This is a genomic window from Streptomyces sp. NPDC016851, from assembly GCF_055562795.1.
Genome location: NZ_JBVHEP010000008.1, coordinates 254,419 through 311,846 on the forward strand (window position 1 = coordinate 254,419; position 57,428 = coordinate 311,846).

Consider the following 57,428-nt stretch of genomic DNA (forward strand, 5'->3'; position numbering starts at 1 on the left):
CAGGCCGGGGCCTTCGTCGGGCCACTGCTCGGCGCGCTGCTGCTCGCCGTCGACTTCCGCACCGCGTGCCTCGCGGGTGCCGCGGTGTTCGTGCTCGTCCTCGCCGGGCACGTGTGGCTGATGCCGCAGCACATCCCCGGCAGGGTCCGGACCCGGGAAAAGGGCGGGGCTCGGGCGCTGCTGCGCAACCGCCGCTTCCTGGCGCTGTGCTGCGCGTACGGCACGTACCTGCTCGCCTACAACCAGCTCTACCTCGCCCTGCCGGACGAGGTGCAGCGCGCGGCGGGCTCCCAGGCGCCGCTGTCCTGGCTGTTCGCCCTGTCCTCGGTGCTGGTGGTGTTCGCTCAGATGCCCGTGACCCGCTGGGCGGGCGACCGGCTCGACCTGCGCCGCTCCATGACCGCCGGGCTGCTGCTGATCGCGTCGGGTTTCGCGGTGGTGGCAGCGGCGCGCCCCGCGGGCTGGACGGGTACGGCCGGGCTGCTGCCGGCGGCGGGCTTCGTCGTGCTGCTCACCGTGGGGCAGATGCTGGTCGTGCCCGCCGCCCGCGCCTGGGTGCCCGACCTCGCCGAGGAGGGCCGGATCGGCCTCTACATGGGTGCGCTGTCGTCCGTCTCGGGCCTGATCGTCCTCGCGGGCAGCGCGGCCACCGGTTCCCTGCTCGACGCGGGCCTCCCGGCCGCCGTGCCCTGGCTGCTCCTCGCGGCCGTACCCGCCCTGGCGGTGGCACTGCTGCCGCGCCGCGAGAAGCGGCCGCTGGGGGCGGCAGCGGCGGCCTGACGACGGGCGCGGGCGCAGGGAGGAAAGGGAGGAAAGAGAGGGAAGAGGGAAGGGACAGCGGCGGCCCGGCCGGTGTCCGGAGGCACGGGGGACAGCGCCGGCAACCCCACGCGCCGCGCCGTCACCCCCGGCGGGACGCTGCTGCGCTCCCCGGTTTCCGGGGCCGTGCCGTCCCAGGGCACCGCACCGGGGAACGATGGTCACGCGGCGCCAGTATCCTGGGTCGGCTGCGGCACCCCCCAACCAACCCCCGCTCCGACGCGGGGAGTTGCGGCCTGCGGCGAGGACCTTCCCAAGAGCATAGGACGAGGACGAGTGCTGCTAGCGGGCCGCTACCGGCTGGACGTTGAGATCGGGCGCGGCGGAATGGGAGAGGTCTGGCGTGCGTACGACGAGACGCTCGCCAGAGCGGTGGCCGTCAAGCTGCTGCTGCCTCAGGACACCGATGCCACGGCGGCCTCCCGGTTCCGTCTGGAGGCGCAGACGGCCGGGCGTCTCAACCACCCCAACGTGGTCGGGGTCCTGGACTTCGGCGAGTACGACAACCGGCTGTACCTGGTGATGGAGCTGGTCGAGGGCGACAGCCTCGCCCGGGTGCTGTCCGCCTCCGGCGCGCTCCCCGCCGAGCAGGTGGCCCGACTCGCCGCGCAGGCCGCCGCCGGACTCGCCGCCGCGCACCAGCAGGGCATCGTGCACCGGGACGTCAAACCCGCCAACCTCCTGCTGGACGCGGGCGGCACCCTCAAGATCGGCGACTTCGGCATCGCGCGATTCCTCGACGACCCGGGCGCCGCGCTCACCGCCACCGGCCAGATCGTCGGCACCGGCCTCTACCTCGCGCCCGAACGGGCCCTGGGCCGGCCCGCGGGTCCCGCCTCCGACATGTACTCCCTGGGGTGCGTGCTCTACCAGCTCCTCAGCGGCCGCCCGCCCTTCCAGGCCGACACCGCCGTCGCGCTCCTGCACCAGCATCTCGACAACACCCCCGTACCGCCCCGGGAACTCGGTGTCTCCGGTCTGCCGCCGGCCTTCGAGAGCTACCTCCTCGCCCTGCTCGCCAAGCAGCCCGAGGACCGGCCCACGGCCCAGCAGGCCGCCGAGTGGTTCGCCGGCGGCGCCTGGCGGGGGCTGCCCGAGCCGCTGCCGGAGGCGGTGCCGCCGGGGCCGGCCTCCGGGAGCGGGCCGTACGCGTCGTCCCCGGGGCCGGCCGCCGCGACCGGGCCGTACTCGGCGTCCCGGGGGCCGTCCTCCGGGCCGGGACCGTACGCGGCGGCCGGCACCGGCGCCCCGACCGCGCACGCGCTGCCCACGGGGTCCCGGACCGCCCCGGGCGGGCGTTCCCGTCGCGCCGCGCCGCGCAACGGTCTCGGCAACCACCGGAGAACGGCCGCGGTGGTGGCCGCGGCGGCCGTCTTCCTCGCCGCGATGCTCGCCGGCATGCAGTTGTTCTCGCCCGACGACACCGCGACGGAGGGCACGGAACCCGACGCGTCCCCGTCCGCGAGCAGCCCGGCCGCCCCCTCGCCCGGCGACTCCGCCGACTCCGCCGACCCCCTGGCCTCCGCCCCGGCGGCCGCCACGACTCCGGCCGCCGGCACAGTGGCCGATGTCACCCCCTCCCCCACGGCACCCGACACCCCGACCCTCGCCGAACCGACGCCCGGCCCCACCAGCCCCACTCCGGAAGTGAGCAGCGGCCCGCCGGAGAAGGCGGACAAGCCCCGGCAGGAACAGCCTCCGCGGTCCGAGGAGAACGGGGAGGACGAGGGCGACGAGGGTGACGACTGAGCCCTCCCGCGCCGGTGTGCGAGCGGTCGCCCCTTCACGCGCCCCCTCGCGCGCCCCCTCGGCTGGCTTGTCATGGCCCTTATCTCGGCATTACTGTCACCACGCCTTGGTGAACGGGAAATCCGGTGTGATGCCGGTGCGGCCCTCGCCACTGTGATCGGGAAGTCCGGCTCCAGCCCTCGCGGGCAGCCACTGGGTCCTCACGGACCCGGGAAGGCGGAGTACGGGCGGTGGGACCCGTGAGCCAGGAGACCGGCCAAGGCGCGTCAACCATCCACGAGGTGCTGGAGAGGGTCTGCTGAGCCATGCACATTGCCGAGGGTTTCCTTCCTCCGGCGCACGCCGTCGCCTGGGGCGTCGCGTCCGCGCCGTTCGTCGTCCACGGAGTCCGGTCGCTCACCCGTGAGGTGCGCGAGCACCCCGAGAGCACCCTGCTCCTCGGCGCCTCCGGCGCCTTCACGTTCGTCCTGTCCGCCCTGAAACTGCCGTCCGTCACCGGCAGTTGCTCCCATCCCACCGGCACGGGCCTGGGGGCCATCCTGTTCCGGCCGCCCGCCATGGCGGTGCTGGGCACCATCACCCTGCTCTTCCAGGCGCTGCTGCTCGCGCACGGCGGTCTGACCACGCTCGGCGCCAACGTCTTCTCCATGGCGATCGCCGGCCCCTGGGCGGGTTACGCGGTGTACCGGCTGCTGCGCCGCTACGACGTGCCGCTGATGGTCGCCGTGTTCTCCGCCGCGTTCGTCGCCGACCTGTCCACCTACTGCGTCACGAGCGTGCAGCTGGCGCTCGCGTTCCCCGACCCGGGCAGCGGGTTCCTGGGCGCCCTCGGCAAGTTCGGTTCCATCTTCGCCGTCACCCAGATCCCGCTCGCGGTGAGCGAGGGACTGCTGACGGTGCTCGTGATGCGGCTGCTGGTGCAGTCCAGCAAGGGCGAACTGACCAGGCTGGGTGTGCTCCTCGCCGACAAGCAGTCCCGGAACGAGACCCAGGAGGTGGCCCGATGAGCAGGAACACCAAGATCAACCTCCTGCTGCTGCTCGCCGTGGCCGCGCTCGCCGTGCTGCCGCTCGCGCTCGGCCTCGGCGACCACAAGAAGGAGCCGTTCACGGGCGCCGACGGCGAGGCGGAAACGGCGATCACCGAGATCGAGCCGGACTACAAGCCCTGGTTCTCGCCCCTGTACGAACCGCCGTCCGGTGAGATCGAGTCGGCGCTGTTCTCCCTCCAGGCGGCCATCGGCTCCGGTGTCCTCGCCTACTACTTCGGACTGCGCCGGGGCAGGCGGCAGGGTGAGCGGCGGGCGCTGGAGCGGGAGCGGGACTCCGGGAACCCGGCGGACGGTACCGCCGAGGAGTCCACGGCCGAAGGGGCCTGAGCCGCGTGCTGCCGATCGACGCGGCGGCGCACAGCAGTCGCTGGCGCCGCCGCCATCCCGTGGACAAGGCCGTGCTCGGGCTGGGTCTGACCCTCCTGGCGATCTCGCTGCCGCCCTGGCCGGGCGCGGCTCTGGTGCTGCTGACCGCCCTGGTGGTGCTGCTGGGGCCGGCGGGCGTGCCCTGGCTCCGGCTGTGGCGGGCCTACCGGGTGCCGCTGGGCTTCTGCGTGACCGGCGCGCTGACGCTGCTCGTGCAGGTCGGCGGGCCGGGCGGCTTCGTCTCCCTCGCCGGTGACGGGCCGGTCCGGGCCGGGGAGTTGCTGCTGCGCACCTCGGCGGCCTCCCTGGGGGTGCTGCTGTTCGCGTTCACCACGCCCATGTCCGACCTGCTGCCGCGGCTGGTCCGGGCCGGGGTGCCCGCGCCGGTCGTCGACGTGGCGCTCGTGACGTACCGGATGAGTTTCCTGCTGCTGGACTCCGTGCGCCGGGTCCGTGACGCGCAGGCGGCCCGGCTCGGGCACACCACGCGGGCCGCGGCCTGGCGGTCCCTCGGCGGTCTCGGCGCCACCGCGTTCGTGCGGGCCTTCGACCGGGCGGTCCGCCTCCAGGCCGGGCTCGCCGGGCGCGGCTACGACGGCACCCTGCGCGTCCTGGTGCCCGAGGCCCGTGTCTCCGTCCGCTTCACGACGGCCAGTTGTGTGCTCCTCGCGGCGCTGGCCGTCCTCACCTTCGTACTGGAAAGGCCGCTGACATGAGCGAGCCCGCCCTCGTCGCCCTGCGGGGCGCGTCCTTCGCCTACGAGGACGGCCCGGCCGTGCTCAGCGGCCTCGACTTCGAGATCCGCGAGGGGCGCGCGCTCGTGCTGCTCGGCCGCAACGGCAGCGGCAAGACCACGCTGATGCGGCTCCTCAGCGGCGGACTGCGACCCCGCGAGGGCCGGCTGACGGTCGACGGGCAGCCGGTGACGTACGACCGCAAGGGCCTGACCCGGCTGCGGACGACCGTGCAACTGGTGGTGCAGGACCCGGACGACCAGCTCTTCGCGGCGTCCGTCGAGCAGGACGTGTCGTTCGGGCCGCTGAATCTGGGCCTGGACGACGCGGAGGTGCGGGCGCGGGTGGCGGAGGCGCTCGCCGCCCTGGACATCACCGCCTTGGCAGACCGGCCCACCCATCTGCTCTCCTACGGGCAGCGCAAACGCACCGCCATCGCGGGCGCGGTCGCCATGCGGCCCCGTGTCCTCGTCCTCGACGAGCCGACGGCCGGGCTCGACCCCGACGGCCAGGAACGGCTCCTCACGACACTCGACGGGCTCCGTGGGACCGGCACCACGGTGGTGATGGCCACCCACGACGTCGACCTCGCGCTGCGCTGGGCCGACGACGCGGCGCTCCTCACCCCGTCCGGAGTCCGCACAGGGCCCGCTCCCGTGGCACTGGCCCGCCCCGACCTCCTCCGGGAGGCGGGCCTGCGGCTGCCGTGGGGAGCCGCCGCGGCCGAACTCCTCCGCGCGCAGGGATGGCTGACGGACACGGAGCCGGGGCCGCGAACGCCCGCGGAACTCGCCGCGCTCGCGGCCGGACGACTGGGCGCGCCTGGAGTCTGAGGGGCGCCCGGCGGTTGAGGGGCGCCCGGAGGCTGACGGGGCCCGGAGTCCTCGGTCAGTCGAAGTAGGACTCGAGTGAGCCGCGGCGCCGGATGTCGAGCGTCGCGCAGTGGAAAGAGCCGCCGAACGGCGCGTAATGCAGCAGGTCGCACGGGATCGGCTCGAAACCCCACTTCTCCAGGGCGCGCAGCATGCCGGTGTGGTGCCGCTCCGCGATCACCCGCCGCTCGTCGATCATGAGCACGTTCATGCTGAGCCACTTGCCGCACATCGACGTGACCTTGAGCAGCGTCTCGTCGATCGGGTCGGGCTCGGGGGCGACCAGGACGTCCCAGGAGCTCAGGACGTCGGGCAGCCGGTCGACGTCGATGTACTCGGGGTTGACCAGCACCTTTCCGGGCGCGAGCAGGACGAACGTCGTGTCGATGTGCATGGGCGTGCGGCAGCGGCTCTCGATCTCGTGGATGCGGTACCCCGGCCCGAGATGGCGGCGCAGCCAGTCGATGCCCATCCGGTTGGTGACGTTGCTGCGCGTGACGAACAGGTCCCGCCCGGCCCGGACGAAGTCCGCCGCGTCGAAGACCGGCTCGAACTCGGTGAGGATGTACCGCATGGGCTCGCCGTCCTTCGGGACCTGGAAGTCCGGATCGAACAGTTCGTCCGTGAGCTGCGGCCTGGGTGCCGCCGTCCAGCGCGCGCCGCGGCGGAAGTAGTCCTTGAGGAGCGGGCGGTAGGAGTGGCTCTCGAAGTACCGGCACGGCCAGGCCATCGGCGTTTCGATGATCTCGTCGCCGATCACGAGCATGCTGTCCCGCGGGCAGGTGTTGCAGAAGCCCCGGGAGGACCAGTCGGGGGTGGCGAAGCGGCGCCGGTGGTCGACCACGTCCGGCCGCCTGACCGTGACGCCGAGGGACTCCAGCAGGTCGATGAACCCGTCGATCTCCTGCTGCGCCTCCTCGACGAGCACGCGCGGATACCGGAAGCCGGCGGCGAGTCCCTGGAGCCGCCCGGCCCAGGGCGGCACGTTGCAGCTCACCACCGGGTGGTCCGAAGGGATCGTCGCGCCCTCGAGACGCCCGACGATGATCTCCTCCAGGGGATCCCATTCGGTGTGCGAGTTGACCGGCGAGACGAGGCGCTCCACGGCCTCGTCCGTCTCGGCCGGCGATCCGGACCTCCCCATGACGGCCATGCCCACCACCTTCGGATCTCAGGCTTCGGTGATGCACCGCACCTACCACATTACTCACCGTGGCGCGCCGACCGGGTCGGCGTCAACCGCTGTGCTCCACGGCGCCGCCGCACGGGCGGTCCCGCCGTCCCGCAATACGCTTGTCCGCCCGCACGGCACGGCCTACGTTGCCGGTGTGGATCTCTTCTCAAGCTCCTGGACGGCGCTGCGCGCGGCGGTCGCCGGCCTGTCCGACGAGGACTTCGCCCGGTCGTCCGGCTGTGCCGGCTGGCTGGTGCGGGACCTGGTGTGCCATCTGGTCATCGACGCGCAGGACGTCCTGATCACCCTCGCCACCCCCGCCGACGGGGAACCGACCCGTGACGCGCTGACCTACTGGGAGATCTCCGGCACGCCGCCGACCGGAGACGACCCGCTCGACGCGCTGACCGTCCGGCTGGCCGCCGCGTACGGGGAACCGCATCTGCTGAAGTTCCACCTGGACGACGTCGGCTCCGCCGCGGGCCGCGCGGCGGAGCTCGCCGACCCCGGTCTCAGGGTCGGCACCCGCGACGAGGTTCTCACCGTGGGCGACTACCTCTCCACGTACGTCATGGAGTGGACGCTGCACCATCTCGACCTGATCGCCCACCTCCCCCACGCCGCGCCGCCGCCCGCGGAGGGGCTCGCCCGGTCCCGCGAGATGCTGGAGCAGATCGCCGGGAGCGGGTTCCCCCCGTCGTTCTCCGACGCGGACGCGCTGCTGGTGGGCACCGGTCGGCGGGCGCCGACCGAGGCGGAGCGGGACGCACTGGGCGATCTGGCCTCGAAGGTGCCGATCTACTTGGGCTGAGCGGGGAGAGCGGCCCTCCTGGTGGCGCTGCGGTACGTCGTGATGCCCAGCGCGAGCAGCCAGTAGCTGAGGATCGCGCCCAGCGACGCGGTGGTGCCCCAGCCGTTCGCCGCGTAGAAGTCCGCCGGGTCGTTGCCGAAGAACAGGGACGGCACGAAGGCCAGATTGACCCCGGCCAGGACGTAGGCGGAGCGGCCGGTCCAGCGCGGCAGCAGGTTCGTACGGGAGATGCCGAAGCCCACCACGGTCAGGAACAGCGCCATCAGCACCTTGCCGATCGAGCCGTAGAGGACGTAGGTGCCGCTGACCGCGATGGTCGGATCGATCGCACGGTCGGCTGCGATGACCGCGCCGGCCTCGAGCCCGCTGGAGACCAGGGTGACCGCCACGTAGACCAGCCCGACGGCGAACGCCAGCGAACCCACCCACTCATGGGCCGGGTTCACCCGCTTGACCAGTTCGCGGAAGGCCGTCACGAACACGACCAGGAACGCCAGCGAGAAGATCCCGAGCAGCAGCCTGGTGAGGACGTTCGCGTCCGGCGGCGGCCCGGAGTAGACGAAGTAGAGCGGTACTTCGATGATGAGGGCGGCCGCGGCGGCGATGCCGGCGAGGCCCGTCAGGCGCCTGGCGAAGGTCTCGTCCATGGGGGTCCCCCGATGTCCGGTGGCGGATCGGTCCGTCGGCCGGTTGCCGACGACACACATGCTGCCGCCCCCGGCACGGCCCGTCCCTGGGCCTGGACACCCGATGCGGGGGTGGCGGTACCGACACCCCCGCGTTACCGACGCCCCCGCGCACGCACGTCCTGAACCGCCCGGCCGGCCCGGCGCCACCGCCCCGACCGCCCCGAGTCCGCCGACCGTGCCTCTTGGCGCTCCCTGCGCACCACCGCCCGGCCGGAAAACACTTGGACGCCGCGGTCGCCGTCGCGGCAGACTTCCGGACTCGACCCGAATCTCCACACATCCGTTGCGGCGATGGCCCCTGCCCGCACATAGGCGCGTGGCGGGCGGCCACAGAACGACACAGGGGTGGGATGGATACGCCTGGATCGCGCAGGGTTCAGCCGGGCAAACGCTCGGTACTTCTCGCACTTCGTTACTACGGACGGGAGTTGTCCCGGCTCCGCCGGCTGACGGCACCCGCGATGCTGTTCATGGCGCTGGGCAACATCGGAATCAACTACATCGCGCCGCTGATCGTCGCCAAGCTCGTCGGCGGCATCGCCGACGACAGGGACCTCACGGTCGGCTCGGCAGTGCCGTACGTCCTCGGCTTCGTCGGGGTCCTGCTGTTCGCGGAGGCACTGTGGCGCGTCGCCGTGCACTGCCTCAACCGCCTCGACGCCCTCGGCATCGAGCACCTGTACGTGATCGGGATGGACGAGCTGTTCGCCAAGGACGCCGCGTTCTTCCACGACAACTTCGCCGGTTCGCTGACCAAGCGCGTCCTGAGCTTCGCCTCGCGTTTCGAGCAGTTCGTGGACACGCTGACGTTCCAGATCGTGGGCAGCTTCGTGCCGCTGGTGTTCGGGGCGGTGGTGCTGTGGCGCTACGAACCCCTCCTCGTGGTCGGACTGCTGGTGATGATCGCCCTGACCGGGGTGCTGGTCGCGCCTCTGATCCGGCGCCGCCAGGCCCTGGTCGACCTGCGTGAGGAGGCGATCGCCCGGGTGTCGGGCCACGTCGCCGACAGTCTGATGAACATGGACACGGTGCGGGCGTTCGCCGCGGAGGAGCGCGAGGCCGCCGAGCACCGCTCCCGGGTCGCAGCCTCGCGCCGGCTCACGCTGCGGTCGTGGGACTACGGCAACCTCCGCATCGACACGCTGGTCGCGCCGATGTCGGTGCTGACCAACGCGATGGGTCTGCTGCTCGCGGTCACCCTCGCCGGGGGCGGCAACGGCGTGGAGGCGATCGTGGTCGCCTTCACCTACTACAGCAACGCGACCCGGATCATGTTCGAGTTCAACCAGATCTACCGCCGGCTGGAGAACTCGATGACGGAGGCCGCGCAGTTCACCGAGCTGCTCCTGACGCCTCCCACCGTGCTCGATCCGCCGTCGCCGGAGCCGCTGCGGCCCCGGTCCGCCGGCATCCGCTTCGAGAAGGTGACCTTCGCCCACCGGGGTGGCAGGCCGCTGTTCGAGGGTCTCGACCTGGACGTGCCGAGCGGGGCGAGGGTCGGCCTGGTCGGCCGGTCCGGCGGCGGCAAGACCTCCCTCACCCGGCTGTTGCTGCGGATGACGGACATCGACGGCGGCCGCATCCTCGTGGGCGGTCAGGACATCAGCCGGCTGCGCCAGGCCGACCTGCGCAGCCAGATCGCGTACGTGCCGCAGGACCCGGCGATGTTCCACCGCACCCTGCGGGACAACATCGCGTTCGCCCGGCCGGACGCCACCGAGGCCGAGATCCGCCGGGCGGCCGAGGCGGCCCATGTCACGGAGTTCGCCGACGCGTTGCCGGACGGCTTCGACACCCTGGTGGGCGAGCGCGGCATCAAGCTGTCCGGCGGTCAGCGCCAGCGCGTCGCTCTCGCCCGGGCGATCCTGCGCGACGCGCCGATCCTGCTGCTCGACGAGGCGACCAGCGCCCTGGACTCGGAGAGCGAACTCCTCGTGCAGGAGGCGCTGTGGCGGCTCATGGACGGGCGGACCGCGCTCGTGGTGGCGCACCGGCTGAGCACGGTCGCCTCCATGGACCAGCTCGTCGTCCTCGACCGGGGCCGGATCGTCGAGCAGGGCACGCACCAGGAGCTGCTCGCGACCGACGGTGCCTACGCGAAGCTGTGGCAGCACCAGTCGGGCGGGTTCCTCGACGACACCACGGGGCGGGCCGAGGTGCTCTGAAGGCGACGCGGGCCGTCTCCTCGTCCTTGAGGAGACGGCCTTCGCGGGGACCCCTACGGGAGGTCCAGCCGGCTGTGCACCAGGTGCGCGAAGTAGGTCAGCGTGCGGTCGCCGCCCATCAGTTCGGTGGCCGCCAGGCGGACGTCGAAGTGCTCGCCGGCGCGCACCAGGAACTCGGTGCTCAGCAGCGAGTCGAGGCCGAAGTCGGTCACGGGCCGGGCGGGGTCCAGCTCCTCCGGGTCGCTGTGCAGGACGGTGGCGAGCAGCCGGGTCAGGGTCCCGGTGATCGCGGCCCGGGCCTCGCCCGGGGTCATGGCGGCCAGTTCGCGCAGCAGGTCCGCGCGGCCTTCCGGGCCGGGACCGGCGTCGGCCGGCACGAGGCCGGTGAAACGGGCGGTGGCCAGGGCGGGCAGCAGCCGGCGGGCGCGGCTCCACCGGTAGCGGCCGACGCCTGCCACGTCGGTGCCCGGCCGCAGTAGATCACCGGCGGTGGTGAGGGCCTCGGCGACGGTGAGGGGCTGGAAGCCCCGCTCGGCCATGGCGTCGCTGATGGCGTGCCGGGCGACATAGCCGGTGTCGCCGATGGGGCCCCAGGCGAGGGCGGTGGCGGGGTGCCCCTGGGCGCGCCGGGCACGCGCCTGGGCCTCCAGGTAGGCGTTGCCGGCCGCGTAGGGGGCCTGGCCGATGTTGCCGACGGCGGCGGCGATCGAGGAGTAGGTGACGAACAGGTGCATGTCGTGGCCGGCGGTGAGGCGGTCGAGTTGGGCGGCGCCGTGTGCCTTGGGGGCGAGGACGGCGGCGAAGCGGTCGTCGGTGAGTTCGGACAGGGGCGCGTCGTCAAGGTGCATCGCGGCGTGCACGACGCCGCGCAGCCGGTGGCCGGAGGCGTCGACCGCGTCGACGACCCGGCGCAACGCCGACTCGTCGGTGACGTCGGCGGCGTAGGCGGTGGCGTGTACGCCGCGCCGGGCCAGGTCTTCGAGGAGGGCGGGCGCCTCGGGGCCGGCCGAACCGCTGCGAGAGACCAGCGCCAGGTGCCGGGCTCCCTGGTCGGCCAGCCACCGTGCGGTGGCGGCACCGAATCCGCTCAGCCCGCCGGTCACCAGGTAGGTGCCGTCGGCGTCCAGGGTGGCCGGGCGGGGTGCGGGCCGGACGGGAACGGGTTCGTCCAGCGCGTTCCCGTCGGCGGGATCGAAGGAGACGACCACCTTGCCGACGTGCCGGGAGTGCTGGAGGACCTGGAAGGCCTCCTCCACCCGTGCGGCCGGGTAGACGGTGTGCGGCAACGGCCGGTACACGCCGCGGTCGATGAGCGCCACGACGTCGGCGACGAGGCGGGAGCCGCGGTCGCGGTCCAGCAGGACCGGGTCGAGGTTGAAGCCGATGAACGTCAGGCTGCGGTCGAACGGGCGCATCGGCAGCGGGTTGTTGAGGAAGATGTCCCGTTTCCCCAGTTCGATGAAGCGGCCGCCCGGGCGCAGCAGGTCGAGTCCATGGGCGATCGCCTCACCGCTGAGGGAGTTGACGACGACGTCGACGCCCCGGCCGTCGGTGAGTTCGCGGACCCGTGGGACGAAGTCCAGGCTGCGTGAGTCCAGTACGTGCCAGGCCCCGAGGCTGCGCAGCATGGCCCGTTTGGTCTCGGTCCCGGCGGTGGCGATGACGCGGGCGCCCCGGGCCCGGGCGCATTGCAGTGCGGCCAGGCCCACGGCACCGGCGCCGCCGTGCACGAGGACCGTCTCACCGGCGGCCAGACCCGCCTGGTCGGCCAGGGCCTGATGAACGGTCAGGAACGCGACGGGGAAGGTCGCCGCCTCGGCGTAGCTCATTCCGTCGGGGATCTTGATCAAGTTGTAGTCGCGGGTGACGGCGTGCGAGGCGAGGGCTGCGAGAACGGCGCCGCAGACGCGGTCTCCGACCGCCACGTCACGCACTCCGGGTCCGACGGCGCGGACGATGCCGGCGCCGTCGGTGCCCAGTCCGCGGCTGAGCGGGCTGTCCTCCACGGCCTCCGGGGGCAGCAGGCCGTTGGCGCGCAGGGGGTCACGGTAGTTCAGCGCCACCGCGCGCATCTCGACGACGACTTCGCCGTGGCCGGGCCGCGGGACGGGTGCCTCCCGCCAGGCCAGGCGCCGGGCCGGCCCGGGGTCGCGGACCTCCAGGAGGAACGGCGCGCCGGCGGCCACGGCAGGGGGCTCGTCGGCCGGGTGCTCGACGTGGAGAGGAGTGAAGCGGCCGGCCGGTGTGAGGACGACTTCGTCCTCGTCCGGGCTCCCGCTGTCGTCCGGGGAGCGGCCCGTGGTGAGCAGCTCCGCGGCCAGCCGCCGGGCGTCCGCGGCCGGGTCCGCCGTGCGGTCGAAAGAGATGCGCCGCAGTCCGAGGCCGGGCTGCTCGTTGGCCAGGGTGCGGGCGGCGCCCCAGACGGCCGCGTCCTCGGGTTGCGCGGGGCGTTCAGGGGCGGGGAACAGGCCGGTGGGGCGCGTCACCAGCCACACCTGTGGGCCGCGGTCCTCGGGCAGCGTCCGGCAGGCGGCGGCCAGGGCGCGCAGGACGGCCGCGCGGTCGGTGGTCCGGGCGACGAGCCGCCGCGGGTCGGGCTCGGCGAGGAGCAGGACGATGCGGGGCGCCGCCTCGGCGGGCAGTGCCGCCGTCCATGCGCCGGTGTCGGCGGGAGCGGGCAGGACCGTGGCCGGGCCCAGCAGCGCGGCCAGTTCCCGGGCAGTCGGCGTCTCGGCGTCGGTCTCCGTGGCCACGAGCCAGGCCGTGCCCGGCGGTGGCTCGGGGAGGCCGGGCGGATCCGCGGCGTCCCGGGGCGCTGCGGCCACCGTCACGGAGTGGTTCTCGGGCCCTGTCTGCCAGGGGTGGGTGAAGCCGCACCGCTCCAGCAGTGGCGTCCATGCCTCGCGCGGCAGCAGCCGGGTGGTGGGGCGCAGGGTCCGGTCACCGCGTTTCCACAGCGACTCCAGTCCGCCCAGCAGCAGGGCGTCGAGCCGTTCGTCGTGCCGCTCGGTGGCCAGCAGGTGGCCGCCCGGGGCGAGGAGCGAGCGCACATGGCCGAGCGCAGCGGTCAGGTCGGCGGCTGTGTGCAGGGCCTCGCCGGCCAGGACCAGGTCGAAGCCGCCCGGCGGGAAGCCCTGGACGGCCGGGTCGGCGTCCAGGTCGAGGGTGCGGTGGTCGATGAAGTGGCAGGCGGCGAAACGGTGCCGGGCGCGGGCGAAGGAGGTATGGGCGGGGGCCGTGCAGGTGTAGTGGGTGCGGTCGGCCGGCAGCAGCGGCAGCACGGCGGCGGTCAGTGCTGTCGTGGTCGCGCCCACTTCCAGGACGCGCAGCGGGCGGTCGGCGGGCCAGTCGCGGACGATCCGGTCGAGCAGCGCCTGCACCACCCGGTGGGTGAAGCGCTGGGCGGGCGCGGTCTCCTGGTGCTGTTCGAGGAAGCTCTCGCCGACGGGCAGCAGATCGCGCGGTTCGACGGTGCCGCGCAGCACGTCGGGCAGCTGCCGCAGCTGGCTGTTGAGCAGCAGCGCGACCGGGCCGAAGCAGGGGTGGTCCTCCAGCAGGCTCCGCAGCGACTCCTCGGGGCGCGCCGTGACGTCGGTCAGCCGCCAGGCCTCCCCGTCGGCCTCGGCCAGCCCCTGCTCCATCAGCAGGGGCAGCACCAGCCGCACCAGCCTGCGGTGCCGGGGTACGAGACCCCGGCCGACCAGATCGGTCATGGTGAAACGCTGCCCCGTATCGGACAGCAGGCCGCGCAGGGCCGCTGCCCAGCAGTGCGCGCCGGCCCGTTCGGCGGCGGCCGTGAACCGCTCGTGGCCGCTGTCGTCGAGGTCGGCGCGTGCGGCGGCGATGCGCGCCCGGGCGGCGGACGCCACCTCGGCGGGAGCGGGCAGCGGGGACGGCGGGGCGTGTTCCGAGAGGCGCGGGGCAGCGCGCAGGACCGTGCGCTGGACCGTCAGCGGGGCGTGGTCGCCGAGGCGGGCGCGCCGGGTGCGGCACTTGTCGATCTCGGCGGTGACGGTGCCGTCGAGGTCCGCGTACGTGATGTCCCAGCAGACCTCGTTGGCGCTGCGGCTGCGGCGCCGCAGGTGGACGACGCCCTCCGGCGCGGGCGTGCGCCACACCCGCACCGCGCCGAAGGCCGAGGGCAGATATCCGGCGGCTTCCCGGGTCGGCTGCTCGGCCAGTGCGACGGTGGCCTGGAAAGGCTGGTCCAGCAGTACGGGGTGGACCGTGTAGGCGTCGGCCGGGTGCTCCAGCCGGTACCACGCCAGCAGTTCGCCCTCGCCGACCTCGAGGCTCCGCAGCAGCCGGAACGCCGGGCCGAGCTCCAGCCCGACGCGTCGGCAGTGCTCGTAGAAGTCCGGGCCCGTGAGCGTGCGGGAGCAGCGTGCCTTGACCGCGGCGATGTCCAGCGGACCGGGGGCGTTGCCCAGCCGGATGCGTACCTGGCCACGGACGACCGGCTGCACCTCGGCGTCGCGGGAGTCCCGTGTGCTGACGGTCAGCGTGCCGTCGACCGGGGTGACGGCGGTCTGCAGCGCGGCCCCCGCCGGGTCCGGCCATCCGAGCGGGAAGGGGCGGGAGAGTTCCAGGTGCCGCACCTCCACCGGGCGGCCCAGCGCCCGCTCCCCCGCCGTGACGGCCATCTCCACGTACGCGGCGGCGGGCATGAGGACACTGCCGCTGATCCGGTGGTCGCCGAGCCAGGGCACGAGTTGAGGCTCGACGGTGCCGCTCCACAGGGGGTGGGGCGCGGGCTGCCGTTCGCCGAGCAGGGGGTGGTCCAGTACGCCGGTGCCGCTGGTGTGCAGGACGAGGTCCTGCGGGGTGCCGTGCCAGTGCCGGTCGCGCTGCCAGGGGTAGGCGGGCAGGTCGGCGACCCGGCCGGGTCGCGGGAAGTGGACCTGCCAGTCGACTTCCGCCCCGGCGGCGAGCAGGGCGGCGACCGCGGCCGCGGCCTCGCGCGGCCCGTCCCCGTCCCGGTGCAGCGTCGGCACGTACGTCAGTCCCGTGCGGCGCAGGTAGGGGCGCAGCACCGGGTGAGGGCCGAGCTCCACGACGATGCCGATGCCCTCGTCCGCGAGGCGGCCCATGGCTTCGGCGAAACGGACCGGCTCGCGCACGTTGCGCCACCAGTACGCCGCGTCGAGCTCCTGTCCGATGAGCGGGGCCGCGGTGACCGTGGAGACGAACGGCACGCGCGCCGCGGCGGGGGTCAGATCGGCCAGGGCGGCGCGCAGCGGTTCCTCGATGGGGTCCATGGCGCGGCTGTGGAAGGCGTAGTCGAGATCCAGCTCGCGGAAGAAGACGTCACGGGCCGTCAGTTCAGCACCCAGCGCGGCGAGGGAGTCGGGGTCGCCGGCCACCGTCACGTCCCGGTCGCTGTTGATGCCGGCGATCTCCAGTGCCCCGTCGAAGCGGGCCAGTTCCGCGCGGGCGGCGTCTTCGGCGAGGCCGACGGCGGCCATGCGGCCCCGGCCCGCCGTGTGGCCCTGGGTGCGGCTCCGCTGGGCGATCACCACAGCCGCCTGCTCCAGGGTCAGCGCCCCGGCCGTGTACGCGGCGGCCACCTCTCCGACGCTGTGCCCGGCCACCGCACGCGGGCGCAGGCCCTGCGCTGCCAGCAGCGCGGTCAGGCCGACCTGGACGGCGAACAGCACCGGCTGGGCGATCTCCGTACGGGCCCAGCGCGCCGGGGTGGGGCGCTCCAGTTCCTTCGCCACGGACCAGCCCAGATGCGGGGCCAGCGCGGCGTCGGCCTCCTCGACGGCGGCGCGGAAGACGGCCTCCCCCGCCATCAGGTCGGCGGCCATCCCGGGCCACTGGGAGGCGTTGCCGGAGTAGACGAACGCGACGGCACCCCGCTCGGCCCTGCGGGTGACGGCCCCGTGGGACGGCGCGTCGGTGAACAGGCCCTCCAGCCGGTCCGCCGCCTGCCGGGGCTCGGCGGCCAGCACGGCGGCACGGTGCGGGTGGGCGCTGCGCCGCAGGGTGCTGGTGCGGGCCAGGTCGTAGAACTCCTCGGGTGCCGCCGCCCGCAGCCGCTCGGCCATGCGCGCGCTCAACTCCCTGAGTGCTTTGGGGGATCGCGCGGAGATCACCACCGGCACCGGCGTGTCGGCGGGCTCCGTTCCGGGCGGTGCCGGGGGCGGTGGTACGACGACGGCGTGGGCGTTGGTGCCGCCGAACCCGAAGGAGTTCACCCCGACCGCGGCCCGTTCCGTGCGGGGCAGTTCCACGGGTGTCACGGTGGGTGCGAGGCCGAGCGCGTCGAAGTCGATGGCCGGGTTGAGCGGGAGGGCGTGCAGGGACGCGGGTGCCGTCCGGTGGCGGAGCACCAGGATCGCCTTGAGCAGGCCGGCCATGCCCGCGGCGGGCTCCAGATGCCCCAGGTTGGACTTGACCGAGCCGACGGGCAGCGGGCCGGCGCCCCGACGCGTGCCCAGGGCCTGGCCGATGGCCCGGGCCTCGGCGGGGTCGCCGACCGGGGTGCCGGTGCCGTGCGCCTCGAAGTAGACCAGGTCGTCCGGGCCGATTCCGGCCTCCCGGCACACCGTGCGCAGCAGCGCCTCCTGGGCTTCGGCGCTGGGCAGGGTCATGCCGGTGGTGCGGCCGTCGGAGTTGCTGCCCGTGCCGGCGAGGACGGCGTGGATCCGGTCGCCGTCGGCCACCGCGTCGGCGAGGCGCTTCAGCACCAGCACGGCGCCGCCCTCGGCCCGCACGAAGCCGTCGGCGTCGGCGGAGAAGGCCGCGCACCGGCCGCGCCGCGACAGCATCCCCGCGTAGGAGAACCCGCTGAACGAGAACGGGTGGGCGAGGACGTTGACACCGCCGACCAGGGCCACCCGGCTGGTGCCCTCCCGCAGGGTGCGGCAGGCCCGGTCCAGCGCCACCAACGACGAGGAGCACGCCGTGTCGACGGCCATGCTGGGGCCACGCAGGTCGAACGCGTACGACAGGCGGTTGGCCGTGATGGACAGGGTGGCGCCGGGCATGGTGTGGGGGCTGGTGTGGTCCTCCATGAGCATCAGGACGGTGCCGTAGGCAGGATCGGAGACCCCCACATACACACACGTGTCCGACCCGGCGAGCGCCTCGGCCGGAATGGCGGCGTCGTCCAGCGCCTCGGCGGCCATCTCCAGCAGCAGCCGCTGCTGCGGGTCGAGGTGTGCGGCTTCCTTGGGTGAGATGCCGAAGTACGCGGCGTCGAAGGACGCGATGTCGTCGAGGAAGCCCCCGGCGGCGGTGTAGCTGCGGCCCGGGCGCACCGCCCCCGGATCGACGAACCGGTCCTTGGGGAACCGGTCCGGCGGCATCTCACCGACGAGATCACGCCCGTCCCGCAGGGCCGCCCACAGCCCGTCCAGGTCGGTGATGCCGCCCGGCAGCCGGCAGCCGACGCCCACCACCGCCACCGCCCGGTCGTCCCGTCCCACGCCCATGACCCGCCCCCTGTTGCGCCGTTTGTCCGCATCGAGCGGAGTGACAACTGCCCTCGTGACCCGGCGCCCAAGTCCCGGTTCACCCGTTGGCGTGGTATCCGTCCAGCGAACGAGTGAACTCCAACTCACGTTGTGTGACCGGCCGTTACGGTGGCGCGGTGCTCGAAGCCCCGCGTGCCCGCTTGACAGCAATCGCCGTCCATCTGCCGTCCCGTTACCGGACCTTGGAGGAGATCCGGGCCGGGATCGCCGCCGCCGGAAGTCCCTACGTACCGCCGCCCGGCCTGCTCGAAGACGTCACCGGCGTGCGCGGTGTCCATGTGCGCGAGGAGGGCGAGTGCTCCTCGGACCTCGCGGTCTCGGCTGCCCGCAAGGCCCTCGCGGACGCCGGCACGGCCATCGGCGAGGTGGACCTGCTGCTGTTCGCCGCCACCAGCCAGGACATGATCGAGCCGTCGACCTCGCACCTCGTCGCCGCCAAACTGGGCGCCACCTGCCCGGTGTTCGACGTGACCAACGCCTGCAACAGCGTCCTCAACGCGATGGAGGTGGCGAGCGCGTTCATCGCCACCCGCCGCTACCGCACGGTGCTCATCGCCTGCGGCGAGACGGGCACCATGGTCACGCGCTGGCACGTCCCCGACCACGAGGCGCTGATGCGGGCCATGCCCGGCTACACCGTCTCCGACGCCGGCGCCGCCCTGCTGCTCACCGCCGGGCCCGCCGGGGAGGACGACCCCGGGGTGCTGGGCCTTCGGTTCGCCGCGGACTCCACCGCCTGGAACGCCTGCACCGTGAGCGGCGGCGGCTCCATGCACCCGCGGGCGTTCGACGACGAGCACCTGACCATCCGGCTCAACGGCGACCTGCTGCGCACCACCGCGGTCGAGGGTCTGGCCTTCCTCCGGCAGTCGGCGCAGCGGGAGTTGGAGGCGGTCCGCGCCAGCTCCTTCATCGCCTTCCACCAGATCGGCATGCCGCACTACCAGGAGATGGTCGACAGACTCCCCCTGCCCGCCGACCGGTGCATGCCGGCCGTGGCGGAGCACGGCAACTGCGCCGCCGCCTCCCTGCCCCTGCAACTGGTCAAGGCGCTGGAGACCGACCGCATCGAGCCCGGTGACATGGTGGCGATGATCGGCCTGGCCAGTGGCATGAGCTTCGGTCTGGCGCTGGTCCGCTGGTGAGCGCCGAGAACCGGCGCCCGGCCGCCGCCCCGCCCGCTTCCGTGCTCCAGCTCCTGCTGCCCGACTACCCGGGGCGCGAGCACTGGCGCCTCGTGCCGTCGACGGGCCAGCACTATCTGGACGTCGGCACGGGCGATCCGCTGCTGTTCCTGCACGGCAACCCGACCTGGAGTTACGCCTGGCGCAAGCTGCTTCCCGCACTGGCCCCGCACGCCCGGTGCCTGGCCCCGGACCTGCCCGGCCTCGGCCTGTCCCAGCAGGTGCGACTGCCGTCCGACCCGGAGGACCGGTACCTGCACCAGCTGGACCATCTGGACGCCCTCTACGAGCACTTGGTCCGTCACGAGGGCGTCCCGCGGCGGGGCTGGACGTTCGTCGTGCACGACTGGGGCGGCCCGCTCGGCATCGCCTGGCTGCTGCGCAATCCGGGCGTCGTCTCCCGTCTGGTGGTCCTCAACACGATCGCCTTCCCCTGGCCCGACGGCTACCGGCTGCCGTTCTACCTGCGCTGGATCAGGGATCACCGGCCGGTCGCGGACGTGGTGCACGCCACCAACGCCTTCGCCCGGGCCACGGTCCGCCTCGGCGTCACCCACCGGCTCAGCCGGGCCGAGCGGCGCGCCTACCTGCTGCCCCATGCCCGCCGGGACAACCGCCGGGCGATCGTGGAGTTCGTCCGCGCCATCCCCCGCCACCCCGAGGACACGACCTGGCGGCTGCTCACCCCCCGCGACGGCTCCGACGACCTCGGACAGCTGCCGATGCTCATCGGCTGGGGCATGCGCGATCCGGTCTTCACGCCACTGGTGCTCGCCGAGTGGACCCGCCGGTACCCGCACGCCGTCGTCCACCGCTTCCCGCGCGCCGGCCACCTGGTGATGGACGACGCCGGGGCCGAACTCGGCGGTCACATCCGCGACTTCCTGCGAGGACGAGGACAGCGATGACCACCGCACACGACGGCGTCTTCGCCCGCCTCACCCGGCTGACCGAGGACGCGCAGGCGACCGTGCTCGTCCGCTGCACCGGCGCCTCGTCCGACGGAGCGGTGACGACGGCACAGCTGCTGGACGGCTGCCGCCGCGCCGCCGACGCCCTCCGGGCGGCCGGGGTGGGGCGCGGCGACAAGGCCGTGGTGATGACGCGCGACGCCTACCAACTCGTCGTGTCCGTCTACGCCTTGACCTCGCTCGGTGCCGTCCCCGTACTGATCGAGCCGCGCGCCGAGGTACGGCGCTGCCTGGACGAGATCGCCCCCGGCGTCTTCGTCGGGGATCCGCCGGCGCACGTGGCGCGCCGGGCCCTGGGCTGGGGCCGGGGCCACGTCCGTACGGCACTGGTCACCGGCCGCGCCTTCCCCGGCCGGGACCGACTGCTGGGAGACAGCCTGTCCTTGGCGGTGCCGGACGGCCACGGCCCCGCGCCATGCGTCCCGGAGCCGCGACCCGGGGACCTGGCGATGATCGCCTTCACCTCCGGCTCCACCGGGCAGCCCAAGGGCGTCGAGTACCACTACAGCACCCTGGCCGGACAGCTCACCGCCCTGGACGCCGTGCTCCGCCCCGAGCCCGGCGACGTCCTGCTCTCCTGCTTCCTGCCGTTCGCCACGCTGGGTCCCCTGCTCGGCCTCACGACCGTCGCCCCGCAGGTCGACCATCTGGCCCCGGCCCGCACGCCCCCGCGGCACCTCGTCGGTCCCCTGCTGCGCCACCGGGCGGACATCGTCATCGGCTCACCGGCGGTCCTCGGCCTGATCGCCGGCCACTGCGCCCGCCACGGCCTGACGCTGCCGTCGGTCCGCCGCGTGCTGTCCTTCGGCGCGCCGTTGCGCCCACGGCTGGTCGAGTCGCTGTCGAGGGCCCTGCCGGCCGAGGCGGAGATCCTCAGCGTGTACGGCGCCACGGAGTGCCTGCCCGTCGCCGCCATCAGCTCCGGCGATCTGAGTGCGCTGCGCACCCAGCCGCCCCCCGGCCACGCCGGTACCTGCCTGGGCCGGCCACTGCCCGGCGTCGAGGCGTGCATCCTGGACGCGGACGCCACCGGGCTCGGGGAGATCTCCGTCGCGGGGCCCGTGGTCAGCCCGGGCTACCACGCCCGCCCCGACGCCACCGCCGCCGCCAGGACGGTCACCGGGGACGTCCGGTGGCACCGCACCGGCGACCTGGGGCGCCTCGACGGCGAAGGCCGGCTGTGGTACCTCGGCCGCAAGGCCCACCTCGTCACGGGCGAAGGCTTCACCCTCACCACCGAGGACGTCGAGGCCGTCGCCGACACCGCCGCCGGGGTCCGTCGCACCGCCCTGGTCGGCGTCGGCCCGGCAGGACGGCAGCGGGCGGTGCTGTGCGTCGAACGCGAACCCGGCACGGCCAGGGACACCGTCCTGGAAGCCCTGCGCGCCGCCCTCCGCGAACACCCGAGCGGCCGCCGCATCGGCACGGTGCTGTTCCACTCCCGCTTCCCCACCGACATCCGCCACAACTCCAAGACCGACCGTGCCCGGCTGGCCGCGCACGCCGCCAAGTACGGGCCGGGAGGCGCCCGATGAGGGTCCTGGTCACCGGCGGCAGCGGCTTCCTGGGGCAGGAGATCTGCCGCCGGCTCGTCGCCCGCGGCACCCCGGCCGCCTCCCTCGCCCGCCGCCCGAGCCCGGCCCTGGAGAGCCTCGGCGTGCGGCAGCACCTGGGCGACCTCGCCGACCCGGCCGCCGTCTCCCGCGCGCTCGCCGGCTGCGACGCCGTCATCCACAACGCCGCCCTGGCGGGCGTCAGCGGCCCGCTCGCGCCGTACTGGAGAACCAACGTCGTAGGCACCCGCAACGTCATCGACCAGTGCCGCGCCCAGGGGATCGGCACCCTCGTGTACACCTCGACCGCCAGCGTCGTGTTCCGGCCCGGCGGCCTGGAGAACGCCGACGAGCGCTGCCCCTACCCCCGTAGGCACCTGGCCGCCTACCCGCGCACCAAGGCACACGCGGAAGCCCTCGTCCTGGCCGCCGACAGCCCGGCCCTGGCCACCGTCTCCCTGCGTCCCCACATCATCTGGGGGCCGGGCGACCCGCACTTCGCCCCGGCCCTGGCGCGTGCCGTGCGCGCGGGCCGGCTGGTGATGCCCGGCGACGGCAGCCACCTCGTCGACACGACCCATCTGCACACGGCCGCCCACGCCCACCTGCTCGCTCTCGACCGGCTCCGGGAGGGCCGTCCCATCGGGGGCCGCGCCTACTTCATCACCCAGGACGATCCTCGCCCCCTGCGCGACATCACCGCCCACTTCCTGCGCGCGGCCGGCCTCCGGGCCACGTGGTGCACCGTCCCGCACTCTTTGGCCCATGCCGCCGCGGCCGCGTCCGAGGCCGTCCTGCGGCTGACCGGCCTCACCCGCACCCACGCCCTGAGCCGCTTCCTCGTCGCGGAGCTCACGCATCCCCACTGGTTCAGCGTCCGGGCAGCCCGCCGCGACCTGGGCTTCGAACCACCGGTCGGCTTCGAGGAGGGCATCAACGCCCTGGCGGACGCAGTGCGGTGAGGCGTGCCGGTCAGTGGGCGAAGGGCGGCTCGAAGCAGCCGCTCTCCGGGTACGGCCCGTTGGCCCGGGCATCGAAGTTCGACTTCTGCACGAATGCCGTGACGCAGGCGTCGTCATGGACGCGCAGCGCGACCTGTGCCCCCTCCGGCGTCACGTAACCGTCGCCCTTCCAGCGCCGGGACATCCCGGTGACGGTGAGCGTCCCGCCGAGCCGCTTGCCGTCCTTCGTGACGCGCTCCTCCTCGTAGCCGAGGCGCAGCAGGGCCGTCCGCACCGTCGCCGGGTCCCACTTCCGCTGCTCCCACAGCCGCTCGAGCACCGGCCGGATGCGCCCGGCCTCCCGCTCGGCGTCCTTCGCGTGGGCGGGAGACATCTCGCGCGACTGGCGGTGCGCGTTGTTCTCGTTGTAGTGCGGAGCGCCGTCACCGGCCCCCGGCTCCACGTACGGCGAGGCCCCGGTGGACGCACTGGGAGTGGCGCCCCGGGCGGTCGTCTCCTGGGCGTGCAGGTCACCACATGCGGAGAGGGCGGCGCCGAGGACCAGGGCGGATGCGGCAAGTGCGGCACGGCCGACGGGCGTTGAGGCGGACATGGAAGGACTTTCTCATGGCGGCCGACCGCTCGGATCGGTAGCCGGGCGGACGCCACTGAGTACGCGTACTCATGACGGCGGGCTTCCGGCGCCACCCCCGTTCGAAGCGCAGCCGGCATGCCCGTCGTGCGCCCGTCTCCGGCATCGAGGACCCTGGAGACAGCAGCCCGCCCCCCGATCCGGGCCGGTCAAGGAAAAGGCGGCAGCGCCATGACCATCGACGTGTCCGTGGAGCGCGTGATCCCGCTCCCGCCCGAGCGGGTGGCCGAGTACGCCATGGACTGGCGCCATGACGCCGAGTGGACGCAGGGCATCCGCACCGCGGAGCTGACCCGGGAGGCGGACGCGGGTGGCTTCGGCGTGGACGCCGAGGTCACCCGGACGGCCTTCTTCCTCGGCCGACGCATCGACTACGTCCTGAGGGTGGCCGCGCACGAACCACCGCATCTGCTGGACATGATCTCCGTGGCCGGCCCGATGCCCATGCACGTCACGTACGCCTTCGAGCCGCACGCCCGCGGCACACGCGCCCGCATTCGCGTCCGGGGCGGCGCAGGCGGCTTCTACCGGCTGGCCGCACCACTGCTGGCCCGCCAGGTCCGCTCTTCCCTCCGCAAGGACCTCCGCGACCTCGAACGGCGGCTCGTCGGACGGTAAACGGCACCCGTCACCGCGAGAAGGCATCGATTCACCCTATTGACACGTGGCCGAAACGCGCCCAGCATGAGGGCGTTCGCGATTCACGCTTGAATATCTATTCAACCCCTCTGTCTTCGGCCGGTGCCGCGAGGTCCCTCGCGACCCCCGAGACCAGTGATCAAGGACGATCCAGATGCTCACCTCAGACCCCGCCGGGATCGCGCGGTTCCGGGAACGGCGTCGGCGCATCGCCGGCGAAGACGCGGCCCGCCTGCACGAGTTGCGGCAGCTGTCCACCGACGTGCGCCGCAGCGTGGTGCGGATGATCGACGGCGCCCGGCTCGGCCACATCGGCGGCGACCTGTCGGTGACGGACATCCTCGCCACCCTGTTCGGCGGGGTGCTGGCCGTGGATCCCGAGAAGCCGCGCGACCCGGATCGCGACCGCTTCATCCTCAGCAAGGGGCACTGCGCGGCGGCCCTGTACGCGACCCTCGCCCACAGCGGCTTCTTCCCGCTGCCGGAGCTGTCCACGTTCATGGCGCCGCTCTCCCCGCTCAACGGCCACCCGAACCGCAGGAAGGTGCCGGGCGTCGAGACGAACACCGGGCCCCTCGGTCACGGCTTTCCCGTCGCGGTCGGCTGCGCGCTGGCGGCGAAGGTGTCGGGCCGGTCGTACCGCACGTTCGTCGTTCTCGGCGACGGAGAACTGCAGGAGGGCAGCAACTGGGAGGCGGCGATGACCGCCGCGCACCACGACCTCGCCTCCCTCACCGCGGTCGTCGACCGGAACCGCCTCCAACAGGGCGCCCGCACCGAGGAGACCAAGCGGCTGGAGCCCCTCGCGGACAAGTGGGCCAGCTTCGGCTGGGAGGTACGGGACGTCGACGGCCACGACCACGGCCGGCTGCTGTCCGCCCTGCGCCCGTCCACGACCGGCAGGCCGGTCGCCGTCGTGGCCCGCACCGTCAAGGGCAAGGGCGTGTCGTTCATCGAGGACCGCGTGGAGTGGCACCACAAGGTGCCCGATTCCGAACAGGTTCAGGCCGCCCTGGAGGAGCTCAGCCGATGACTGCCGATGTCATGCCCGAGGCCGCGGAGACCTACGACTGCCGTCAGGCGTTCGCGGACGAACTGATCGCGCTGGCCACCGAGGACGAGCGGATCGTCGCCGTCTGCAACGACTCCGTGGGGTCGAGCAACCTCGTCCGGTTCAAAGAGCTCTTCCCCGACCGCCTCGTCAACGTCGGCATCGCCGAGCAGGATCTCGTCGGCGTCGGCGCCGGTCTCGCGATCGGCGGGTTCGTCCCGTTCATCAGCGCGGCGGGCCCCTTCCTCACCGGCCGCGCCACGGAGCAGATCAAGACCGACGCCGCCTACAACGGACTTCCGCTCGTGCTCTGCGGCCAGAGCCCCGGTCTGGCCTACGGGGAACTGGGGCCGACCCACCACTCGATCGAGGACCTGTCCTGGATGCGGGCGATCGCCGATCTGGCCGTCGCCGTGCCCGCGGACCCGGCGCAGACCCGCGCCGCCGTCCGCTGGGCCGCCGCACACGACGGCCCCACCTACCTGCGCATCCCCCGGTTCAAGGTCCCGTCGGTCACGCCGCGGGACGCACCGTTCGAACCCGGCCGCAGCCTCCAGCTCACCGACGGCGACGACATCACCGTCATGGCCGTCGGGACCCTGGTCTCCCGCGCCCTGGCCGCCGCCCGGACACTGCGGGCCGAGGGCATCGGCCTGCGGGTGCTGAACATGACCTTCGTCGAACCGCTGGACGTGGCGGCCGTGCTGCGGGCCGCGCGCGAAACCCGGGGCATCGTCACCGCCGAGGAGGCGACCACCACGGGCGGCCTCGGCGCAGCAGTGGCGAGCGTCGTCGCGCAGAACCATCCCGTGCCCATGCGGATCCTCGGCGTCCAGCGGGAGTTCGCGCCGACCGGGAGTGCCGCCTTCCTGCTGGAGCACTTCGGGCTCACGGCCGACGGCATCGCCTCCGCCGTACGGGAGTTGCTGTGACACCTTCCCCTCGCTTCAAGGACAAGTGCGTCGTCGTCACCGGCGCCGCACAGGGCATCGGACGCGGGACGGCCGCACGGTTCGCCGGCGAAGGCGCGGACGTGCTGATGCTCGACCTGTCCGAGGCCGTCGAGGAGGCCGCCGAGGCGGTCGCCGCCCGGCACCCCGCCGGCCGCGCGCTCGGCATCCGCGCGGACGTCACCTCGGCGGACGACGTGGCCCGCGCCTTCGACCTCGCCGACCGGACCCGGGGCGGTGTGGACGTCCTGGTCAACAACGCCGGCGTCATCACCATCAGCCCCCTGGAGGACCTGAGCCTGGACGACTGGCAGAAGGTCCTCGCCGTCAACACCACGGGCACGTTCCTGTGCGCACAGGCCGCAGCCGCGAGCATGCGGCGGCACGGACGCGGCGGGCGCATCCTCAACGCCGCCTCGGGCCAGGCACGTCAGGGCTTCATCTACACACCGCACTACGCGGCCAGCAAGTTCGGGGTCGTGGGCCTCACCCAGAGCCTGGCGAAGGAACTCGCCAAGGACCGGATCACCGTGAACGCCTACTGCCCCGGCATCGTCGGCAGCGACATGTGGGACTACAACGACCGCGCGTGGGGCCGGCTGCTGGGCGACTACGAGCCCGGCGAACTCATGGCCGAATGGGTCGCGAACATCCCCCTCGGCCGGGCCGGTACCGACGACGACGTGGCCGGCCTCCTGCTCTTCCTCGCCTCCGAGGAAGCGGCGTACATCACGGGCCAGACGATCAACGTCGACGGGGGGATGTTCATGAACTAGCACGTCACGGGCGTGACGACAGCGCAAGCGGCCGAAGGCGGTCCCGCCGCTCCTCCCGACCTGGATGCACATTTCACTATCCGGAGACCTTCATGAGTACGACCAGCAACGCGGCGAAGCCCGTGGACGCGCAACCGGCCGGACGGCGGCTGAAGGCGCCGGCCTGGGCCACCGGACTGCTCACGGGATCGCGCGGTCCCGCTCTCGGCCTCGTCGCCATGTGCGTCGTCTTCTACATCGCGACGCCGTATTTCCTGACCCAGAACAACCTGCTGAACATCGTCGACCAGGCGGTGATCCTGGGTCTTCTCGCCCTCGGTATGACCGCCGTCATCATCACGGGCGGCATCGACCTCTCAGTGGGCGCGGTCCTGGCGCTGGCGACCATGGTGCTCGGCTGGCTCTCCCACGACCAGGGCTGGCCGCTGTGGCTGAGCGCCGTCGTCGCGGTCGGCGTCGCGGGAGCGTGCGGCCTGGCCAACGGGCTGGGCGTCACCTTCACCAGACTCCCGCCGTTCATCGCCACCCTGGCGATGATGTCCATCGCCCGCGGCCTGGCCAACGTCATCACCGACGGGCAGCAGATCGTCGGGTACCCGGACTGGTTCGACAACCTCTCCACCATCCGGTACCTCGGCGTCTTCACCTTCGTCACCTTCGTGCTCGTCGTGCTGTACGCGGCGGGGTGGGCCTACATGCGCTACCGGACCGGCGGGCGTGAGCTGTACGCCATCGGCGGCAGCTCCGAGGTGGCCAGGCTCGCCGGCATCAGCGTGCGGAAGCGGACGGTGCTCGTCTACACCGTGACCGGAGTCCTCGTCGGCCTGGCCGGTGTCTTCCTCTCGATGCGTCTGGACTCCTCGCAGCCGAGCGCCGGAACGGGCTACGAACTCGACGCGATCGCCGCCGTGGTGATCGGCGGCGCCAGCCTGAGCGGCGGCGTCGGCTCCGTCACCGGAACCCTGTTCGGCGTCCTGATCATCGGGGTCCTGCACAACGGGCTCAACCTGCTCGGAGTCTCCCCGTTCGTCCAGCAGATCGTCATCGGCGTGGTGATCGCCCTGGCCGTCATGGTCGATGTGCTGCGCCGGCGCGAGGCGCGCTGACCGTCCCGGCCCGTCCCCATCCAGCACCGAACCCTTTTCCCGCCTTTTCCCGAAGGAGCGCCATCGTCATGAAGTCGCACCACCGTTGGGCCGCCACCGGCATCGTGGCCGCTCTCGCCTTCAGCGCCACCGCCTGCAACAGAGACAGCGCCGCCACGACCACCTCCGACGGCAAGCCGGTGACGATCGGACTGGCCGTCGCCAATCTCCAGGCCGACTTCTTCAACCAGATCAAGCAGTCCGTCGAAGCCGAGGCGAAGAAGAAGGGCGTCAAGGTCGTCGTGGCGGACGCCCGCGGTGACGCGGCGACCCAGGTCAACCAGATACAGGACTTCATCAGCCGTCAGGTCAGCGCGATCATCTACATCCCGGCCGGCGCCACGGCCGCCGGCGTGCCGGTGAAGGCGGCGGAACGCGCGAAGATCCCCGTCATCACCGTCGACCGGAACCCCGAGGACGCCCCGGGCAAGTCGTTCATCGCCACCGACAGCGTCGCGGCCGCCCGGACGCTCGGTGAGTGGGTGATCAAGCAGAAGGACGGCAAGGGCCAACTGGCCGTCCTCCAGGGCCAGATCGGCACCACACCGCAGGTCGACCGGCAGAAGGGCTTCGGCCAGGCGCTCGCTAAGGCGCCCGGGATCAAGGTGGTCTCGCAGCAGACCGCCGACTGGGCGCAGGACAAGGCGTACTCCGTGGCCCAGGACATGCTCCAGGCCCACCCCGGCATCGACATCATGTGGGGCCAGGCCGACGCGATGGCTCTCGGTGCCGCGCAGGCGGTCAAGAGCGCCGACGGCAAGAAGCGTCTGATCGTCGGCTTCGACGGCGACGTCGCGGGCCTGAAGGCGGTCCGCAACGGCACCATCGACGCCACCATGGTCCAGCAGACCCAGAAGATGGGGCGGATGTCGGTCGACACCGCGCTGGACGTCGTCAACGGCAAGTCGGTCCCGGCGACGCAGTTGCAGCCCGCGTACCTGCTGACCAAGGACGACCCGGCGAAGGCCGACCAGTACATCAAGACCCACCCCTGAGCCCCGGGGAGCACCGTCATCATGACGAACGTCAGCCAAGCCCCGAGGGCCCGCACACACGAGGGCCTGATCGTCCGGGGCGTGTCCAAGCGCTTCGGCGCGACCCAGGCCCTGGACCGGATCGACCTCGACGTACGCCCCGGCGAGGTGGTCGCGCTGCTCGGTGAGAACGGCGCCGGGAAGTCCACCGTGGCCAACATCATCGCCGGCACGTTCCCCTCCGACACCGGTCACATGACCTGGCGGGGACGACCCTACGAGCCGAAGTCGCCCGGGGACGCCATCACCGACGGCATCGGTCTCATCCATCAGGAGACGCGCCTGCTGCCGGACCTGTCGATCGCCGAGAACGTCTTCCTGGGCCGGCTCCTCACCCGCGGCGGACGCATCGACCGTACGGAGATGAACCACCGTGCCGAGGAGCAGCTGCACCGGCTCGGTCTGGACATCTCCCCCACCCGGCTGGTCGGCACGCTCCGGGTGGCCGCGCAGCAACAGGTCGAGATCGCCAAGGCCCTGACGCTCGACGCCAGGCTGCTGATCCTCGACGAACCGACGGCCGCCCTGGGCGGCGACGAGACCGACCACCTCTTCGAGCGGATCGACGCGCTGCGCAAGGAAGGCGTGTCCTTCGTCTACGTCAGCCACCGCCTGGAGGAGATCGCCCGCATCTGCGACCGCGTCGTGGTGATGCGGGACGGGCAGAAGGTCGCCACGCACCCGACCGCACAAGTGCCCGTGTCGCAGCTCGTCGAGGAGATGGTGGGGCGCAGCGTCGAGCGCATCTTCCCCGACACGGGAGCGCCGGCGGAGCGTGAGGTGCTGCGCGTGGAGGGCCTGTCCAGCCCTTCCTTCCGGGACGTCTCCTTCGGCGTGCGCGCGGGCGAGGTGTTCGGCATCGCCGGGATCGTCGGCGCCGGACGCACCGAACTGGTGCGGGCGATCGCCGGAGTCGACCCGGTGAGCGCGGGGACGGTGTCCGTCGACGGCCGGGTGCTGCGCCTGCGCGGGCCCCGGGACGCCATCGACGCGGGGGTGGCGCTGGTACCCGAGGACCGCAAGGGCCAGGGCGCCGTGCTCGACCTGTCGATCGGGGACAACGTGGCCCTGCCCAGCCTCGACCGGATCGCCCGGCGGGGCTGGCTGAGCCCACGGCGCGTCACCGAGGTCGCCGGCGACGCCATCAGGACGATGACCGTCAAGGGACGGGCCGGGCAGCCGGTGCGGACCCTGTCCGGCGGCAACCAGCAGAAGGTCGTCATCGCCAAGTGGCTGGAACGCAAGCCCAAGGTCATCATCCTCGACGAGCCCACCCGCGGCATCGACGTCGGAGCCCGGGCCGCCATCTACGAGGTGATCGCGGACCTGGCCAGGTCGGGCATGGCCGTCGTGGTGGTCAGTTCCGACCTCGACGAGGTCCTGGGGCTGTCCCACCGCGTACTGGTCCTCAGCCGGGGACGCCAGCAGGGCATCCTGCCGGCCGAGGAGGCGACGAACTCCGCGGTCATGCACCTCGCCACGGCATGAGATCGATCCGAAACACAGATCTGAATGGATATGGCACACATGGTTCTCGCCCCAGTCCCCAGCGCCACGGCGCGGCTCGCCGGCATCAGGCGCGAGCTGCGCGAGGCGTCCCCGGCCGAGCGCGCCGCGCGCCTGGGGGAGCTGGCCCACTCGATCCGCCGCAGCGATCTGGAGATGATCAGCCGCGCCGGCCAGGGGCACATCGGCGGTGACTACTCGGCCGCCGACATCGTCACCGTGCTGTACTTCGCGGTCCTCGACGTGCGGCCCGGTGAGCCGGAATGGGCCGAGCGCGACCGGTTCGTGCTCAGCAAGGGCCACGCCGCGGGCATCCTGTACGCGACCCTGGCGCACGCCGGTTTCTTCCCCGAGGCGGAGCTGGCCACGTTCCTGGAGCCGCTGTCACCGCTCAACGGCCACCCCAACCGCCGCAAGGTGCCCGGGGTGGAGACCAGCACGGGTCCGCTGGGCCACGGCTTCCCGGTCGCCGTGGGGATGGCGGTCGCCGCCAAGCTGGACGGCTCCAGCCGGCGCACCTTCGTCCTCACGGGTGATGGTGAGCTGCAGGAAGGAAGCAACTGGGAGGCCGCGATGAGCGCGTCCCAGCATCGCCTCGGCCGGCTGACCGTGATCGTCGACCGCAACCGCTTCCAGCAGGGCGCCGCCACCGAGGAGACCTCCGGCCTGGACCCGCTCGACGCCAAGTGGGCCTCCTTCGGCTTCGACGTCCGCACCGTCTACGGCCACGACCACGAGGCTCTCTACCGGGCCCTGAGCGAGGAGCGCTCCCCCGACGACCGGCCCCGCTGCCTGATCGCCGACACGATCAAGGGCAAGGGCGTGTCCTTCATCGAGGACCGCGTCGAGTGGCACCACAAGGTGCCCACCGCCGAACAGACCGCCGCCGCCTTCGAGGAGCTGACCGCCCGATGAGCACCACCGCCGCCGCAGCCGCCGAGCTGCACGACTGCCGCAAGGCGTTCGCCGAGACGCTGATCGAGCTCGCGGAGGCCGACCGGCGCACCGTGGCCGTCTGCAACGACTCCGTCGGCTCCTCCAACCTCAAGGAGTTCCAGCAGCGCTTCCCGGACCGGCTGGTCAACGTCGGCATCGCCGAGCAGCTCATGGTCGGCGCGGGCGCGGGCCTCGCCAACGGCGGCCGTATCCCCTTCGTCTGCGCCGCGGCTCCCTTCCTCACCGGCCGCGCCCTGGAGCAGATCAAGGCGGACGTCGCCTACTCGCGGACCAACGTCAAGCTGTGCGCCATGAGCCCCGGCTTCGCCTACGGCCAGCTCGGCCCGACCCACCACGGCGTGGAGGACTTCGCCTGGCTGCGCACGCTGCCGGAGATGGTCGTCCTGGCACCGGCCGACCCGGCCGAGACGCGTGAGGCGCTGCGCTGGGCCCATCGGTACGACGGCCCCGTCTACCTGCGGATCGGCCGCACCAAGGTGCCGGACCTGGCTCCTCACGTGCCGTTCGAGGCCGGCCGGGCCACGTGCCTGCGCGACGGCCGCGACGTTACGCTGATCGGCGTGGGCACGACGGTTTTCGCCGCCTTGGTCGCCGCCGGCAAGCTGGCCGCCGAGGGTGTGGACGCCCGTGTGCTCAACTTCTCCACCGTCAAGCCGCTGGACGAGGAGGCGCTGCTCGCGGCAGCCGCCGAGACGGGCCGCATCGTCACCGTGGAGGAGGCCAACGTCCACGGCGGGCTCGGCAGCGCCGTCGCGGAGTTCCTCGCCGCCCGCACCCCGGTGCCGATGAAGCTGCTCGGCGTGCGCGACGAGTTCACCCCGACGGGCAGTGCGGCCTTCCTGGCCGAGTACTTCGGCATCGACGCCGAGGCCGTCGTCCGCGCCGCGCGCGAGTTGACAGGCGCCGGGCGGGGAGCCGCGGCATGAGTGCCGTGGGCGCGGGCGCCGTCCTCGCCCTCGACCAGGGCACCAGCGGGACGAAGGGACTGCTCGTCACGGAGGACGGCCGGGTGGTCGCCACCGCGCACCGGCCGCTGGCCCAGCGGTATCCCGAGCCCGGGTGGGTCGAGCAGGACCCGGCCGTGCTGTGGCGCGGCGTCATCGGCGTGGCGGAGGAACTGGCGGCCCGGGCGACCGCCGAGGGCACGCACATCCTCGGCCTGGGGCTGAGTGTCCAGCGTGAGGCCGTCCTGGTCTGGGACCCGGACACCGGCGCCGCGCTGTCGCCGCTGGTCAGCTGGCAGGACCGGCGCACCACCGAGCGCTGCGCCAAGCTGGCCGCCTCGGCCGAGGGCGAACTGATCAGCGGCCGCACCGGCCTGCCGGTCGACCCGATGTTCTCCGCGACCAAGGCCGAGTGGCTGCTGGACCGGCTCGACCCGGACCGCGAGGCGGCCATCGCCGGGCGGCTGCGCGTCGGCACGGTCGACGCCTGGCTGCTGCACCGGCTCACCGGCGGCGCCACCGACGCCACCGAGACCGGCTGCGCCTCCCGCACCCAGCTCGTGCGCCTGGACGCCGCCGACTGGGACCCCGATCTGCTCGACCTGTTCCGCGTTCCCCGTACGGCACTGCCCCGTGTCGCCGCCTCGGACGGTGCGGGCGAGGAGCTGGGACGTACCCGGAACGTACCGGGCCTCGCGGACGGGCTGCCCGTCGCGGCGGTCCTCGGCGACTCGCACGCGGCGCTCTTCGCGCAGAGCCACGGACGCCCGGGCGTGGTGAAGGCCACGTACGGCACCGGCGCCTCGCTCATGGTCCTCAACCCCGAGGGCCGGCGGTCCGGCGAAGGCATCGCCGCCACCCTGGCGTGGCGACGCACCCGGGACGGCGGTGCCGCGCACGCCCTGGAGGCGAACATCGCCTCGGCGGGCACGGCGATCCGCTGGGCCGCTCAGCTGCTCGGGACCGACCCGGCCGGCGTCGCCGCCCTGGCGGCCGGCGCGCGGCAGGACTCCGAGGTGTACCTGGTCCCGGCGTTCTCCGGGCTGGGCGCCCCGTACTGGGACCGCGGCGCCCGGGCGCTGCTCGTGGGCATGGACTTCGACACCGGCCCCGCCGAAGTGGCGCGTGCCGCGGTCGAGTCGATGGCCTTCCAGGTGGCCGACACGCTCTCCCGTTTCGACACCGTCCTCGGTGGCGCGGTCGCAGAACTCCGCACGGACGGCGGGCCGACGGGCAACGACCGCCTCGTGACGCTCCAGGCCGAACTGGTCGGCCGGCCGGTGCTGCGGGCGGGCCGCCCGGAGGTGTCCGCCCTGGGTGTCGCGTACCTGGCCGGCACCGCGCTCGGCCTCTGGGACGACGCCGATCTGCCCGCGCTCACCCCGCGGGGCACCCGCTTCACACCGCGCGAGGACGACGCCTGGCGCAACCGCCGTATGGCCGGCTGGCACGACGCGGTCGCCTGCTCCCGCGGAAAGCGGGCCTGACGCCGTCCGGGACCGGTGGCGCCGGCGCCCGTCCCCCTCCTTCGCTTCACCACGTCCGAAACATCCGAAAGAGCCGCATCATGACCTTCACCCCCGAGGCGTTCTCCCTCGACGACAAGGCCGCGTTCATCACCGGCGCGGGCAGCGGCATCGGCCGGGCCATCGCCCTGGGCTTCGCCGCCTGCGGCGCCGACGTCGCCTGTTTCGACCGCGACGCCGAGGCCGCCCGGGCCACCGCCGACCGGATCGTCGCGGCGCGCGGCAGGGCCGTGGGCATCGGTGGAGACGTCACCTCCGCCGAGTCCCTGGCCGACGCCGTTCACACCGCCGTCGCATCCATCGGACCGATCCGTACGGCGGTCAACTGCGCGGGCGTGGCCGGCGCCACCGCCGCCGAGGACATGCCCGCCGAGGACTTCCGCCGGGTCGTCGACATCAACCTCACCGGTGTGTTCCTCAGCGCCCAGGCCGAGGCCCGCGTGATGCTCGCCCACGGCGGCGGATCCATCGTCAACATCGCCTCCATGTCGGGCACCATCGCCAACCGCGGGCTGCTCCAGGCCCACTACAACGCTTCCAAGGCCGGTGTCATGCACCTCACCAAGAGCCTGGCCACGGAGTGGGCCGACCGCGGAATCCGGGTCAACTCGATCAGCCCGGGCTACACGCTGACGCCGATGAACCAGCGGCCGGAGGTGGCCGAGCGTCTCAAGGCGTACGCCGCCGACACCCCGCTGGGCCGCATCGCCGCGGTCGAGGAGATGGTGGGCCCCGCGGTCTTCCTCGCCTCCGACGCCGCGTCCTTCGTCACCGGCTCCGACCTGATCGTCGACGGCGGCTACGTCTGCTGGTGACCGGCGCCCGGCACGCGTTCGGAACCGCTGCCGAGTCGTGCGCGAGGGTCAGGCCATCAGGGCCGCCGCCGTCTCCTGGTCGGTCACCAGCACGTCCACCAGGCCGCCCGCCACGGCCGATTGGATCGCCTTGTGCTTACGGCTGCCGCCCGCCACCCCGATCTTACGGCGGGCGGCGGCGAGCTGCTCACGGGTGATGCCGACGACCCGGGAGTCCAGCTCGGACTCGACCGGCCGGCCCTCGGCGTCGTAGAACCGCAGACACACATCGCCCACCGCGCCCCGCTTCTCCAGCTCGGCGCGTTCCTCGTCCGAGAAGGCGTTGCCGCTGCGGGCGAGCGTGCTGGAGGGGGTGATCTCGCCGATGCCCACCAGCGCCACGTCCAGGTCGCCCAGCTCGCCCAGAGCCGCCGAGACGAACGGATCCGCGCGCAACGCCTGCGCGCTCTCAGCCGACCCGGCCACACCGGGCGCCTGCAGATAGACGGCCTCACCATTCACCAACTGCGCCAACTGCCCCGTCATGCGCGAGGCGTGGCCCGCCGCGGCGGGATCACCGATGCCGCCCACCGCCTGCACGATGCGCACGCCCTTCAGCCCGGGAACCGGCTGCATCGCCTGCACCGTGGCGAGCAGGGTGGCGCTCCACGAGGAGATGCCCACGGTGTCGCTCGAGCGCAACGTCGTCTGGAGGTAGTAGGCGGCGGCCGCGCCGAGATCGCCGAGCATCGTGCGCTCGTTGTCCGGGGCGGTGTCGACGACCAGCGCGAGTTTCAGGCCGTAGCGCTCCTGCAGACCGTCCTCCAGGTCGGGGTGCGTACCCGACGGCGGCGTCACGGTGATCCGCACGATGCCCCGGTCCTGCGCCTTCTTCAGCAGGCGCGAGACCTTCGCCTGCGACAGATCCAGCCGCGCCGCGATCTCCGGCTGCCGTATGCCCTGCAGGTGGTACAGCCGGGCCACGTGCGTCATCATCCGCAGTTCCTCGCCGACGATCGCCACGGGACTCCTCTTCTGCCGTCTCAGCCCTGCATAGATATTCGCACAGGCAGGCGGGACCCCGCCAAGAGGTCCCGCCCCGCCTTCAAGGAGTCATGCGGCAATGGGCCATGGCGCTATGGGCCGTGCGCCCGGGTTCAGAAACGGTCCGGGGCGCGCTCCGGGAGCGGAGAGCCGGGGAGCACGTCCCGCTTCTGGTTCTTCCGTGCCTCCGCGTTCGAGTGGGCCGTCGCCTCGCAGGTCACGTCCTTCGCCGGGAGCTTGCCGGTGAGCAGGTACTTCGTGACCGTGCCGTCCGTGCACGCGTTGCCGCTCGGGTAGACGCCGTGTCCCTCGCCACCGTGGACGGTGACCATCCTCGAGCCCTTCAGGTCGGCGTGCAGGGCCTGACCGCTGGGCAGCGGGGTCTGCGAGTCCCACTCGTTCTGGACGACCAGGGAGCGGACCTTGTTGTTCACCTTGGTCGCCCGTTCCACGGACTTGTCCCAGAACGCACAGGGCTTGATGCTGGACGCGAAGTCACCGAAGAGGGGGTATCGGCCCTTGTCCTCGATGGCGTCCCGCCGGTAGCTCTCGGGATCGCGGGACCACGGCGCCGAGTTGTCACCGCAGACCACGGCCCAGAAGCTCGCCGTCATGTTGTCGTCCGGCACCTCGACGGCACCGGCGGCGCCTGTCGTCCCGGTCCTCCCGGACCCGGTGAACGCCGCGAGCTTCTTCGCGGAGGCGGGCCGGCCGGCCGCGGCCTTCTTCAGTTCCACGACCAGCTCGGTGGCGTAGTCCGGGGTGAAGACCGCCTGGCGCATACCGTTGCGGATGTCGTCACCGGTGGTCGGCTGCCCCTCTATCTCGATGGGCTTCTCGTCGGCCCGCGCGACCAGGTCCCAGAACGTCCGGTCGACCTTCTTCGGGGTGTCGCCGAGGCCGTACTTCTCGGACCGCTGGGCGGCCCACTCGGTCCACCGGTCGAACGCGGGCTCGGCGCCCTCCGCCCACCACTGGATCATCCCTCGCCAGGCGCGCGCCGGGTCGACCGCGCTGTCGAGCACGAACCGGTCGGCCCGGCCCGGGAAGAGCTGGGTGTAGACGGCGCCCAGGTAGGTGCCGTACGAGTAGCCGAGGTACGAGATCTTCTTCTTGCCGAGGATCGCCCGGATCAGGTCCATGTCACGCGCGGTGTTGCGCGTGGTGATGTGCGTGAGCGTGTCGCCCGCCTTCTCCCTGCACTTGTCCGCGACGTCGCGTGCCCAGGCGACGTCCTTGGCGAACGTCTCCTCCTTGTACGGCCTCAGCCAGTTCTCCTCCTCCGGCTTCAGGTCGCAGGAGACGGGGCTGCTCCGTCCCACTCCGCGCGGGTCGAAGCCGATCAGGTCGTACTTCCGCTGCGCGGACTTGGGGAGCACCTCTTTCAGGTCGAGCGGCATGTAGAGTCCCTGTCCCCCAGGGCCGCCGGGGTTGGAGAACAGGACACCGTGCCGCTTGCCGGACGAGGTGCTCCTGATCCGGGATATGGCCAGCTCGATCCGCTTGCCCGCAGGAGCCCGGTAGTCCAGCGGGACCTTGATCGTGGCGCACTGGAACGTCGCCGGGGAGTCGGCGTCGCAGCGCTTCCACCGCGGCTTCTGCTTCACGTACCGGTCCAGCGCGCCGCCCTCGGCAGCGGATAAGGAGGCGGTCGACGGGGTGGCGGCGGGAGCGGCGGCGGCCGTCGAGGTGGCGAGTGCGGGAGCCAGCGTCGCCGTGACACTCACGGCCAACAGGGGCGCGAGACGTCGTCTGCGCACGATTCGATCCTTCCGGTCGCGTGTTCGGACAGGAAGGATCTTTCAGGAACCGGGCGCGCGTGCGGATCCCTCGCCGGGCGGTACCTCCCCTCGACCCTGGGGATGACACAACTGTGGTGTGTGGTCCCCCAGTTGTAGGGGATGACACATGACGAAGCCCAGGAGCAGACGAGTGCACGTCTCAGAGCTGATGCGCGCGGGTCCCGCGCAGCCGGCCCCGGGTGTCCAGCAGCAGTCGGGCCTGCTCGGGCAGCCGGTCCAGCGGGACGGTGTCGTGGTCCTGCAGCAGGATCGTGAGGTCGGCGTCCGCGGCGGCGGCCAGCGCGTCGGCGGACCGCTTCACCGGTTGGCCGCCCGGCGACCAGGCGGCCACGAACGGGTCGTGATACGTGACGTCGGTGCCGCTCTGCCGCATCAGCCGGACGATCGCGGCGGCCGGGCTGGCCCGTAGGTCTGTGCTGTTGCGCTTGTAGGTCACTCCGACCAGCAGCACCCGCGCGTCCCTCAGGTCGCTGCCCCGCTCGTTCAGCAAGTGCTCGGCACGCCGTACGACATGCGCCGGCATCCGGGCGTTGATCTCCTGCGAGAGCTCGACCAGCCGCAGCGGGGTCCCTCCGGTGCGCGCCCAGTGTGTGAGATAGACGGGATCGACCGGGATGCAGTGCCCGCCCACTCCCGGTCCGGGCCGGAACTCCTGGAAGCCGAACGGTTTCGTGCGCGCGCAGTCGAGAGCCTCCCAGACATCGACTCCCAGTGCGCGGGCGGCGACCGCGAGTTCGTTGACCAGGGCGATGTTCACGTTGCGGTAGGTGTTCTCCAGGAGTTTCGCCAGTTCGGCCTCGCGTGCGGAGCCCGCTTCCACGACGCGGTCGCACAAGTGGCGGAAGAAGTCGGCCGCGGCCGTCGTGCACGTTGGGGTGTAACCGCCCACGACGCGCGGGGTGTTCCGCACGCCGAAGGTCTGGTTGCCCGGGTCGATGCGCTCGGGTGAGAAGGCGAGGGAGAAGTCCGTTCCGGCAGTGAGACCGGAGGCCTGCTCCACGATGCCCCGGACGACGTCGTCCGTGGTGCCCGGGAAGGACGTGGACTGCAGGACGACGAGACTGCCGGGTTTCAGCCGGTCCCCGAGGGCGGAGGCGGCGCTTCGCACATGGCGAAGGTCGGGTCCGCCCGTTTCGTCCAGCGGTGTGGGGACACAGATGACGGCGACGGAGGCCTCCGCCAGGGGGCTTTCGTCGGCGGACGCCCGGAAACCGGCGTCCAGCATGGCGGCGAGGTCGGCATCGGTGACGTCGGGGACGTGCGAGTGGCCCGAGTTCAGGGACGCGGTGACGGACGGGTTCTCGTCGATCCCTGTGACACGCATGCCGGCGCGGCACGCCTCCCGGGCCAGAGGGAGACCGGTGTAGCCGAGTCCGATGACGGCGACGCTGTCCATATCGCTCCCTGATGCGAGGTGTTGGCACGGGGACTCGGGGTTCACCGCTCCCCTCTCGGTGCGGATGTCTCACGGGCGGCCAGCAGCGCGAGGGTCCTGCGGCAGACCTTTCCGCTGGGGCCGAGCGGCATCTCCTTGACGCGCACCAGGAGTTCGGGCAGCTTGCGGCGCTCGAGGCCGCGCCGGGAGGCCAGGAACGCCGTGAGTTCCCGCAGGTCCGGTGCGGGTGCGCCCGGCGCCTGGCGGATGCACGCGGCCAGGCGTTCCCCCAGGTCGGGGTCGGGCACACCGACGCAGACCACCTCGGCCACGGCGGCATGCTCGGCGAGTTCGCGTTCCACCTCCGCCGGGCTGATGTTGTAGCCGCCGCGTACGACGATCTGCTTGATGCGGCCCAGCACGTGAAGCCTGCCGTGTTCGTCCAGGAGCCCCCGGTCGCCGGTGCGCACCCAGCCGGTCGGGGTGCGGTACCGGGCGTCCAGTCCGGGGTCGGCGACGTAGCACAGCGGTGTCATGGGGCCTCTGGCGCAGATCTCGCCGGGCTGTCCGGCCGGCACGGGGGCACCGGTGTCGTCGGTGATGCGGATCCGCGCCACGGCCGGGTCGGGGAGTCCGGTGCCCGTCTCGGGGCCGAGGCCGGTGACGGCGGTGTGGCAGTTCACGCCGTCGGATGATCCGTAGACGGTGATGACACGGCGGCCGAACCGGGCGCGGCACGCCTCGGCGGTGGCGTCCGGGAGGGCCGCACCGCTGGAGACGACGGCCTGCAGACCGGTGAAGTCCTCCCGGTCGGCGGGGGGTTGTTCGGCGATGCGCCGCAGCATGGTGGGCACGCCGAAGACATGGGTGGGACGGTGCTCGACGATCATGCGCAGCGCCTCGGCCGCGTCGAAGGACTCCTGCACCAGCAGGGGGCCGCCGAGTGCGGCGAGGGTGACGGAGGTGCCGCAGGAGCCGAAGGAGGAGGCCAGCGGGACGAGCACGAGGTTGCGCATCGGGCCGTCCCCGGTGTGCAGGGCGCGTACGTAGGTCGCCCGGCCGCCGGCCATCGCGTTGTGGGAGTAGGCGACCATCTTGGGTTCGGCCTCGGAGCCGGAGGAGACGAGAATGCGGGCGGGCGCGTCGGGGTCGACGGGCCGGGGCAGGAAGGGCTGCCGCGCGGGCGCCGCGAGCGACTGTGCGCCCCGGCCCCCCTCCACGAGGGTGAACACCGCTTCGAGGCAGGGGAGACGGGCCTCCGGAACCGCGTCGGAGAGGTCGCGGACGATGACCGCGCGGGCCCGGGAGCGGGCGAGCAGGCTCGCCGGGCCCCGGCTGCCGGGTCCCGGTGGATAGGGCAGTGCCACCGCTCCGACGGCGGCGACCGCGAGTTCCGCGGCCACCGCGTCGCGTCCGTTCGGCACGCGTACGGCGATGATGTCCCGGTCGCCCAGGCCGCTTTCGGCGAGCCGGGCGGCGAGGTGCCGTACCTGGGCGTCCAGCTCCGCGTAGTCCACCGAGCCCGCGGAGTCGATGACGGCCGTCCGGCCGGGGTGCCGCCGCACCTGTCCGGAGAAGAGTGTGTACAGGTCCTGGTCGGGGCACAGGCCCTGCTCGGACCAGGCGCGCCGCACTCGGGACGGCACCAGGTCACGGATCTCGACGCCGGCGTTCGATGTCCATCCGGTCCTCATGAGAACTCCCAGGGTGCGCGGAGGGCGGCGTACTCCCCCACGGCCAGCGCCGGAGCGAACCGCGGGTCGCGGGCCAGGTCCGCGAGGCTGGTGCACACGGGCGTGGCGGCCACGCCCGCCGCCGCCAGCCTGGGCACCCAGTGGGAGGTGGGCCGGGTCCGGGCCCGGGAGGCGATCGTGTCCGCGCTCGCCGAGGTGCCGAGGCCGAGCGCCCGCGTGAGGAGCTCCGGTCGCTCGCGGGCCAGGGGTCCCAGCGCGATGTAGCCGTCCCGCGTGCGCAGCGGGCGGCCGGTCGCCGCGGGCCGTCGCGGCCCTCGGGGAACGAGGGCGGCGGCGGAGTGCAGGGAGGAGTCCACACGGCCGCCTCTGCCGGTACGAAGCCGCGCCACGAGTGCCGCCAGGACGCCCTGCGCGCAGACCAGCCCGCCGAGGACGTCGGTGAGCGTCATCAGGGAGGGCGCGGGCGGCTCGTCCGCGGGCCGCACGGCGGCGGCGAGGCCGCTGTGCGCCTGGACCAGGTAGTCCGTCCCCACGGGTGGTTCCGGTCCCAGCGCGTCGCCCCAGCCCGATGCCCACGCGTACACCAGCCCGGGCCGCGCCGGCCGGAGGTCACCGGCGTCCAGTCCGAGCCGGGCCGCCTTGCCCGGTGCCCAGTTGTGCAGGAAGACGTCGGCCTCGGACACGAGTTCACGGACGGTTCGCCGTCCGGCGTCCGTGGTGAAGTCGATCTCCGTGACGGCTTTTCCCGCGTTGAGGGCTCTGAAGCGGGCCGATGTCGTGCCCGCCATCGGGGGGATGCCGCGCATCGGGTCACCGCCGGGCGGTTCGATCCGTACGACGTCGGCGCCCAGGAGCCGCAGGACGTGGCCGGCCAGGGGACCCTGGACGCGTCGCGCCGACTCGACGACCCGCAGCCCCTCCAGAGGCGCCGCGGCCGTACCGGCTCTGCCGATCGTGGCGCCGCCCGTCTCCGGAAACGCTGTGAGCGTCCATGGCGGCGTCACCGCGGGCGCGAGGGGGTCTTGCCGTACGGGCAGCACGGCGGCGCCCGACCGGTCCGCCGCCGACCGGATCGCCGTGAACGGCGCACGCCGTGCGGTCGCGGGCAGCACGGGAGGCAGCGAGCAGGTGGCGGTGGCGAACCGCTGCTGGAACGACCGCCATCCGCGGCCGGTGTCGGCACGGTCCGCGCCGAGCAACTGCCAGAAGCGCAGCCATCGCTCGGCGTCGAGGGCTTCGACTTCGAAGCGCACGCCGTCGGCGGAGACGAACGGGCAGGCGGCGGGCACGAGTTCCTCCCCCGCGTCGGCCCGCGACGGCAGGCCGCCCTCCGGGTCGTCGCCGTCGGCCGTCGCCGCCGCGAGGTACTGGGCGAGGGCCAGCAGCGCGGCCTGACCGACCGACGTCCGGACCCGCGTCACGTCGGCACCGCCGGCCCGCGCGAGGAGTGCCGCGCAGACTCCCTGGGCCGCGAGGACGCCCGCCACCGTGGAGGCGTAGTCGACGGCGAGCGGAGCCGGGCGTCCGGCCGCCCGGCCGTGCACGTGCATGATCCCGCAGGCCGCCTGCACGGCGTGCTCGTCGGCCAGCGGGACGCGGAGCGGGCCCTGCCAGTCGATGTCCCAGCGGACGGTGGCGGTGGCGGGGTCGCCCACCACGCCGAGGAGGCGCGCCGCGACCCCGGTGGCCACCGGTGCCGTGGCCGGGGCCGTGGCCGGGTCTCCGGCGTGCGGCACGCAGAGCGTCATCGGGCGTCCTCCGGGCGTGGCCGCAGGCCGTCGTGCGCCTCATCCGCCTGCGGGCGGCGCCCGTGTACCGAGTAGACGACGCTGGACGCGGCGCAGAACGACGGGTCCCGCATCAGCGCCCGTACGTCGGCCAGTTGTGCCTCGGTCATGCCCGCGGCCAGGAGTCCGTCCCGCAGGTGGTACGTGTGGTTGAGCTGCATGCGCAGGCCCGGCGACCCCGCGGTGCGCAGCTCGATGCGGGGTCGCGGGTCGATGTCGACGAGCCCCGCGGCGCGCATGGCGGCCGGCGCGTTCCGGGCCCAGTGGGGGTCTCCCCCGCCGGCCCGCATGACAGCGCACTTGGCGTCGAGGAAGGCCGTGTAGAGCCGCGCGGATTCCTCGTCCGGGGTGAGCAGGGGCGGTTCGTAGGAGGCGTCGAACTCCTCGATGTGCAGCCACCCTCCGGGTTTGAGGGCGCGTACCAGTTTGGCGAGGACGGCGAGCCGTTCGGGCAGGTGCTGCAGGACGAGGCGGGCGACGACGAGGTCGAAGGCGGCCTCGGGCAGCGGATCGGTCACCACGTCGTGCTCGACCGCGGTCAGGCACGGCCCGTCCGGGATGTGCTGGGGTTTGATGTCGGTGGCCACGACCTCGCCGGTGGGAGCGACGCGTCCGGCGAGCCACCGGGCCACGCTGCCGCTTCCGGAGCCGATGTCCAGGCACCGCCAGCCGGTGGTGACTCCGGTCTCGGCGAGCCTGTCGAAGGTCATCGCGTCGTACGCGTCGGTGAGACAGCGGTGCAGCTCGTCGCTGTGCGCGCTGTCGTTGTCGAAGACGTACCCCGGGTCCCGGCCCAGGCTGTTGTGCATGGCGTCTCCCGTCGTCCGTCTCAAGTCCACGTTCTTCTCAGGCCCGTCGGCCGTCTCAGGTCCACCGGCCGTCTCAGGTCCACCGGCCGGAGCCGTAGGTGTCGGCCCGTCCGGTGAGGCGGTGCAGCAGTTCCCTGCGCCGCACCTTGCCGGTGCCGGTACGCGGTACCTCGTCCCAGGTGAGCGCGACCGGTTCGCGCAGCGGCGGCAGGTCATGCACCGCCTCCTTCCAGCGGGCGCGGTCCACCTCGCCGTCGACGGTGACCACGACGGGCAGCGGGTCCCGGCCCGGCTCGGCGAGGACGACGCACTCCAGGGCCTGCGGCAGCCGGTCCTCCAGGAGGTCCTCGGTCCGCAGGCAGCTGAGCTGCGCCGCGCGGTCCACCTCGCGGTCGAGCAGCTCGATGCTGCCGTCGCGGTTGCGGGCGCCGATGTCGCCGGTGTTCCACCAGCCGCCGTGGTACTTGGCCGACCAGCGGTCCTCCTCGCCGACGTAGCCCAGGGCGCAGGCGGCGGTCCTGGCGAGGACCAGGCCCGCCTGTCCCCTCGGCAGGGGCCGGCGGGTGTCGGGATCGACCACCCGCAGCCGTGTCTTGACGGGCACCGGGCGTCCGAGGTTCCGGGTTCCGGCCCCGTCCGACGCCCGGCGGACGGAGCGCCGGGTGTGGAAGCGGAAGGTCAGCGGACCCGTCTCGGTCTGCCCCCACCCCTCCATCCACACGGGACTGCGGTGCCGGCTCGCCCGGAGATAGGCACGGACGGTGGGCGGATGCACGGCGTCGTACGTGCTGATGACCATGCGGACGCGCCGGAACGGGTTGTCCAGTCCTTCGGTCAGCGGCAGGAGGCGCACGAACGAGGCGGGCAGTGCCTCCAGGACGGTCGGCGGATGGGCGCGCAGCAGGGGGTCGGCGAGGTTCGGGTCCTGCGTGGTGACGATCGAGATCGCGGAGGGGCCCATGCACAGGGCGCTCGCGGTCCAGCAGAACGTCCTGCCGTGGGCGAACGCGCTCGCGTTGGCGAGGACGTCGTCGCGTCGCAGGCCGATCCGGGGCAACCGCACGCTCTCGAACCGCGCCAGTTTCCCGACGATCGTCCGGGTGGAGTGCACGACCAGCTTGGGCACGCCGGTGGTGCCCGACGTGTGGTGGATCACCAGGGGCTCGTCGTCGTGCCGGCGGCGGGGCCCGGGAGCGGTGTGTCCCCGTACGTCGTCCATGCCGAGCGCCCCCGGCACGGCGCCGTCCAGCACCAGGGTGGCCCGTGCCGCCGAGGCCAGGTCGGTGCCGTCCTCCCGGCCGCGTCGCAGCACCTGTGCCGTCGTGACGAGCAGAGCGGGGGCGAGCCGGGTCAGCAGTGTTCCCAACGTCTTTCCGGACAGGTGCGCGGACAGCTGCGCGGGGACGGCGCCGACGCGCACGGCGGCGCAGGCCAGCAGGTCGTAGTCCCAGTGGTTGTCCTTGACGATCGCCACCCGGTCACCGGGGCCGGCACCGGCGGCGGCCAGCCAGCCGGCGGCCTCCCGTACGAGCGTGGCCAGTTGGGGCAGCGTGTGGTGGGTGCGGGCCTCCGCGTCGATGTCGAACGGCCGGTCCAGGTGGACGCGCGTACCGAGCTGCTGTTCGGCGCACTCGTCGAACAGGACGCCCATGTCGTGGGGTTTCACGAGACGTTCTCCTCGGTGGGGCGGGTGGCGGGGCGTGTCCGTCCGAGGGCCCTCGGTGGCCGCAGCCGGCTGAGGACGCGCGAGGCCGCGAGGGCGCCCGCGCGTACGGCGCCTTCGCTGGCCGGCCGCAGCATCACCCAGTCACCGGCGTACTCGACCGGCCGTGCGGGACGCGCCATGAACCGTCCTCGTCCGCGCAGGGCGTCGGGAGTCACCTCGGGCAGGCCGTGGGGGAACGCGTGCACGAAACGGCGGCCGGCGGCGGCCTGTAGACCGGGGACGTACCGGGTCGCCGCCCGCACGAGCCGGTCGGTCGTCTGCCGCTCCGGGGCGGTCAGCAGGTCGGGGATGGAGCGGGCGTCGGCCATCAGGGTCAGCAGTCCCTTGCCGGCGGGCGCCCGGTCGGGATGCTTGGCGTGGTCCACGATGATCGCGGAGAGTACGTCGTCCTCCGCGTCCGGTGTCAGCAGGACGTACAGCGGCGTGCGGGACGGGGGTGCGAGCGGCCGGTCCAGCAGACAGCTGACCTTGAGCGTGGGAGTGAAGGTGCAGGCCGACAGGAACGGCATTTCGTCGGCGGGGGCGTTGACATGCAGACGCGCCGCGACCGGGGCGGGCACGCACAGGACCACCGAGCGCGCCGTGACGCTGTCGTCCCCGACGCGCAGCCGCGCGCGGCCTTCCTCCGTGACGACCTCGTGCACCTGCGCGCCGGTGACCACGTCGAGCCCCTCGGCCAGCCGCCGGGCGAGCAGGTCCATGCCGTCGCGGTACGTCCGCCAGCCCGCGGCGGGGCCCACCTCCTGGAGCAGGCTGAGCATCGGCGCGACGGCGGAGCGCGCCGTGTCCCAGCCGAAGAAGCTTCCGGCGACCGGCTGCAGCAGGTAGTCGTGCACGTCCCTGTGGTACCGGCGGGCGAACTCCCTGACCGTCAGGGCCCCTGCCGGGGTCCGTTCGGGGTGGTCGGCGTCGAACCTCCGGCGGTGCGCCCCCGTCCAGGCCAGCAGCCGGGCGAGGTCGAACCGGGCACGGGGGGAGAGCCCCACGCCGGTGAACACCGCGGCGGGGTCGGCCACGCCGGGGTGGGCGCGTCCGCCGCGCCACACCGCGACCGACCTGCCGATGCGCGGCACGTCGCTGTTCGGCACGCCCAGCCGCGCGAGCAGCTCCCAGGTCGCGCGGTAGCCCTGCTCCGAGATCTGTTCGGCGCCCTCGTCGATGGTGTATCCGGCGTGCCGGAAGCTGCGCATCCTGCCACCGACGTGCTCGTGCTGTTCGTAGACCCGCACGTCGAGGCCCGCGCGCCGCAGTTCGTGCGCGGTGGTCAGGCCGGCCATGCCCGCGCCGACCACGGCCACGTCGACATCAGGGCTCATCCGGTGGCCCCCGCGCCGACGATCAGGTTCGCCGTGATCAGCAGCACGGTGCTGACCCGGTGCGCGGGGAAACCGAGCTTGCGGGCGCGCATGATGTCCCCCTGGCGGAAGCCGGTGTGGTACTGCCGCACGCGCAGCGCGGTGACGGGCAGCATCAGGATCACGAACCACCACGGGGCGATCCCGACGGCGGAGGCGACGGCGCCGGTCAGGAACTCCGCCGCGGAGAGCGACCCGATGAAGACGGCGTTGCCCTTCGGTGACACCAGGCACGCCACGGTGCGACGCCCGACCGTCCGGTCCCCGGGGATGTCGTTGGTGTTGGAGTACACGCCGAAGAGCAGCGGTCCACAGCCGAAGAGCACCCCTTGCACCAGGACGAACCCGGAGAAGTGGCCGGCCGCGAGCCCGTACGCGCCGAGCACCAGGCCCCCGCCCAGCCCGGCGAGGAAGATCTCCTGGAAGCCGTGGTAGCTGATCTTCAGCCCGTAGGAGTACTGGACGGAGACCACGAACAGCACCGCGATCAGCACCACGGCCCACAGGGGCCGGTGCGGGGCGGTCGCCACCGCGGCGGCCCACAGGGCGGCGCCGGCGGCGGCGGTGGCGTACCCGAAACCGAGCGCTTCGCGCAGGGTCAGGGTCCCCGCCACGAGTGGCTTGCGCAGCTTGTTGCGCAGGGGGTCGTCCGGTCCGTAGTTCGCGGCGTCGCTGCCGTCGCGATAACCGGTCACGTCGTCGAGGGCGACCATCGCCACGATGACGCAGACCGCGCCGGCGAGGAACAGGGTGAGCGTCACGATCGTCGCGGGCCGCAGAGCGGAGACGGGCAGCAGGACCGCGGACAGCGCCACGGCGACGCTCGGGTAGTAGTCGTAGACGTCGAGTTTGCCCAGCCGGGCATAGCTGCGCAGCTTGCTCTCGGGACGTGCCGTGCCGGACGGGAACGGTCCGGCCTCGGTGCGGGTCGTCATCTGCTCCGCTCCTTCGGGTGGGTTCGGTCAGCGACTGCCGCTCTGCCCGGCGAACGCGCAGACAGTGTCCGCGATGTGCTCCACCTGGGCGTCGCTGAGGCGCGGGTGGACCGGGATGGCCAGTTGGCGCCGGCTGGCGCTCTCCGCGTGCGGCCAGCTCCGGCCGGCGGCCGCGAACCGGGTGAACGCGGCCTGGTACGGCAGCGGGAGGGGGTAGTAGACGTGGCTCTCGACTCCCCGCTCGGCCAGGTACCGGCCCAGTTCGTCCCGCTCCTCGACGAGCAGCGAATACACGTAGAAACAGCGGCCGTTGCGGCCCGGCGGCGGGGGCAGCACACCGTGTTCGGTGAGCGGCGTGAAGCGGTCGGTGTAGTAGTCGGCGATGCGGGCCCGGCGTTCCAGCAGTCCGGGGAAGGCGGGGAGCCGGTGGAGCTGGAAGGCGGCGAGCACTTCGTCGAACCGGCTGTTGTAGCCGGTGCGCGGGTAGACGAAGCGCTCACTCTGCCCGTGGTTGCGCAACGACCTGACCACGCCCGCGAGTTCGGGGTCCATGGTGACGACGGCGCCGCCCTCGCCGGCCGTTCCGAAGGTCTTGACCTGGACGAAGGAGAACACTCCAGCCTCCCCCCAGGTCCCGGCCGGACGGCCGTCGAGGACACCGCCCTGGGCGACCGCCGAGTCCTCGACCAGGCGCACGCCGTGGCGCCGGGCGATCTCCCTCATCCGGGGCATGTCGGCCATCACCGAGAACATGTGCGCCGGCATGATCGCCCTGGTCCGGTCGGTGATCGCCCGCTCCACCTCATCGGGGTCGGCCACCATCGTCCGCGGGTCGACGTCCGCGAAGACCGGCGTCGCCCCCAGCCCGGCCACGGTGTTGGCCAGCGGAGCACACCCGTAGGCCGGTACGACCACCTCGTCGCCGGGGCCGATGCCCATGGCGTGCAGGACGAGGGTCAGCGCGGAGGTGCCGCTGGAACAGGCCACGACGTCGGCGGCGCCGAGCGAGTCGCGCAGGGCCTCCTCGAAGCGGGCGGTGTGCTCGCCGAGCAGGAACCGCTGCTGCGGTGCGGTGCCGATGCCGTGGACGAGGTCCATGAGCAGCTGCCGGTCGTCCTCGAAGAGGTCCGGGGCGAAGAAGGGAATCGTCACGCCGGCCTCCTCGTCATGAAGCGGCGGACGAGCGAGCACACCGTGTCGACGTCGTCGACGCTCATGTCGGGGTACAGCGGGAGGGCGAGGGTGCGCTCGCAGGCCGCCTCGGCGTGCGGGAAATCTCCGCGCCGGTAGCCGAGAGGGGCGAAGCACTCCTGGAGGTGCAGCGGGGCCGGGTAGTACGTCTCGGTCCCCACGCCGTGCCCGGCCAGGTGGCCGGCCAGTTCGTCACGCCGCTCGGCCTCGATGAGGTAGACGTAGAAGACGGGGTCGGTCCGCGCCATGCGGGGCATCAGGGTGGGGAGCCGGAGGACGCCGGGCGTGTCGGCCAGCCTTTCGGTGTAGGCGGCGGCGAGCCGGGCCCTGCGCGCGATGTCCTCGTCCAACCGGGTCAGTTTGGCGAGGAGAACGGCCGCCTGGATGTCGTCCATCTTGCTGTTGACGCCGGTGACGGTGGTCTCGTTGCTGATGCCCGGGAAGTGGGCCAGTGTCCGGCCGTAGCGCCCGTGGTGGCGCAACGCCGCCGCGGTTTCGGCGAGCCGGCGGTCGTCGGTGAGGATCGCCCCGGCGTCGCCGATGGCTCCGAGCGTCTTGGTGGGGAAGAACGACAGCACACCACCGGCCCCCAGCAGCCCGGCGTGGACGCCGTTCCACCGCATGCCGATGGCCTCGGCGCTGTCCTCCACCACGGTCAGCCGGTGCCGGCGCGCGACGTCGAGCACCGCGTCCATGTCGGCCATCTGACAGAACAGGTGGACGGGCATGATCATGCGGGTGCGTGGAGTGACCGAGTCGGCCGCGGACTTGGGGTCGATCGTGTAGGTGACGGGGTCGATGTCGGCGAAGACGGGGCGGCCGCCTGCCAGCACGACGGAGGAGGCCGAGGCCACGAAGGTGAAGGCGGGGACGATGACCTCGTCACCCGGTTGCAGGCCGCAGGCGCGCAGCAACAGCACCAGGGCGTCGGTGCCGCTGTTCACGCCGACCACGTAGCGTGCGCCGGTCCACCCGGCCAGTGTCTCCTCGAACCGGCCGACCTGCCGGCCGTGCGAGAACTTGCCGTTGTCGAAGACTTCGGCGAGCCGGGTGCGGATGTCCGGCCAGAGCGCTTCGAAGGTCCGGGCCTGGGTGAAGAAGGGCACCTGTACCGAGGGGGCGTCCGCGGCGCCGGTCGCCGGGCCGCGCGTGCCGTTCCTCGGTCCGGGGGATGCGCTGGACATGGTTCCTTTCGTGACACCGGGGCGGATCGGGCTGCCCGGACGGGGTGACGCCGGCGCTCCTCGTGGGCCGGGGAGCGCCGGACGCGGGTACCGGTGGTTCCGGGCGGGTCAGAGCAGGGAGAACTCCAGCTCGCCGGAGTGGTAGCGGTGTACGGCCGCGATCAGCTCGTCGACGGACAGGTGGCCGTCGCCGTCGGTGTCGATCAGCTTGAACGCCGTGCCCGCCGTGGACTCGTTGCTGCCGATGGCCACGATCCAGCGCTGGAATTCCTGAGGGCTGACCTGACCGTCACCGTCGGTGTCGCACAGGTCGGCGATCGCGCTGATCGTCGGGCGCAGCACCTGGTCGAAGCCGTCCTGTCCGCGGTCGAGCACCTCCGCCGCCGCGACGGCCTGGAACCGGGCGAAGTCCAGTGCGCCGTCGCGGCCGACTCCGGCCTCCCCCGCGATGTGGTCCCACATGCCGAGGTAGGCGTCGGTGAGAGCTCGCCCCTTCGGGGAGGTCTCGTTTTCCCCGAACGAGAGCAGAATGCGTTTGGCCTCGCCCTCCCAGTCACTGCGGTCGATGGTGCCGTCGCCGTTCTTGTCCCACATGTCGAAACGGCGACGCAGTCGCTGCTCCTGTACGGAAGTGCTCACGCTTCATCCTTTCCTTTTGCTTTCAGGGCTTGCGCGGACCTGCGCTTCAGATGCTTTTCCTGAACCGGCTTCTCCAACCCACTCTTACGAGTGAGAGGAAAAAGGAGGGGCATTTTATGCGCCCGCACCATTACGTCGCCGACTCAGCACAATGACCATCGCCGCCAAAGCGACCGGGGCGATTTGAGAGATGAGTTGCCCCACCACGTCCACGGTCTGGAATCGCGCGAGATGTGCCCCGTGGTACACCAGGTGCGGAACCGTGAAGGCGAGGCTGCCGAAGGACGCCGCCAGCACCAGAGACCGCTCGGTACGCACAGCGGCCCACAGCAGGACCGTGGTCAGTCCGAGCGAAAGGGCACCTACGTCACGCACGAGGTGTTCGTTGTACGGGGGGAATTTGGTCACCCACGCGAAAACAGGGAGGGGAAACGCGTCGTGGAACAAGCGGGGCGCGAACAGAGCCCAGACGCCGGGCACCCCCTGCCCCAGACACAGCAGCACCAGCGCGGCGCGCACCAGGAGGCGCCCGGTGTCCGGCGCCGGCCCCGCGGACACGGCCCGTCGGCCGGTGCCACAGGTCTCGGCGGCCACGAGTCCGTTTCCGGCGCCCGCGCGGGTCATGGATGTCCGCGGACGGGGTCCCGCTCCGAGCGATTCCCGTCCGGGGCCCCTGCCGTGGGTCCGCGCGTCAGACACCCAAGAGCGGGGCGTCGAGCTCGCCCGCGTGGTACTTGCCCACGGCGGCTACGAGTTCGTCGACGGACAGGCGCCCGCTGTTGTCGGTGTCCACCTGGCGGAACGCCTCGTCCGCGTCGATCCGGTCACCGCCGATGGCCCCGAGCCACTTCCGGAACTCCTGCGGATCGACCTCCCCGTCGCCGTCGACGTCGCACAGGTCGACCATCGCGCGGATGCTGGGCCGGAGCACGGTGCTGAAGCCGATCTGACCCTGACTCAGCATCTGGTCGTCGGCGACCCGGACGAACTCGTCGACCGTCAGGGCCTGACCGGCGTCGAGGCCGGCCTGTTCCATCATGTAGTCCCACATCTTCGGGTACGCGTCCAGCAGCGCCCGCGCCTTGGGGGAGTTCTCCTTCTCACCGAAGGCCTCGACGATACGCCGGGCCTCCGCTTCCAGGTCGCCGCGCTGGATGCGCCCGTCGTTGTCGGTGTCGTACAGCGCGAAGCGCTGCTTGAGACGCTCGGCCTGGGCAGTCTTGTTGGACATCTGACTCCTCGTCGTCGAAAAGCTGCGGAGAAATCCGGCTGCCTCGCACCCGATACCGGGGAAGCCGTAAAAATGACTTTCCCGATTCCTGGGAGCGTGAATCTGCAAGGTACATGAGTACTAGTGGCCTTACAGGCCTGTCAATGGAGAGCAGCACCGCGGAAGAGAGCAGGAACCATTTTTCCGCTCGTCGATCACCGCGTCACGGCCGATTGTTTTCGTCCAGAGGTTCGGCCCGCAAGCCGGAATCGCCGACCTGAGCCGCATCGGCCGGTCCGGCCGGGCGCGACAGCCGACTTCGCCGTACATTTCAGCCATCCTGCCACGGGACGAAAAAATACCGTCCCCGCACACGGCAGGCGACCTTCGGATACGATGCGCCGAGGCCGCTGCGACAGCAATTCCTCACGCTTTCCATGAGAACTGCCGTACGCGTTTCAGGGGTGGACGGTATGGGTATGCAAAAGAATTTCGATGCCATTTACCAGCCTGTAAATCATACCGGTACGCGACGTTCGAAAAGGCTGCGCGAAAAAAGGGGTCGATCCTTGCTGTACACGTTGATCGTCGGTCTGGGCCGCTCGGGCCTGGGATTGCATGTGCCGGTGCTGTCGCGGGCCCGGTCCCAAGCCCTCGGTACCTTCGCCGACCATCCGATCGTGGGAGTGGATCCCGGCAACACCGTCCGCACCGAGCGGCCGGATCTGCTGATCGCCGCATCGCTGCGCCGGGCGCGCGACCTTCTCGACCCGGCACGAACCGTCGTCCATCTGTGCACTCCGCCCGCCGTGCGCGCCGAGGTGCTCCGCGAGGTGGCGGAGCTCGGGTTCTCGCGGATCCTCATGGAGAAGCCGCTGGCCGGTGACCTGGCCGCACTGCGGCGCGTCCTGCGGCTCGCGCGGGAACAGCGGCTGCACCTGTCCGTGGTGGCGCCCTGGCTGCACAGCACGCTGACCCGGCGTCTGGTCCAGCTGGTGGGCGATCGGGGGCCCGGCGCTGTGCGTTCCGTGTCCGTCACCCAGCACAAGCCCCGGTTCCGGCGCTCCCTGAGTACCAGCAGTCACACCTCCGCCTTCGACGTGGAGGCGCCGCACGCGGTGGGTCTCCTCCTGCGCCTGCTGGGTGACGCGCAGGTGCGCGGCGCGCGCTGCGCCGATCTGCGGGTGGGCACGACGACAGTGCCGGACATGGGCGGTGCGCACCTCGAACTGCTGCACACGGGCGGGATCCGCAGCGAGGTGCTGTCCGACCTGTCCGCACCGGTACGCCAGCGGCGGATCGTCCTCGGCATGGCGGACGGAAGCGTCGTCGGGCACTACGCGGTCGGCCAGGACGACGACTTCGCCCAGTTGGAGATCACCGGTGGCGGCCGCACCACCCGTGAGGTCCTCCATGACGACTCACTCATGGCATGTCTGACCGATGCCTATCGCCGCTACGCCGAGGGCGGCGACGGAGCCGGTGGCGGCGACCTCGGCCTGCACGTGCGGGCGGTCGAGCTGCTGGCGGAGGCGAAACGGCTGGCGGCCCGGTGTCCCGACGGCGGCACGCCACCCGACGGCGGCACGTCACCCGCGGGCGGCACGTCTCCCGCCACCGACACGGCACCCCTCACCGAGACGGCTCCCGCCACCGACACGGCTCCCGTCACGGACACGGCTCCCGCGGGCGCCGCGCACCCCCGCAAGGAGGCCCTCTCGCATGGCCGTTGACCTTCCCGGAGCGGATCCCCGGGAGTCCCGGTGCACAGTGACCGAGGACGCCCCGAGCGGACGGGCGGCCCCAGGTATCCGGTTCGCGGGCATCGGGGACGAGGCCGCGGCGGATCTCACGGGGCAACTGGAGGCGCTGCGCCGACTCGGCTGGGGGGCGATCGAGCTGCGCACCGTCGACGGCCTCGCGGTCGCCGACCTCGACGACCGGGCCTTCGCCACCCTGGCCCACCGGGTCGCGGCAGCCGGCCTCGACGTCGTCTGCGTCGATTCCCGGATCGCCAACTGGAGCCGCCCGATCACCGGGCACTTCGAGGACGATGTGCGCGAGCTGCGCCGGCTGGCCCCGCGCTGCGCCGCCCTGGGCACCCGCTTCGTCCGGGTCATGTCCTACCCCAACGCCGGCCTGGACGACGAGGAGTGGGGCAGGCGGGCGCTGGAGCGGATGACCCGGCTCGTCCGGCAGGCCGAGCAGGAGGGGCTGGTGCTGCTGCACGAGAACTGCAGCGGCTGGGCCGGCACCCGGGCCGACCGGATGCGGGAACTCCTCGACCGCGCCGGCGGTCCCGCGCTGCGGCTGCTGTTCGACATGGGCAACGGAGTGCCGCACGGCTACGACGCCCGCGCGCTGCTGGACGAGATCATCGACCACGTCGCCCACGTACACGTCAAGGACGCCCGGACCGGGCCGGACGGCCAGGTCACCTACACACTGCCGGGCGAGGGCGAGTCCCGCGTGCGCTCCTGCCTCGACGCCCTCGTCGACCATGGTTACACCGGCGCCTGGTCCATCGAACCCCACACTCATCTGCGACCGCACCAGGGCCGGGACGCCACCGCAGCCGACGGTGTTGCGGCGTTCGTCCGCTACGGGAGGTGCCTGGAACGGCTCGTTCGGCAGGAAACCCGGCCCGCCCGGACTCCCGTGGGCGGAGAGCGGCATGGCTGACGTTCCGGCCCGGCCCGGCTCCCCGGCCCTGCCGCTTTCCACGGCTCTGCCGTATCCCGCCCGGTTGACGCCGGCCGATCACGACCTGCTGCTCGGTCTGCTCGCCACGCCGACGGCCGGGCCGCTGGAGACCGGCCCCGACGGTCCCGCCGTGCGCCTCTGGGAAGCCGGACGGGCCTATGCGGAAGCTGCCGCGGCGATCGGTCTGAGGGTGCTGCGCCACGCCCCGCCCGGTCCGGCGGCGCTGCACCGGGACGACGTACCGCTCACGGTCCGGGAGGCGGCGGCGCGGGACGGGACGTTCCTGGCCCGGCAGCCCAGTCTGGTGCTGCGCCTCGGGCCCGAACTCCCGCGACGGGACACGGTGATGTTCAACGTCCACCTGGACACGGTGGCCGGCTGGTGGCCCGCCCGCTTCGACGGCCGGCGCTTCACCGGCCGGGGAGCGGTCGACGCCAAGGGCCCCGCCGTCGCCCTGCTCGCCGGCATCCGGGCCGCCCGCGCCGCCGAACCGGCCCTGGGCAGCCGGATCGGTGTGCTCGTCCAGGCAGTCGCCGGGGAAGAAGGCGGTGCCATGGGCACGTTCGGCACCAGGCCGCTGGTGGAGGACGGGTTCACCGGCGGGCTGAACCTGTTCTGCGAACCCACCGGACACCGCTTCCTGCCCCGTTCGACGGCATCCATGACGGCCTTGGTCCGCGTCGACGGCGAGGACGCCGTGGACGACCGCCCCGAAGCCGGTCACAACGCGACCGTGCTGCTCGGGCACATCAGCCACTACCTGGCCCGAACCCTGCCACCGCGGACAGCGGACGGCAGGGTGTGCGTGGCCGGACTGCACACCGGCGAACGGCACAACCGGGTCTACGGCACCGGCCGGCTGCTGCTCAACATCTCCTACGGGTCACAGCCGGCCGGCCGCGCCGCCGAGGCCGCGCTGGAGCAGACCCTGCGCGAGGCACTCGCCGACTTCGCCGCCGGGGCCGCCGGCATCCCCGACCTGGCCAGGACGGCCGCCGACGCGGCACGGATCACGTCCCTGCAGTGGTGCAAGCGCGGCCTGCCCGCGCTGGACGGCCGAGGCCGCGCGCCGTGGGCCGAGGAACTGCTGGAACGTCATGCGGGCCTGGTGCGCTGGCCCGACGAAGTGCCGGCCTTCACCTGCGACGCGATCTGGATGGCGGACGTACCCGACGCCTACACGGCGGTCTTCGGTCCCGGCGACCTGGACGCCAACCACGCGCACGCCGCCGACGAGTACGTCGACCTGGACGACCTGGACCGGTACGCCGACGAGATCGCCCGCATTCTCGTCGCCCGGGTCCGCCACGGGCCGCCCGGCGGCAGTGCCGGCGAACCCTCTCACGCTCACTCAGCTGCCGTGCCCGGCGCGGCCGCGGACGGGATCTCTCCTCGATGACCTCGACGGTTTCCACCATCTCCACGGCCTCCACGGCCTCCGCAGACGCCACCGCTGCGGCTGCCGCGGCCCCCCGTTCCGGTCCGTGCGCCGTCCCACCGCAGGACTCCGGCGCGGTCGGCGACATCGCCGCACGGGTGCCGTACCCGGAACTCCTCGCCTTCGTGACGCAGGTGCTGCGCGCCAGGGGACTGCCCGAGGACCGCGCGCGAACCGCCGCCGAGGCACTGTGCCACGGCGACCTGACGGGCTTCACCAGTCACGGCATCACCAACCTCACCCGGCTCTACCTCCCGCTGCTCGACTCGGGCCGCTGCGACCCGTGTGCGGAGCCGCGCATCGTCGCCGACCGCGGTGCCTCGGTGCTCCTCGACGCCCGCCGGGCGCTCGGGCTGTGGGCCGCCGCCGAGGCGATGGACCTGGCAGTGGACCGCGCCCGCCGGCACGGGGTCGGCATGGTCTCGGTGCGGGGAGCCACCCACTTCGGCTGCGCCGGCCACCATGCCCTGCGCGCGGTCCGGCACCACATGGTGGGCCTGGTCACCGCCAACTGCGGCCGGCAGCGGATCGTCCGCCCGGTCGGCGGACGCGCTCCCATGCTGGGGACGAATCCGCTCGCACTGGCCGCCCCGGCCGGCGACCGGCCGCCGTTCGTCCTGGACATGGCCACCACGGTGGCTCCCACCGGCAGGATCCGGGCCGCCGCACGCGCCGGGCAGAGCGTGCCCGAGGGCTGGCTGCAGGACGACGACGGCGCGCCGGTGACCGACCCGGCCGCCTTCGACCGCGGCCAGGCGCACCTGCGCTGGCTCGGCGGTGACCCCGACACCGGCGCGTACAAGGGCTTCGGTCTCGGCCTGCTGGTCGAAGTACTGTCCGCGCTCGTCCCCGGAGCAGGCACCGGCCCGCGGGAGGAGACGACGGAGCCGGCCGGCCCTGACGACGACATCGGCTTCTTCCTGCTGGCCGTCGCCCCCGGGCGTCTCAGGCCCGAGGCGGAGTTCCGCGCCGACGCGGCGGGCTTGTTCGGTGCCCTCCTCGGCTGTCCGCCGGTCCGGGCGGACGAACCGGTGCGCTATCCCGGCTGGCCGGAAGAAGCCCGCTCCAGGGAACGGCGCGCTCACGGCGTACCGCTGGAGCCGGCCCTGCACCGGGAGCTGCTCGACCTGGCCCGGGACTGCGGTCTGAGCTTCCCGGATCCCGTCCGCCCCACAGGGCCGGGGAGCCCGGCATGACGCTTCCCCGCATCGGCCTCATCGGCCTCGGTGTCATCTCCCGCTTCTACCTGGCCGCGCTCGAAAGCGCCGCGTACGCACGGCTGGTGGCGGTGTGCGACCCCGACGAGGACCGGCTCGCCGCCGCACCCGCGCACGTGCCGCGCTACCGCGACCACCGTGAGCTGCTGCGGGCCGCGGACCTGGACGCCGTGGTGGTCAACGTGCCCAACGACCTGCACCATCCGGTGTGCAGGGACGCGTTGGCGGCCGGACGCGCGGTCTGCGTGGAGAAGCCGCTCGCCACGCGCGCGCACGACGGCCACCATCTCGCGCGGCTCTCCCGACAGAGCGGCGCCGTGCTGTTCACCTCCTTCCACCGCCGCTACAACCGGGAGGTCGACGCGCTCCGCCGGCGCATCGCCTCCGGCGCGCCGGTCGTGTCGCTGACGGTGCGCTACGAGGAGACGATCGAGGAACACGCCGGCCGGGACCGCTGGTATCTCGACCCGGAGCGCTGTGGGGGCGGCTGCGTCGCCGACAACGGGCCCAACGCGTTCGATCTCGTCCGCCTGTTCCTCGGAGACGTACGGGTGACCGAGGCCACCGTGCACCGCGACGCCCGGGGCGTCGACCGGCAGGCGCAGGTGTTGTTGACCGCACTGTCCGGCGGGGCGGCCGCCCGGGTGGTGCTCGACTGGTCCCGACCCGGCGAGCGCAAGACGGTCGAGGTACGGCTCGCCGACGGGACCGTCGACCGTGCCGACATGCTGGCGGGACATCCGGAGTTCAAAGGGTCCCTCTGGCACGAATACGTGGGCGTCCTA

General features: G+C 72.8%; 46 protein-coding genes and 1 riboswitch (2 of these 47 only partly in view). Of the genes, 28 read left to right on the forward strand and 18 right to left on the reverse strand.

The genetic code is table 11. From position 1 onward, the window contains the following. From ACZ3I3_RS15700 to ACZ3I3_RS15725, 6 genes are all read left to right on the forward strand, one after another. Positions 1-780, forward strand: the 3' portion of a protein-coding gene (locus ACZ3I3_RS15700; protein ID WP_467365373.1) for an MDR family MFS transporter. The gene continues 549 nt to the left of window position 1, outside the view; the window shows 780 of its 1,329 coding nt (coding positions 550-1,329); its start codon lies off the left edge, out of view; its stop codon occupies positions 778-780. Between the two features lie 315 nt (positions 781-1,095). Continuing rightward, the gene (locus tag ACZ3I3_RS15705) at positions 1,096-2,568 is read left to right on the forward strand and encodes a serine/threonine-protein kinase (RefSeq protein ID WP_467365375.1); all 1,473 of its coding nucleotides are present in this window, start codon (positions 1,096-1,098) and stop codon (positions 2,566-2,568) included. A gap of 90 nt (positions 2,569-2,658) precedes the next feature. Further along, positions 2,659-2,843, forward strand: a riboswitch (cobalamin riboswitch). Positions 2,844-2,873: 30 nt separating this feature from the next. After that, on the forward strand, positions 2,874-3,575 hold the full coding sequence (locus ACZ3I3_RS15710) for an energy-coupling factor ABC transporter permease (RefSeq protein ID WP_467365377.1): 702 nt from the start codon (positions 2,874-2,876) through the stop codon (positions 3,573-3,575). Continuing rightward, on the forward strand, positions 3,572-3,946 hold the full coding sequence (locus ACZ3I3_RS15715; protein WP_467365379.1) for an energy-coupling factor ABC transporter substrate-binding protein: 375 nt from the start codon (positions 3,572-3,574) through the stop codon (positions 3,944-3,946). The genes ACZ3I3_RS15710 and ACZ3I3_RS15715 overlap by 4 nt, the downstream gene beginning before the upstream one ends. Before the next feature lie 5 nt (positions 3,947-3,951). After that, complete coding sequence (gene cbiQ, locus ACZ3I3_RS15720) at positions 3,952-4,701, forward strand: cobalt ECF transporter T component CbiQ (RefSeq protein ID WP_467365381.1); 750 nt, start codon at positions 3,952-3,954, stop codon at positions 4,699-4,701. Beyond that, entirely contained in the window at positions 4,698-5,552 is an 855-nt protein-coding gene (locus ACZ3I3_RS15725) for an energy-coupling factor ABC transporter ATP-binding protein (RefSeq protein ID WP_467365383.1), read from the forward strand. The genes cbiQ and ACZ3I3_RS15725 overlap by 4 nt, the downstream gene beginning before the upstream one ends. 55 nt (positions 5,553-5,607) lie before the next feature. Here ACZ3I3_RS15725 and ACZ3I3_RS15730 read toward each other — a convergent pair whose 3' ends face one another. After that, positions 5,608-6,744, reverse strand: coding sequence for an amidinotransferase (locus ACZ3I3_RS15730; RefSeq protein WP_467365385.1), 1,137 nt, complete (start codon positions 6,742-6,744; stop codon positions 5,608-5,610). Between the two features lie 175 nt (positions 6,745-6,919). Between ACZ3I3_RS15730 and ACZ3I3_RS15735 the strand changes: the two genes are divergently transcribed. Further along, the gene (locus ACZ3I3_RS15735) at positions 6,920-7,576 is read left to right on the forward strand and encodes a maleylpyruvate isomerase N-terminal domain-containing protein (protein WP_467365387.1); all 657 of its coding nucleotides are present in this window, start codon (positions 6,920-6,922) and stop codon (positions 7,574-7,576) included. Here the strand turns inward: ACZ3I3_RS15735 and ACZ3I3_RS15740 are convergent. Then, positions 7,564-8,223, reverse strand: a complete 660-nt coding sequence (locus tag ACZ3I3_RS15740) for a hypothetical protein (protein WP_467365389.1) — start codon at positions 8,221-8,223, stop codon at positions 7,564-7,566. The genes ACZ3I3_RS15735 and ACZ3I3_RS15740 overlap by 13 nt on opposite strands. 392 nt (positions 8,224-8,615) lie before the next feature. Between ACZ3I3_RS15740 and ACZ3I3_RS15745 the strand changes: the two genes are divergently transcribed. Next, positions 8,616-10,430, forward strand: a complete 1,815-nt coding sequence (locus tag ACZ3I3_RS15745) for an ABC transporter ATP-binding protein (RefSeq protein WP_467365391.1) — start codon at positions 8,616-8,618, stop codon at positions 10,428-10,430. Between the two features lie 53 nt (positions 10,431-10,483). On the opposite strand, the gene ACZ3I3_RS15750 is transcribed toward ACZ3I3_RS15745, so the two are convergent. Further along, complete coding sequence (locus tag ACZ3I3_RS15750) at positions 10,484-17,869, reverse strand: SDR family NAD(P)-dependent oxidoreductase (RefSeq protein ID WP_467365393.1); 7,386 nt, start codon at positions 17,867-17,869, stop codon at positions 10,484-10,486. 182 nt (positions 17,870-18,051) lie between these two features. Here ACZ3I3_RS15750 and ACZ3I3_RS15755 point away from each other — a divergent pair, with 182 nt between their 5' ends. Genes ACZ3I3_RS15755 through ACZ3I3_RS15770 form a run of 4 tightly spaced genes read left to right on the forward strand, consistent with a single transcriptional unit; the run spans position 18,052 to position 22,581 of the window. Further along, positions 18,052-19,056 (forward strand): 3-oxoacyl-ACP synthase III family protein, encoded by a 1,005-nt coding sequence (locus ACZ3I3_RS15755; RefSeq protein WP_467365395.1) that lies wholly within the window; start codon positions 18,052-18,054, stop codon positions 19,054-19,056. Next, positions 19,053-20,003, forward strand: a complete 951-nt coding sequence (locus ACZ3I3_RS15760) for an alpha/beta fold hydrolase (RefSeq protein WP_467365397.1) — start codon at positions 19,053-19,055, stop codon at positions 20,001-20,003. The genes ACZ3I3_RS15755 and ACZ3I3_RS15760 overlap by 4 nt, the downstream gene beginning before the upstream one ends. Continuing rightward, entirely contained in the window at positions 20,000-21,601 is a 1,602-nt protein-coding gene (locus ACZ3I3_RS15765; protein WP_467365399.1) for an AMP-binding protein, read from the forward strand. The genes ACZ3I3_RS15760 and ACZ3I3_RS15765 overlap by 4 nt, the downstream gene beginning before the upstream one ends. Next, on the forward strand, positions 21,598-22,581 hold the full coding sequence (locus tag ACZ3I3_RS15770; RefSeq protein WP_467365401.1) for an NAD-dependent epimerase/dehydratase family protein: 984 nt from the start codon (positions 21,598-21,600) through the stop codon (positions 22,579-22,581). The genes ACZ3I3_RS15765 and ACZ3I3_RS15770 overlap by 4 nt, the downstream gene beginning before the upstream one ends. Positions 22,582-22,591: 10 nt before the next feature. Here ACZ3I3_RS15770 and ACZ3I3_RS15775 read toward each other — a convergent pair whose 3' ends face one another. Continuing rightward, positions 22,592-23,173, reverse strand: a complete 582-nt coding sequence (locus ACZ3I3_RS15775; protein ID WP_467365403.1) for a hypothetical protein — start codon at positions 23,171-23,173, stop codon at positions 22,592-22,594. Between the two features lie 210 nt (positions 23,174-23,383). Here ACZ3I3_RS15775 and ACZ3I3_RS15780 point away from each other — a divergent pair, with 210 nt between their 5' ends. The 11 genes from ACZ3I3_RS15780 (at position 23,384) to ACZ3I3_RS15830 (ending at position 34,555) form a co-directional block, all read left to right on the forward strand. Then, positions 23,384-23,830, forward strand: a complete 447-nt coding sequence (locus tag ACZ3I3_RS15780; protein ID WP_467365405.1) for an SRPBCC family protein — start codon at positions 23,384-23,386, stop codon at positions 23,828-23,830. Between the two features lie 175 nt (positions 23,831-24,005). After that, complete coding sequence (locus ACZ3I3_RS15785) at positions 24,006-24,884, forward strand: transketolase (protein ID WP_467365407.1); 879 nt, start codon at positions 24,006-24,008, stop codon at positions 24,882-24,884. Beyond that, the gene (locus tag ACZ3I3_RS15790) at positions 24,881-25,834 is read left to right on the forward strand and encodes a transketolase family protein (protein WP_467365409.1); all 954 of its coding nucleotides are present in this window, start codon (positions 24,881-24,883) and stop codon (positions 25,832-25,834) included. The genes ACZ3I3_RS15785 and ACZ3I3_RS15790 overlap by 4 nt, the downstream gene beginning before the upstream one ends. Further along, positions 25,831-26,628, forward strand: a complete 798-nt coding sequence (locus ACZ3I3_RS15795) for an SDR family oxidoreductase (protein WP_467365411.1) — start codon at positions 25,831-25,833, stop codon at positions 26,626-26,628. The genes ACZ3I3_RS15790 and ACZ3I3_RS15795 overlap by 4 nt, the downstream gene beginning before the upstream one ends. Before the next feature lie 92 nt (positions 26,629-26,720). Continuing rightward, complete coding sequence (locus ACZ3I3_RS15800) at positions 26,721-27,734, forward strand: ABC transporter permease (RefSeq protein WP_467365412.1); 1,014 nt, start codon at positions 26,721-26,723, stop codon at positions 27,732-27,734. 68 nt (positions 27,735-27,802) lie between these two features. Then, the gene (locus tag ACZ3I3_RS15805) at positions 27,803-28,768 is read left to right on the forward strand and encodes a substrate-binding domain-containing protein (protein WP_467365414.1); all 966 of its coding nucleotides are present in this window, start codon (positions 27,803-27,805) and stop codon (positions 28,766-28,768) included. A gap of 21 nt (positions 28,769-28,789) precedes the next feature. Further along, positions 28,790-30,295 (forward strand): sugar ABC transporter ATP-binding protein, encoded by a 1,506-nt coding sequence (locus ACZ3I3_RS15810; protein WP_467365416.1) that lies wholly within the window; start codon positions 28,790-28,792, stop codon positions 30,293-30,295. Positions 30,296-30,334: 39 nt separating this feature from the next. Next, the gene (locus tag ACZ3I3_RS15815) at positions 30,335-31,228 is read left to right on the forward strand and encodes a transketolase (RefSeq protein ID WP_467365418.1); all 894 of its coding nucleotides are present in this window, start codon (positions 30,335-30,337) and stop codon (positions 31,226-31,228) included. Further along, a complete protein-coding gene (locus ACZ3I3_RS15820; protein WP_467365420.1) occupies positions 31,225-32,196 on the forward strand; it encodes a transketolase family protein in 972 nt (323 codons plus the stop codon). Before ACZ3I3_RS15815 ends, ACZ3I3_RS15820 begins: the two co-directional genes overlap by 4 nt. Next, the gene (locus tag ACZ3I3_RS15825) at positions 32,193-33,701 is read left to right on the forward strand and encodes an FGGY family carbohydrate kinase (RefSeq protein ID WP_467365421.1); all 1,509 of its coding nucleotides are present in this window, start codon (positions 32,193-32,195) and stop codon (positions 33,699-33,701) included. The genes ACZ3I3_RS15820 and ACZ3I3_RS15825 overlap by 4 nt, the downstream gene beginning before the upstream one ends. 80 nt (positions 33,702-33,781) lie before the next feature. Further along, positions 33,782-34,555, forward strand: a complete 774-nt coding sequence (locus tag ACZ3I3_RS15830) for an SDR family oxidoreductase (RefSeq protein ID WP_467365423.1) — start codon at positions 33,782-33,784, stop codon at positions 34,553-34,555. A gap of 48 nt (positions 34,556-34,603) precedes the next feature. On the opposite strand, the gene ACZ3I3_RS15835 is transcribed toward ACZ3I3_RS15830, so the two are convergent. From ACZ3I3_RS15835 to ACZ3I3_RS15900, 14 genes are all read right to left on the reverse strand, one after another. Then, entirely contained in the window at positions 34,604-35,557 is a 954-nt protein-coding gene (locus ACZ3I3_RS15835) for a sugar-binding transcriptional regulator (RefSeq protein WP_467365425.1), read from the reverse strand. Positions 35,558-35,691: 134 nt separating this feature from the next. Then, a complete protein-coding gene (locus ACZ3I3_RS15840) occupies positions 35,692-37,338 on the reverse strand; it encodes an alpha/beta hydrolase (RefSeq protein WP_467365427.1) in 1,647 nt (548 codons plus the stop codon). 181 nt (positions 37,339-37,519) lie between these two features. Next, the gene (locus tag ACZ3I3_RS15845; protein ID WP_467365429.1) at positions 37,520-38,776 is read right to left on the reverse strand and encodes a nucleotide sugar dehydrogenase; all 1,257 of its coding nucleotides are present in this window, start codon (positions 38,774-38,776) and stop codon (positions 37,520-37,522) included. A gap of 41 nt (positions 38,777-38,817) precedes the next feature. Beyond that, positions 38,818-40,449 (reverse strand): class I adenylate-forming enzyme family protein, encoded by a 1,632-nt coding sequence (locus ACZ3I3_RS15850; RefSeq protein ID WP_467365431.1) that lies wholly within the window; start codon positions 40,447-40,449, stop codon positions 38,818-38,820. Continuing rightward, positions 40,446-42,197, reverse strand: coding sequence for a CoA transferase (locus ACZ3I3_RS15855; protein WP_467365433.1), 1,752 nt, complete (start codon positions 42,195-42,197; stop codon positions 40,446-40,448). The genes ACZ3I3_RS15850 and ACZ3I3_RS15855 overlap by 4 nt, the downstream gene beginning before the upstream one ends. Further along, the gene (locus tag ACZ3I3_RS15860; RefSeq protein WP_467365435.1) at positions 42,194-43,045 is read right to left on the reverse strand and encodes a methyltransferase domain-containing protein; all 852 of its coding nucleotides are present in this window, start codon (positions 43,043-43,045) and stop codon (positions 42,194-42,196) included. Before ACZ3I3_RS15860 ends, ACZ3I3_RS15855 begins: the two co-directional genes overlap by 4 nt. Before the next feature lie 73 nt (positions 43,046-43,118). Next, positions 43,119-44,696: an AMP-binding protein gene (locus ACZ3I3_RS15865; RefSeq protein WP_467365515.1), complete on the reverse strand. Its 1,578-nt coding sequence runs from the start codon at positions 44,694-44,696 to the stop codon at positions 43,119-43,121. A gap of 11 nt (positions 44,697-44,707) precedes the next feature. Then, positions 44,708-46,087, reverse strand: a complete 1,380-nt coding sequence (locus ACZ3I3_RS15870) for a protoporphyrinogen/coproporphyrinogen oxidase (RefSeq protein ID WP_467365437.1) — start codon at positions 46,085-46,087, stop codon at positions 44,708-44,710. Next, positions 46,084-47,061 carry a UbiA family prenyltransferase gene (locus ACZ3I3_RS15875; protein ID WP_467365439.1) on the reverse strand — a complete coding sequence of 326 codons (978 nt, stop codon included), beginning with the start codon at positions 47,059-47,061 and terminating at the stop codon, positions 46,084-46,086. The genes ACZ3I3_RS15870 and ACZ3I3_RS15875 overlap by 4 nt, the downstream gene beginning before the upstream one ends. A gap of 27 nt (positions 47,062-47,088) precedes the next feature. Then, positions 47,089-48,213, reverse strand: coding sequence for a DegT/DnrJ/EryC1/StrS family aminotransferase (locus ACZ3I3_RS15880; RefSeq protein WP_467365441.1), 1,125 nt, complete (start codon positions 48,211-48,213; stop codon positions 47,089-47,091). Continuing rightward, positions 48,210-49,436 carry a DegT/DnrJ/EryC1/StrS family aminotransferase gene (locus ACZ3I3_RS15885; RefSeq protein WP_467365443.1) on the reverse strand — a complete coding sequence of 409 codons (1,227 nt, stop codon included), beginning with the start codon at positions 49,434-49,436 and terminating at the stop codon, positions 48,210-48,212. The genes ACZ3I3_RS15880 and ACZ3I3_RS15885 overlap by 4 nt, the downstream gene beginning before the upstream one ends. Before the next feature lie 108 nt (positions 49,437-49,544). Further along, positions 49,545-50,075: an EF-hand domain-containing protein gene (locus ACZ3I3_RS15890; protein WP_467365445.1), complete on the reverse strand. Its 531-nt coding sequence runs from the start codon at positions 50,073-50,075 to the stop codon at positions 49,545-49,547. A gap of 114 nt (positions 50,076-50,189) precedes the next feature. Further along, on the reverse strand, positions 50,190-50,669 hold the full coding sequence (locus ACZ3I3_RS15895; RefSeq protein ID WP_467365447.1) for a hypothetical protein: 480 nt from the start codon (positions 50,667-50,669) through the stop codon (positions 50,190-50,192). A 97-nt stretch (positions 50,670-50,766) separates the two neighbouring features. Then, positions 50,767-51,306, reverse strand: coding sequence for an EF-hand domain-containing protein (locus ACZ3I3_RS15900; RefSeq protein WP_467365449.1), 540 nt, complete (start codon positions 51,304-51,306; stop codon positions 50,767-50,769). A 548-nt stretch (positions 51,307-51,854) separates the two neighbouring features. On the opposite strand from ACZ3I3_RS15900, the gene ACZ3I3_RS15905 reads away from it, so the two are divergent. The 5 genes in view from ACZ3I3_RS15905 to ACZ3I3_RS15925 are tightly spaced (each overlapping or abutting the next) and all read left to right on the forward strand, a layout consistent with a single transcriptional unit that may run on beyond the window. Beyond that, positions 51,855-53,018: a Gfo/Idh/MocA family oxidoreductase gene (locus ACZ3I3_RS15905; protein ID WP_467365451.1), complete on the forward strand. Its 1,164-nt coding sequence runs from the start codon at positions 51,855-51,857 to the stop codon at positions 53,016-53,018. After that, on the forward strand, positions 53,008-53,967 hold the full coding sequence (locus tag ACZ3I3_RS15910; RefSeq protein ID WP_467365453.1) for a sugar phosphate isomerase/epimerase family protein: 960 nt from the start codon (positions 53,008-53,010) through the stop codon (positions 53,965-53,967). The genes ACZ3I3_RS15905 and ACZ3I3_RS15910 overlap by 11 nt, the downstream gene beginning before the upstream one ends. Next, the gene (locus ACZ3I3_RS15915) at positions 53,960-55,387 is read left to right on the forward strand and encodes a M20/M25/M40 family metallo-hydrolase (RefSeq protein ID WP_467365455.1); all 1,428 of its coding nucleotides are present in this window, start codon (positions 53,960-53,962) and stop codon (positions 55,385-55,387) included. The genes ACZ3I3_RS15910 and ACZ3I3_RS15915 overlap by 8 nt, the downstream gene beginning before the upstream one ends. Continuing rightward, positions 55,384-56,622: an Ldh family oxidoreductase gene (locus ACZ3I3_RS15920; RefSeq protein ID WP_467365457.1), complete on the forward strand. Its 1,239-nt coding sequence runs from the start codon at positions 55,384-55,386 to the stop codon at positions 56,620-56,622. The genes ACZ3I3_RS15915 and ACZ3I3_RS15920 overlap by 4 nt, the downstream gene beginning before the upstream one ends. Continuing rightward, positions 56,619-57,428, forward strand: the 5' portion of a protein-coding gene (locus ACZ3I3_RS15925; RefSeq protein WP_467365459.1) for a Gfo/Idh/MocA family protein. 138 nt of this gene lie beyond the right edge of the window; 810 of the gene's 948 nt are visible here — the first part of the coding sequence; the start codon lies at positions 56,619-56,621; its stop codon lies beyond the right edge, outside the window. The genes ACZ3I3_RS15920 and ACZ3I3_RS15925 overlap by 4 nt, the downstream gene beginning before the upstream one ends.

What these genes read in the sequence shown, in the direction of transcription:
- ACZ3I3_RS15710 (WP_467365377.1), top strand. Translation starts at nt 2,874, where the DNA reads ATGCACATTGCCGAGGGTTTCCTTCCTCCGGCGCACGCCGTCGCCTGG.
- ACZ3I3_RS15715 (WP_467365379.1), top strand. Translation starts at nt 3,572, where the DNA reads ATGAGCAGGAACACCAAGATCAACCTCCTGCTGCTGCTCGCCGTGGCC.
- ACZ3I3_RS15725 (WP_467365383.1), top strand. Translation starts at nt 4,698, where the DNA reads ATGAGCGAGCCCGCCCTCGTCGCCCTGCGGGGCGCGTCCTTCGCCTAC.
- ACZ3I3_RS15730 (WP_467365385.1), bottom strand. Translation starts at nt 6,744, where the DNA reads ATGGCCGTCATGGGGAGGTCCGGATCGCCGGCCGAGACGGACGAGGCC.
- ACZ3I3_RS15740 (WP_467365389.1), bottom strand. Translation starts at nt 8,223, where the DNA reads ATGGACGAGACCTTCGCCAGGCGCCTGACGGGCCTCGCCGGCATCGCC.
- ACZ3I3_RS15745 (WP_467365391.1), top strand. Translation starts at nt 8,616, where the DNA reads ATGGATACGCCTGGATCGCGCAGGGTTCAGCCGGGCAAACGCTCGGTA.
- ACZ3I3_RS15750 (WP_467365393.1), bottom strand. Translation starts at nt 17,869, where the DNA reads ATGGGCGTGGGACGGGACGACCGGGCGGTGGCGGTGGTGGGCGTCGGC.
- ACZ3I3_RS15765 (WP_467365399.1), top strand. Translation starts at nt 20,000, where the DNA reads ATGACCACCGCACACGACGGCGTCTTCGCCCGCCTCACCCGGCTGACC.
- ACZ3I3_RS15770 (WP_467365401.1), top strand. Translation starts at nt 21,598, where the DNA reads ATGAGGGTCCTGGTCACCGGCGGCAGCGGCTTCCTGGGGCAGGAGATC.
- ACZ3I3_RS15775 (WP_467365403.1), bottom strand. Translation starts at nt 23,173, where the DNA reads ATGTCCGCCTCAACGCCCGTCGGCCGTGCCGCACTTGCCGCATCCGCC.
- ACZ3I3_RS15780 (WP_467365405.1), top strand. Translation starts at nt 23,384, where the DNA reads ATGACCATCGACGTGTCCGTGGAGCGCGTGATCCCGCTCCCGCCCGAG.
- ACZ3I3_RS15785 (WP_467365407.1), top strand. Translation starts at nt 24,006, where the DNA reads ATGCTCACCTCAGACCCCGCCGGGATCGCGCGGTTCCGGGAACGGCGT.
- ACZ3I3_RS15790 (WP_467365409.1), top strand. Translation starts at nt 24,881, where the DNA reads ATGACTGCCGATGTCATGCCCGAGGCCGCGGAGACCTACGACTGCCGT.
- ACZ3I3_RS15800 (WP_467365412.1), top strand. Translation starts at nt 26,721, where the DNA reads ATGAGTACGACCAGCAACGCGGCGAAGCCCGTGGACGCGCAACCGGCC.
- ACZ3I3_RS15805 (WP_467365414.1), top strand. Translation starts at nt 27,803, where the DNA reads ATGAAGTCGCACCACCGTTGGGCCGCCACCGGCATCGTGGCCGCTCTC.
- ACZ3I3_RS15810 (WP_467365416.1), top strand. Translation starts at nt 28,790, where the DNA reads ATGACGAACGTCAGCCAAGCCCCGAGGGCCCGCACACACGAGGGCCTG.
- ACZ3I3_RS15815 (WP_467365418.1), top strand. Translation starts at nt 30,335, where the DNA reads ATGGTTCTCGCCCCAGTCCCCAGCGCCACGGCGCGGCTCGCCGGCATC.
- ACZ3I3_RS15820 (WP_467365420.1), top strand. Translation starts at nt 31,225, where the DNA reads ATGAGCACCACCGCCGCCGCAGCCGCCGAGCTGCACGACTGCCGCAAG.
- ACZ3I3_RS15825 (WP_467365421.1), top strand. Translation starts at nt 32,193, where the DNA reads ATGAGTGCCGTGGGCGCGGGCGCCGTCCTCGCCCTCGACCAGGGCACC.
- ACZ3I3_RS15830 (WP_467365423.1), top strand. Translation starts at nt 33,782, where the DNA reads ATGACCTTCACCCCCGAGGCGTTCTCCCTCGACGACAAGGCCGCGTTC.
- ACZ3I3_RS15845 (WP_467365429.1), bottom strand. Translation starts at nt 38,776, where the DNA reads ATGGACAGCGTCGCCGTCATCGGACTCGGCTACACCGGTCTCCCTCTG.
- ACZ3I3_RS15850 (WP_467365431.1), bottom strand. Translation starts at nt 40,449, where the DNA reads ATGAGGACCGGATGGACATCGAACGCCGGCGTCGAGATCCGTGACCTG.
- ACZ3I3_RS15855 (WP_467365433.1), bottom strand. Translation starts at nt 42,197, where the DNA reads ATGACGCTCTGCGTGCCGCACGCCGGAGACCCGGCCACGGCCCCGGCC.
- ACZ3I3_RS15860 (WP_467365435.1), bottom strand. Translation starts at nt 43,045, where the DNA reads ATGCACAACAGCCTGGGCCGGGACCCGGGGTACGTCTTCGACAACGAC.
- ACZ3I3_RS15865 (WP_467365515.1), bottom strand. Translation starts at nt 44,696, where the DNA reads ATGGGCGTCCTGTTCGACGAGTGCGCCGAACAGCAGCTCGGTACGCGC.
- ACZ3I3_RS15870 (WP_467365437.1), bottom strand. Translation starts at nt 46,087, where the DNA reads ATGAGCCCTGATGTCGACGTGGCCGTGGTCGGCGCGGGCATGGCCGGC.
- ACZ3I3_RS15875 (WP_467365439.1), bottom strand. Translation starts at nt 47,061, where the DNA reads ATGACGACCCGCACCGAGGCCGGACCGTTCCCGTCCGGCACGGCACGT.
- ACZ3I3_RS15885 (WP_467365443.1), bottom strand. Translation starts at nt 49,436, where the DNA reads ATGTCCAGCGCATCCCCCGGACCGAGGAACGGCACGCGCGGCCCGGCG.
- ACZ3I3_RS15900 (WP_467365449.1), bottom strand. Translation starts at nt 51,306, where the DNA reads ATGTCCAACAAGACTGCCCAGGCCGAGCGTCTCAAGCAGCGCTTCGCG.
- ACZ3I3_RS15910 (WP_467365453.1), top strand. Translation starts at nt 53,008, where the DNA reads ATGGCCGTTGACCTTCCCGGAGCGGATCCCCGGGAGTCCCGGTGCACA.
- ACZ3I3_RS15915 (WP_467365455.1), top strand. Translation starts at nt 53,960, where the DNA reads ATGGCTGACGTTCCGGCCCGGCCCGGCTCCCCGGCCCTGCCGCTTTCC.
- ACZ3I3_RS15920 (WP_467365457.1), top strand. Translation starts at nt 55,384, where the DNA reads ATGACCTCGACGGTTTCCACCATCTCCACGGCCTCCACGGCCTCCGCA.